This window comes from Bradyrhizobium sp. USDA3516, assembly GCF_057651995.1.
In genome coordinates this window covers 503,146-560,118 of the sequence record NZ_JBYGYN010000003.1, presented here as the reverse complement: position 1 = coordinate 560,118, position 56,973 = coordinate 503,146, and the positions used below count along the sequence as shown (strand labels likewise).

At 64.5% G+C, this 56,973-nt stretch carries 52 protein-coding genes (2 of these 52 cut by a window edge); 22 read left to right on the top strand and 30 right to left on the bottom strand.

Annotated elements, in window-relative coordinates:
• Nucleotides 1–1,592: the 3' portion of an EAL domain-containing protein gene (locus tag AC24YW_RS12885; RefSeq protein WP_487483072.1), read on the top strand. 568 nt of this gene lie to the left of the window's left edge; only the last 1,592 of its 2,160 coding nucleotides appear in the window; its start codon lies off the left edge, out of view; its stop codon occupies nt 1,590–1,592.
• 74 nt (nt 1,593–1,666) lie between these two features.
• Nucleotides 1,667–2,395 (top strand): RDD family protein, encoded by a 729-nt coding sequence (locus AC24YW_RS12880; RefSeq protein ID WP_487483071.1) that lies wholly within the window; start codon nt 1,667–1,669, stop codon nt 2,393–2,395.
• 74 nt (nt 2,396–2,469) lie between these two features.
• Here AC24YW_RS12880 and AC24YW_RS12875 read toward each other — a convergent pair whose 3' ends face one another.
• From AC24YW_RS12875 to AC24YW_RS12855, 5 genes are all read right to left on the bottom strand, one after another.
• On the bottom strand, nt 2,470–2,931 hold the full coding sequence (locus AC24YW_RS12875; RefSeq protein ID WP_487483070.1) for a GNAT family N-acetyltransferase: 462 nt from the start codon (nt 2,929–2,931) through the stop codon (nt 2,470–2,472).
• A 78-nt stretch (nt 2,932–3,009) separates the two neighbouring features.
• Complete coding sequence (locus AC24YW_RS12870; RefSeq protein ID WP_487483069.1) at nt 3,010–3,990, bottom strand: ABC transporter substrate-binding protein; 981 nt, start codon at nt 3,988–3,990, stop codon at nt 3,010–3,012.
• Between the two features lie 194 nt (nt 3,991–4,184).
• The gene (locus AC24YW_RS12865; protein ID WP_487483068.1) at nt 4,185–4,556 is read right to left on the bottom strand and encodes a GNAT family N-acetyltransferase; all 372 of its coding nucleotides are present in this window, start codon (nt 4,554–4,556) and stop codon (nt 4,185–4,187) included.
• Nucleotides 4,557–4,579: 23 nt separating this feature from the next.
• A complete protein-coding gene (locus AC24YW_RS12860) occupies nt 4,580–5,080 on the bottom strand; it encodes a GrpB family protein (RefSeq protein ID WP_487483067.1) in 501 nt (166 codons plus the stop codon).
• A gap of 63 nt (nt 5,081–5,143) precedes the next feature.
• Complete coding sequence (locus AC24YW_RS12855) at nt 5,144–6,364, bottom strand: MFS transporter (protein WP_487483066.1); 1,221 nt, start codon at nt 6,362–6,364, stop codon at nt 5,144–5,146.
• Nucleotides 6,365–6,666: 302 nt separating this feature from the next.
• On the opposite strand from AC24YW_RS12855, the gene AC24YW_RS12850 reads away from it, so the two are divergent.
• Nucleotides 6,667–7,857: a serine hydrolase domain-containing protein gene (locus AC24YW_RS12850; protein ID WP_487483065.1), complete on the top strand. Its 1,191-nt coding sequence runs from the start codon at nt 6,667–6,669 to the stop codon at nt 7,855–7,857.
• A gap of 131 nt (nt 7,858–7,988) precedes the next feature.
• Here AC24YW_RS12850 and AC24YW_RS12845 read toward each other — a convergent pair whose 3' ends face one another.
• Nucleotides 7,989–9,158: an ABC transporter substrate-binding protein gene (locus tag AC24YW_RS12845; protein ID WP_487483064.1), complete on the bottom strand. Its 1,170-nt coding sequence runs from the start codon at nt 9,156–9,158 to the stop codon at nt 7,989–7,991.
• Between the two features lie 62 nt (nt 9,159–9,220).
• Here AC24YW_RS12845 and AC24YW_RS12840 point away from each other — a divergent pair, with 62 nt between their 5' ends.
• The 3 genes from AC24YW_RS12840 to AC24YW_RS12830 all read left to right on the top strand — a co-directional run bounded on the left by AC24YW_RS12840 (nt 9,221) and on the right by AC24YW_RS12830 (nt 14,981).
• Nucleotides 9,221–10,174 (top strand): tetratricopeptide repeat protein, encoded by a 954-nt coding sequence (locus AC24YW_RS12840; protein ID WP_487483063.1) that lies wholly within the window; start codon nt 9,221–9,223, stop codon nt 10,172–10,174.
• Between the two features lie 70 nt (nt 10,175–10,244).
• Complete coding sequence (locus AC24YW_RS12835) at nt 10,245–10,691, top strand: hypothetical protein (RefSeq protein ID WP_487483062.1); 447 nt, start codon at nt 10,245–10,247, stop codon at nt 10,689–10,691.
• A gap of 180 nt (nt 10,692–10,871) precedes the next feature.
• Nucleotides 10,872–14,981 carry a type II TA system antitoxin MqsA family protein gene (locus tag AC24YW_RS12830; protein WP_487483061.1) on the top strand — a complete coding sequence of 1,370 codons (4,110 nt, stop codon included), beginning with the start codon at nt 10,872–10,874 and terminating at the stop codon, nt 14,979–14,981.
• A 251-nt stretch (nt 14,982–15,232) separates the two neighbouring features.
• Here the strand turns inward: AC24YW_RS12830 and lepA are convergent, their stop codons facing one another.
• Nucleotides 15,233–17,044 carry a translation elongation factor 4 gene (gene lepA, locus AC24YW_RS12825; protein WP_439372745.1) on the bottom strand — a complete coding sequence of 604 codons (1,812 nt, stop codon included), beginning with the start codon at nt 17,042–17,044 and terminating at the stop codon, nt 15,233–15,235.
• A gap of 113 nt (nt 17,045–17,157) precedes the next feature.
• Between lepA and AC24YW_RS12820 the strand changes: the two genes are divergently transcribed.
• Nucleotides 17,158–18,783, top strand: coding sequence for a glycosyltransferase family 39 protein (locus AC24YW_RS12820; RefSeq protein ID WP_487483060.1), 1,626 nt, complete (start codon nt 17,158–17,160; stop codon nt 18,781–18,783).
• Nucleotides 18,784–18,909: 126 nt separating this feature from the next.
• Here the strand turns inward: AC24YW_RS12820 and AC24YW_RS12815 are convergent, their stop codons facing one another.
• The 5 genes from AC24YW_RS12815 to AC24YW_RS12795 form a co-directional block, all read right to left on the bottom strand.
• Nucleotides 18,910–19,227, bottom strand: coding sequence for an HPr family phosphocarrier protein (locus tag AC24YW_RS12815; protein ID WP_487483059.1), 318 nt, complete (start codon nt 19,225–19,227; stop codon nt 18,910–18,912).
• The gene (locus AC24YW_RS12810; protein ID WP_007597752.1) at nt 19,224–19,625 is read right to left on the bottom strand and encodes a PTS sugar transporter subunit IIA; all 402 of its coding nucleotides are present in this window, start codon (nt 19,623–19,625) and stop codon (nt 19,224–19,226) included. The genes AC24YW_RS12815 and AC24YW_RS12810 overlap by 4 nt, the downstream gene beginning before the upstream one ends.
• A 134-nt stretch (nt 19,626–19,759) precedes the next feature.
• A complete protein-coding gene (locus AC24YW_RS12805) occupies nt 19,760–20,299 on the bottom strand; it encodes an HPr kinase/phosphorylase (RefSeq protein WP_487483058.1) in 540 nt (179 codons plus the stop codon).
• On the bottom strand, nt 20,296–22,092 hold the full coding sequence (locus tag AC24YW_RS12800) for a stimulus-sensing domain-containing protein (RefSeq protein ID WP_487483057.1): 1,797 nt from the start codon (nt 22,090–22,092) through the stop codon (nt 20,296–20,298). Before AC24YW_RS12800 ends, AC24YW_RS12805 begins: the two co-directional genes overlap by 4 nt.
• A 112-nt stretch (nt 22,093–22,204) precedes the next feature.
• Nucleotides 22,205–22,906, bottom strand: a complete 702-nt coding sequence (locus AC24YW_RS12795) for a response regulator transcription factor (RefSeq protein WP_008542552.1) — start codon at nt 22,904–22,906, stop codon at nt 22,205–22,207.
• Nucleotides 22,907–23,146: 240 nt separating this feature from the next.
• On the opposite strand from AC24YW_RS12795, the gene AC24YW_RS12790 reads away from it, so the two are divergent.
• Nucleotides 23,147–23,887, top strand: a complete 741-nt coding sequence (locus AC24YW_RS12790) for a HugZ family pyridoxamine 5'-phosphate oxidase (protein ID WP_487483056.1) — start codon at nt 23,147–23,149, stop codon at nt 23,885–23,887.
• A gap of 483 nt (nt 23,888–24,370) precedes the next feature.
• On the opposite strand, the gene mddA is transcribed toward AC24YW_RS12790, so the two are convergent.
• The 5 genes from mddA to AC24YW_RS12765 form a co-directional block, all read right to left on the bottom strand.
• Entirely contained in the window at nt 24,371–25,144 is a 774-nt protein-coding gene (gene mddA, locus AC24YW_RS12785) for a methanethiol S-methyltransferase (protein ID WP_487483055.1), read from the bottom strand.
• A gap of 78 nt (nt 25,145–25,222) precedes the next feature.
• A complete protein-coding gene (locus AC24YW_RS12780) occupies nt 25,223–25,549 on the bottom strand; it encodes a hypothetical protein (protein WP_487483054.1) in 327 nt (108 codons plus the stop codon).
• A 138-nt stretch (nt 25,550–25,687) separates the two neighbouring features.
• Nucleotides 25,688–26,098: a hypothetical protein gene (locus AC24YW_RS12775; protein WP_487483053.1), complete on the bottom strand. Its 411-nt coding sequence runs from the start codon at nt 26,096–26,098 to the stop codon at nt 25,688–25,690.
• Between the two features lie 46 nt (nt 26,099–26,144).
• Nucleotides 26,145–26,366 carry a hypothetical protein gene (locus tag AC24YW_RS12770; RefSeq protein ID WP_487483052.1) on the bottom strand — a complete coding sequence of 74 codons (222 nt, stop codon included), beginning with the start codon at nt 26,364–26,366 and terminating at the stop codon, nt 26,145–26,147.
• A 57-nt stretch (nt 26,367–26,423) separates the two neighbouring features.
• A complete protein-coding gene (locus tag AC24YW_RS12765; RefSeq protein ID WP_487483051.1) occupies nt 26,424–26,729 on the bottom strand; it encodes a DUF4242 domain-containing protein in 306 nt (101 codons plus the stop codon).
• A 152-nt stretch (nt 26,730–26,881) separates the two neighbouring features.
• Here AC24YW_RS12765 and AC24YW_RS12760 point away from each other — a divergent pair, with 152 nt between their 5' ends.
• From AC24YW_RS12760 to AC24YW_RS12750, 3 genes are all read left to right on the top strand, one after another.
• Nucleotides 26,882–28,675, top strand: coding sequence for a winged helix-turn-helix domain-containing protein (locus AC24YW_RS12760; protein ID WP_487483050.1), 1,794 nt, complete (start codon nt 26,882–26,884; stop codon nt 28,673–28,675).
• 341 nt (nt 28,676–29,016) lie between these two features.
• Nucleotides 29,017–31,611: a CHAT domain-containing tetratricopeptide repeat protein gene (locus tag AC24YW_RS12755; protein ID WP_487483049.1), complete on the top strand. Its 2,595-nt coding sequence runs from the start codon at nt 29,017–29,019 to the stop codon at nt 31,609–31,611.
• 284 nt (nt 31,612–31,895) lie between these two features.
• The gene (locus tag AC24YW_RS12750; protein WP_487483048.1) at nt 31,896–33,512 is read left to right on the top strand and encodes a phosphoenolpyruvate carboxykinase; all 1,617 of its coding nucleotides are present in this window, start codon (nt 31,896–31,898) and stop codon (nt 33,510–33,512) included.
• A gap of 208 nt (nt 33,513–33,720) precedes the next feature.
• Here AC24YW_RS12750 and AC24YW_RS12745 read toward each other — a convergent pair whose 3' ends face one another.
• Both AC24YW_RS12745 and AC24YW_RS12740 read right to left on the bottom strand, forming a co-directional pair.
• Entirely contained in the window at nt 33,721–34,536 is an 816-nt protein-coding gene (locus tag AC24YW_RS12745) for an acyl-CoA thioesterase (RefSeq protein WP_487483047.1), read from the bottom strand.
• Nucleotides 34,537–34,702: 166 nt separating this feature from the next.
• A complete protein-coding gene (locus AC24YW_RS12740) occupies nt 34,703–37,219 on the bottom strand; it encodes a glycogen/starch/alpha-glucan phosphorylase (protein ID WP_487483046.1) in 2,517 nt (838 codons plus the stop codon).
• A 203-nt stretch (nt 37,220–37,422) separates the two neighbouring features.
• Here AC24YW_RS12740 and AC24YW_RS12735 point away from each other — a divergent pair, with 203 nt between their 5' ends.
• Entirely contained in the window at nt 37,423–37,656 is a 234-nt protein-coding gene (locus tag AC24YW_RS12735) for a hypothetical protein (RefSeq protein ID WP_487483045.1), read from the top strand.
• Between the two features lie 6 nt (nt 37,657–37,662).
• Here the strand turns inward: AC24YW_RS12735 and AC24YW_RS12730 are convergent, their stop codons facing one another.
• Nucleotides 37,663–38,526 (bottom strand): LysR family transcriptional regulator, encoded by an 864-nt coding sequence (locus tag AC24YW_RS12730; RefSeq protein WP_487483307.1) that lies wholly within the window; start codon nt 38,524–38,526, stop codon nt 37,663–37,665.
• Nucleotides 38,527–38,637: 111 nt separating this feature from the next.
• Between AC24YW_RS12730 and AC24YW_RS12725 the strand changes: the two genes are divergently transcribed.
• The gene (locus AC24YW_RS12725; RefSeq protein ID WP_487483044.1) at nt 38,638–39,549 is read left to right on the top strand and encodes a DMT family transporter; all 912 of its coding nucleotides are present in this window, start codon (nt 38,638–38,640) and stop codon (nt 39,547–39,549) included.
• An 11-nt stretch (nt 39,550–39,560) separates the two neighbouring features.
• A complete protein-coding gene (locus AC24YW_RS12720; protein ID WP_487483043.1) occupies nt 39,561–40,334 on the top strand; it encodes an MBL fold metallo-hydrolase in 774 nt (257 codons plus the stop codon).
• Between the two features lie 101 nt (nt 40,335–40,435).
• On the opposite strand, the gene AC24YW_RS12715 is transcribed toward AC24YW_RS12720, so the two are convergent.
• The 6 genes from AC24YW_RS12715 to AC24YW_RS12690 form a co-directional block, all read right to left on the bottom strand.
• Nucleotides 40,436–41,206, bottom strand: a complete 771-nt coding sequence (locus AC24YW_RS12715; protein WP_487483042.1) for a TIGR02186 family protein — start codon at nt 41,204–41,206, stop codon at nt 40,436–40,438.
• Nucleotides 41,203–42,120: a sulfite exporter TauE/SafE family protein gene (locus AC24YW_RS12710; RefSeq protein WP_074448058.1), complete on the bottom strand. Its 918-nt coding sequence runs from the start codon at nt 42,118–42,120 to the stop codon at nt 41,203–41,205. Before AC24YW_RS12710 ends, AC24YW_RS12715 begins: the two co-directional genes overlap by 4 nt.
• Before the next feature lie 195 nt (nt 42,121–42,315).
• Nucleotides 42,316–43,263, bottom strand: a complete 948-nt coding sequence (locus AC24YW_RS12705) for a transporter substrate-binding domain-containing protein (protein ID WP_487483041.1) — start codon at nt 43,261–43,263, stop codon at nt 42,316–42,318.
• An 89-nt stretch (nt 43,264–43,352) separates the two neighbouring features.
• Nucleotides 43,353–43,943, bottom strand: a complete 591-nt coding sequence (locus AC24YW_RS12700; protein ID WP_487483040.1) for an SCO family protein — start codon at nt 43,941–43,943, stop codon at nt 43,353–43,355.
• A 24-nt stretch (nt 43,944–43,967) separates the two neighbouring features.
• On the bottom strand, nt 43,968–44,162 hold the full coding sequence (locus tag AC24YW_RS12695) for a hypothetical protein (protein WP_036014155.1): 195 nt from the start codon (nt 44,160–44,162) through the stop codon (nt 43,968–43,970).
• A 146-nt stretch (nt 44,163–44,308) separates the two neighbouring features.
• The gene (locus AC24YW_RS12690; protein ID WP_487483039.1) at nt 44,309–44,830 is read right to left on the bottom strand and encodes a hypothetical protein; all 522 of its coding nucleotides are present in this window, start codon (nt 44,828–44,830) and stop codon (nt 44,309–44,311) included.
• A gap of 279 nt (nt 44,831–45,109) precedes the next feature.
• On the opposite strand from AC24YW_RS12690, the gene AC24YW_RS12685 reads away from it, so the two are divergent.
• From AC24YW_RS12685 to AC24YW_RS12655, 7 genes are all read left to right on the top strand, one after another.
• Nucleotides 45,110–46,768 (top strand): FAD-binding dehydrogenase, encoded by a 1,659-nt coding sequence (locus AC24YW_RS12685; protein ID WP_487483038.1) that lies wholly within the window; start codon nt 45,110–45,112, stop codon nt 46,766–46,768.
• A gap of 3 nt (nt 46,769–46,771) precedes the next feature.
• Nucleotides 46,772–47,689, top strand: coding sequence for a CE1 family esterase (locus AC24YW_RS12680; RefSeq protein WP_487483037.1), 918 nt, complete (start codon nt 46,772–46,774; stop codon nt 47,687–47,689).
• 131 nt (nt 47,690–47,820) lie between these two features.
• Entirely contained in the window at nt 47,821–48,171 is a 351-nt protein-coding gene (locus AC24YW_RS12675; protein WP_025032572.1) for a RidA family protein, read from the top strand.
• 113 nt (nt 48,172–48,284) lie between these two features.
• Entirely contained in the window at nt 48,285–48,650 is a 366-nt protein-coding gene (locus AC24YW_RS12670; protein WP_487483036.1) for a nuclear transport factor 2 family protein, read from the top strand.
• A 264-nt stretch (nt 48,651–48,914) separates the two neighbouring features.
• A complete protein-coding gene (locus AC24YW_RS12665) occupies nt 48,915–51,587 on the top strand; it encodes a ligase-associated DNA damage response DEXH box helicase (protein WP_487483035.1) in 2,673 nt (890 codons plus the stop codon).
• A gap of 3 nt (nt 51,588–51,590) precedes the next feature.
• Nucleotides 51,591–52,301, top strand: coding sequence for a ligase-associated DNA damage response endonuclease PdeM (gene pdeM / locus AC24YW_RS12660; protein ID WP_487483034.1), 711 nt, complete (start codon nt 51,591–51,593; stop codon nt 52,299–52,301).
• Nucleotides 52,302–52,570: 269 nt separating this feature from the next.
• Nucleotides 52,571–53,002 carry a hypothetical protein gene (locus AC24YW_RS12655; protein ID WP_036041807.1) on the top strand — a complete coding sequence of 144 codons (432 nt, stop codon included), beginning with the start codon at nt 52,571–52,573 and terminating at the stop codon, nt 53,000–53,002.
• An 11-nt stretch (nt 53,003–53,013) separates the two neighbouring features.
• On the opposite strand, the gene AC24YW_RS12650 is transcribed toward AC24YW_RS12655, so the two are convergent.
• Both AC24YW_RS12650 and pyrE read right to left on the bottom strand, forming a co-directional pair.
• Complete coding sequence (locus AC24YW_RS12650; RefSeq protein WP_487483306.1) at nt 53,014–53,820, bottom strand: DUF2865 domain-containing protein; 807 nt, start codon at nt 53,818–53,820, stop codon at nt 53,014–53,016.
• A 204-nt stretch (nt 53,821–54,024) separates the two neighbouring features.
• Nucleotides 54,025–54,588, bottom strand: coding sequence for an orotate phosphoribosyltransferase (gene pyrE, locus AC24YW_RS12645; protein ID WP_487483033.1), 564 nt, complete (start codon nt 54,586–54,588; stop codon nt 54,025–54,027).
• A gap of 186 nt (nt 54,589–54,774) precedes the next feature.
• Between pyrE and AC24YW_RS12640 the strand changes: the two genes are divergently transcribed.
• Entirely contained in the window at nt 54,775–55,401 is a 627-nt protein-coding gene (locus AC24YW_RS12640) for a glutathione S-transferase family protein (protein WP_487483032.1), read from the top strand.
• A 119-nt stretch (nt 55,402–55,520) separates the two neighbouring features.
• Here the strand turns inward: AC24YW_RS12640 and AC24YW_RS12635 are convergent, their stop codons facing one another.
• Nucleotides 55,521–56,156, bottom strand: coding sequence for a LysE family translocator (locus tag AC24YW_RS12635; protein WP_487483031.1), 636 nt, complete (start codon nt 56,154–56,156; stop codon nt 55,521–55,523).
• Nucleotides 56,157–56,406: 250 nt separating this feature from the next.
• Nucleotides 56,407–56,973, bottom strand: the 3' portion of a protein-coding gene (gene polA, locus AC24YW_RS12630; protein ID WP_487483030.1) for a DNA polymerase I. 2,523 nt of this gene lie beyond the right edge of the window; only the last 567 of its 3,090 coding nucleotides appear in the window; its start codon lies off the right edge, out of view; its stop codon occupies nt 56,407–56,409.

Here is a 56,973-nt window from a genome sequence, read left to right as displayed (position 1 = left end):
GCGTCAACGATGCCGCGGTCGCGCATTATGGCTACAGCCGGGCCGAGTTCGAGCGATTGAAGATCCGCTCCTTGCAGGCGTTCGACAGCGAGCCGCCCTGGATCGTCGGTGCGGCCGGCGAGGATCAGGCCGGCCGCACCTGGAAGCACGTCAAGGCCGACGGTGGGCTGATCGACCTTGCGATCTATTCCCGCGAATTGACTTATGCCGAGCGGCCCGCGGTGCTGCTCGCGCTGATGGACATCACCGAGCGCAAGCGCGCCGAGGCGCGGCTCGCCTTCATGGCCCAGCATGACGGGCTCACCGGCCTGCCCAATCGCAACCTGCTGCGGCAGCAGATGGACGAAATGCTGCTGCACACGCGCCGCGGCTCCGAGAAGGTCGCGCTGCTGATGCTGGGACTCGACAATTTCAAGGCGGTCAACGACACGCTGGGGCATGCGGTCGGCGATAAGCTCCTGCGCGGCGTCGCCAAGCGGCTGCGCTCCACCTTGCGCGACGAGGATGGGCTGGCCCGCCTCAACTCCGACGAGTTCGCTGTTCTGCAGAGCGGATTGGCTCGGCCGGAAGATGCGGTGGGTCTCGCAAAACGCCTCCTGGCGGCCATTGCCGATCCCTATCTGCTCGACGGTCATTCCGTGGTGATCGGCGCCTCGATCGGCATTGCGATGGCGCCGGGCGACGGCGAGGATTCCGAAAAGCTGCTCAAGAGCGCCGACATGGCGCTGTCGCGCGCCAAGCTGGACGCGCGCGGCGGCTTCGCCTTCTTCGAAGCCGCACTCGATGCGAAGGCGCAGAGCCGCCGCAAGATCGAGGTCGAGCTGCGCGACGCGATCCAGAACGACGTGCTGCGGCCGTACTACCAGCCGCTGATCGATCTCTCGAGCGGCCGCATCACCGGCTTCGAGGCGCTGGTGCGCTGGCCGCACGCCGAGCGCGGCATGGTATCGCCGGCCGAGTTCATTCCGGTCGCCGAGGACACCGGCCTGATCAATCCGCTCGGCGGGCTGATGCTGCGCCGGGCCTGCTTCGACGCCGCGGCCTGGCCGGACGACGTCCGCGTCGCCGTCAACCTGTCGCCGCTGCAGTTCCGCAGCGGCAATCTGCTCTCGATGGTCACTGATGCGCTGAAACATTCCGGCCTGGCGCCGCGCCGGCTCGAGCTCGAGATCACCGAGACGCTGCTCCTGGAGAAGAGCGCGCAGGTGCTGGCGACGCTGCATGCGCTGCGCGCGCTCGGCGTGCGCATCTCCATGGACGATTTCGGCACCGGCTATTCCAGCCTCAGCTACTTGCGCAGCTTTCCGTTCGACAAGATCAAGATCGATCAGTCCTTCGTGCGCGATCTCGCAGCCAACCGCGAGGCCCAGGCGATCATCCGCTCCATCGTCAGCCTCGGCAAGGGCCTTGGTGTCACCATCACCGCCGAAGGCGTCGAGACCGAAGCCGAGCTCAGCTGCCTCCGCGCCGAGGGTTGCCATGAGGGCCAGGGCTTCCTGTTCAGCAAGGCCCGGCCGAATGCGGAGATCGTCAGCCTGCTGGCCGCACAGCGCGGCATCGACGGTGACGAGGACGCCGCGCTGGTGGCGTGACCACTACCGCGGGCCATCGAACCTGCCGTGCTCTACCCATGTCTCGCGATGAGTTCCAACCAACGGATGCGGCCATGACCTCTGATGCGCCTCCGCTGCCGCCGTCGGGCCCGCGCTACGCCCGCTTCTCGCTCCGGTTCAAGGCCGTTCTGCTCGATTGGATACTGGCGATGGCCCTGCTGTTCGGCGCGCTCGCCGTCGCCAGCAATGTCGCGAGCGACGGCCTCAGCCGCAGTCTCGGCGTCTCGGTCGTGGCCATCCTGCTGCTCTATGAGCCTGTGTTGGTCTGGCGCGCCGGCGGCACGCTGGGACATATCTGGACCAATTTGCGCGTCGTCGATGACCGCGGCGGCAACCTGAGCTTCGCCAAGGCGCTGGCACGCTTCGTCGTCAAGAGCATTCTGGGCTGGTATTCGTTCGTGATCATGGCTGCCACGCGCCGCAATCAGGCGGTTCACGATGTGCTTACGCATTCGACCGTCCAAATCCGCGACCCGGCCAAGGCAAAGCCCGGCCAGTTCATCACCGAGCGGCGTGAGGATGAATCGACGATGCCCTCACGGCTGCGGCGTGCGCTCGTGACAATGGTCTACCTTTTGCTCTGCCTCTTGTTCTATTTCGGCGTGTTCGCGGTCCTGGTCCGGGCCGGCGTGATGTCGCGCGCGTGCCTCTACCAGGACATCTGCAGCGGAAGCGACCACATCGTCGACTCCGCCGCCGCTGTGGTCCTCCTCCTTATGATTGCGTTCGTCATCGTCATGGGCTGGCGCGGCCGACTGCTCGGCGCTCGCAAGGCGGCGTGACGATGGCGTGACCATCCGGTCTCAGCGCAAGCTCGATGAGCTGAGGGGAAAAATTTCCGTCCTGTGGACCGGCTCTAGGCCCGGTCGATGAGCACCCGCTCCATGATGATCGTGCGTTCGTCGCCATGATAGCTGTCGCGCACGGCGTGGAAGCCCAGTCGCGCATAGAAGGTCTCTGCGGTGACCGATGAAGGGACCATCAGGGACGGAATGTTCCGCTCGCGCGCTGTGCGTTCGATCTCGCCCATCAGCAGCTTGCCGATCCCGCGAGCCTGAACGTCCGGAGCAACGAAAACGGTGCGGACGACGCTTCCGTCGAGGCTTGCCGTCCCGACCAGGCGGCCGCCGATCGTGGCAACGAAGACGGTGCGCTGCCCGATCAGCCGGCGCACGGCATCCGGGCCGAAGCTGGGCTCGATCCGTGCGATGATCTCCGCCGTATAGTCCTTCGCATTCGTCTCGCGCAGCGCACGCAAGATGACCGCGCTGATGGCCGCGGCGTCATCATCGAGTGCGGGCCGGATGCTGCATTCCATGAATTGCTCCCCGAAGCTTCGCGAATGACTGAATGAACCCGCTCTCGGCGCGGCAATCGGCGGATTTTCAACGACCCGTCACTCGATCACGTCGTCGGTCAGCACGAGAATGGTGGGCGGGATCGTAACGCCGAGCGCACGCGCGGTCTTGAGATTGACGGCCAGCTCGAATTTGGTTGGCAGCTGGATCGGCATGTTTGCGGGCTTTTGTCCCTTCAGGATCAGATCGACATAGCCCGCGGCGCGACGAAACAGGTCGCCGATGTCGGCACCATAGCTGATCAGGGCGCCGGCATGCGCGAACTCCTTCTGCTGGCCGATGACGGCGATCTTCATGTCGATGCCGATACGGCAAATTGTGTCCTGCATCGCGGCGGTCATGTAGTCGCGAATGACGATCAATGCGTTGCCGCCGGCGCCCGCGAGCACGTTGAATTGCTCGGCAACCGCGAGCGGCGACGCGCTCGTCAGTCCGAGGCGCACCGGTTCCAGCCCGGCGCGTCGTGCTTCCTCGATGGTTTGCGCGCCCCAGGCGCTGAAGGTCGGGTCCGTCGCATTGTTCAAGACGCCGATCCGCTTCAGCGAGGGCAGAATCTCCCGGATCATCTCGATGCGCTTGGCCGACATCTCCTCGCCGAACGCGGCGAAGCCGGTGAGGCTGCCGCCCGGCCGCGCGAGACTCTGAAACAATTCAGGGTCGCTTTGCACCGCGGGCAGCGCCACGGCGACGACGGGAATATTGGTTTTCCTGACCATCGCGCGCGCTGCGGCCGGGCCCGGAGAAAGCAGGACGTCCACCTGCCTGGCCACGAGGTCGTCGATCAATGCAAGGCCCCGCGACACATCGCCGGCGGTCGAATGGGCCTCGATGACGATGGTGCGACCCTCCACGTATCCCAGCTCGGCCAGCGCCTTCCGGAACGGAACGAGCGCCGCATTGTCGATCTCCGGCGTGGCAAATCCGACGAATCCCACGACCGGAACGCGCTTTTGGGCCAATGCTTCGCGCGCCGATATCGTCGCACCTGCCAAGAAGCCGAGAAACGCCCGTCGCTTCATTTGGCCTCTCGCGATGCCAGAACAATCTGATCACAAGGGAATGCTACACCAATCTGATCGCCGTCAGAAGTCCATCCGGTCGTCGAGGCAAGGCTTGGCAGAGCCGCTCAAGATCTGGGGGAGGGCCCAGGGATCGGCAGATGGACTTGGTGAGACCAGGGTTGGCCGTCGACCCCGGTGAATCCCATCGCTTCCTAAAACCGTACAGCGCCGGCATTTCCCGCGTGGACAGTGACCGTCGCAACCTTCCCCGCAGCGTCTTGCAGCAAGGCGTTCGCGATGGCCCTGGCGACGTTGCGTCTCCTGTAGTCGCGATGCACGTAAAGCCGCCGCATCCGCCACATGGGCAGCGGCGCCGGTGCAGGCTCGTCGGTGATCGCTCCGATGCCCGCCGATCTGCCATCCAGATGGCAGGTGAATATCGCGTGAAACATGGCGCGATCAGCTGCGAATTCCGCAGCCAGACGGGTCATGTGCGCGTGTCCATCGGCTTTGGCATCGGCCTCCAGCGTGGGAAAATCCGCGGGAAGAGTGCCGGCGATCCGTTCAAGGGAAATGATCGTCATGATGCGGTTCCGGCGGCTTGCAATCAAACAAGTTTGGCGAGGATGTCCTGGATGAACGGGTCCTTGCCGATCAGGTACTGCTGAATGCCCGAGTTGTTCTCGCGCTCGAGCCTCAGCTTCAGGTCCTGATATCCCGCGCGATCTTCGGCATGCTCACGCAGATGGTCGCGAAATTTCAGCATCCGTGCGATCTGTGGATGACTATCGCGGCATACATGAAGTTTGTGCGTGCGAATACCGCCGACGTCCCGCTTGAAGAAATGGTGGCCTGGGGACAGGTCGCCGCCGCGACGATAGCTGAGGCGCGTCAATGATCGGCTCCAGTCGTCCAGCGGGTCGTCCGACCGGACCACGGCAAGCACGTCGATTTCGGCCTTCGCCGCCAGTCCGGGTACAGCGGTGCTGCCAACGTGATGCATGCAGATCAACGCCGAACCGAAAACAGACTTCAGCCGCCCCTCTTCCGCCGCATATTGCTGCGGCCAGGTCGGATCATAAGGTCTGATAGGACTGGTGAGGGGCATGTCGAACACTACGCCGAAACGCGGGCTCCGCCTATGAGATCCGGCAATCGCCGCAGGTCGGTGTCACGCCGTCGCGCGGCCGAGATCGAGCGATGGCCTGCGTCGCGTCGGAAAACTCAGCGCCACCGCGACCGCGGCAAGCCCGATCGCGAAGGAGCCGGCGTGCAGCCAGGTGTATTGCTGGAACGTGTCGAACACGATACCGCCGGCCCAGGGCCCGAGCGCCATGCCGAGGCTGGCGAAGGCTGACACCGCGCCGAACACCGTGCCCATGATGCGCGCGCCGAAGAACTCGCGCACCAGCACCGCATAGAGCGGCATCACCCCGCCATAGGCGAGGCCGAACACGACCGAGAGCGCGTAGAACTCGCCGAGCTGCGCCACCGCGAGATAGGTCGCGATGCACATCGCCTGCACGAACAGTCCGCCGACAAGGACCGGTTTCGCGCCGATGCGATCGGCCAGCACGCCCAGCAGCAGGCGTCCGCCGAGGCCCGAGACGCCGGCGACGCTATAGACCGTCACCGCCGTGAGCGGAGCGATGCCGCAGACCATCGCATAGGACACCATGTGGAAGATCGGGCCGGAATGCGCCGCGCAGCAGGCGAAATGCGCCGCTGCGAGCGCGATGAATTGCGTTGTGCGCAGCGCCTGCGCCGCACCCATCTCGACCTCCGGCGCCGCGTCCGTCGTTGCGGAGCCCGCGGCCGCCGGCGCCGGACGCACCAGAAAACAGGCGGGGATCAACAGCGCCCACGAAGCGATGCCGATCATCAGCATCGCGGTGCGCCAATCATAGGCCGTGATCAGCCAGCTCGCGGCCGGCGCGACCGTCACCGGCGACACGCCCATGCCGGCGGAGACCAGCGCCACGGCGAGGCTGCGGTTCTTCTCGATCCAGGCGCTCGCGAGCGCCATCATCGGCGCGTAGAAGCTGCCCACGGCGATCCCGATCAGCACGCCGAAGCAAAGCTGGAATTGCCACAGGCTTGCTGCCTGGCTCGCCGTGACGAGACCCAGTCCCAGCAGAACGCTTCCCGAGAGCACCACGATGCGGGTGCCGAACCGGTCCGACAGCGTGCCCCATAGGAACGCGGCGAATCCCATGCATAGGAAATCCAGCGTCGCGGCCGCCGACACGCCGGCGCGCGACCAGCCCATCGCCTCCGAGATCGGCTGCAGGAACACCGCCAGCGACAGCATCGTGCCGAATCCGATGCAGGTCATCAGTGCGCCCGCGGCGACAACGACCCAGCCATAGTCGAAGCGTGACGGCTTGCTCATGCGTTTCCTCGGCGCTCTTGCTCTTGTTGATGGTGCGCGCAAGAGATGGTGACTGATCTGCGGGGCGAGAGCAAGGCGGGTTGCCACAGCCGGCTGACATCCTCTGCTCGTAGTGATAGCATGCCGTGCGTCACCAGCCTGCGATGTTGTTCTCATAAGCGCACACATGAGCGTGCGAGGAGGCAAGTGCAATGAACTGGGGAGCGCCATTGAGGCGGCGCGGGTGCCGCAGGCTTTTCCTGCCCGTCATTTTCGCCGCCGCGGTCTGGACGCCCCTGGCGTGCGCGCAGGACGTCCGAAGCGTGCCCGCCGCGCCGGGGCCGGTCTTTTCGGACAGCGGCCCCGATGCCGAGCTCTACGGCGCGGCGGAAGGCTATCCGGTCGGCAGGCGGGGCGCCGCCCCGGAGCTCAACAAGCTCGTCGGGAGCTACAGCCATTTCGGCGAGATCTATCCCTCGCGCACGGTTGGTCGCGCGACGACGCCGTGGCACTTCAAGCGCGCGCCGGAGCCGCAGGTCACCTACAGTTTTGGTACCGAAAAGCTCGGCATCGCCGACTATCTCAGGCGCAATCCGGTGACGGGTCTCCTGATCGCCAGGGACGACACCATCCTCTACGAGCACTATCAATATGCGCGGACCGACCAGCACCGCTTTGTCTCGCAGTCCATGGCCAAGACGATGGTGGCCATGCTGGTCGGGATCGCGGTGTCGGAGGGACGGATCAAGTCGGTCGACGACCTTGTCTCGACCTATGTCGGCAGCCTTGCGGACACGGAATATGGCAACACGTCCATCCGCGCCTTGTTGAACATGTCGTCGGGCGTCGAATTCTCGGAAGTCTATGACGGGAACGACGACATCGCCCGGCTCGGACGCGCCCTGTTCGTCGGCCCGCCGAAAGATCCCGCCGCCATCGTCGCGCAGTTCAACACCCGGGCCGCACCACCGGGCACCAAATTCCACTATGCCAGCGTTGAAACCGAGATCCTGGGCCTGGTCCTGCGCGCCGCCACCGGGACGCCGGTTGCCGACTATCTCCACGACCGGATCTGGGATCCTATCGGCACCGAAGCGGACGCCTCGTGGGCGATCGACGGCAGCGGGCAGGAGATCGCCTTTTGCTGCTTCAACGCGACCTTGCGCGACTATGCGCGCCTGGCCCGGTTGCTCGCCCATGACGGCGCCTGGGAAGGCCGTCAATTGATTCCCCGGCAATGGCTGCTGGATGCCACGACGGTGCGGCCGGCCGATGGCCATCTCGCCCCGAAAGTGGCCACGCCCTATTTCGGCTACGGCTATCAGGTGTGGCTCCTCCCCGGCGAGCCGCGCCGATTTGCCCTGCTCGGCATTCGCGGCCAGGTCATCCTGGTCGATCCGGCCTCAAAGCTCGTCATGGTGCACACGGCCGTTCGCCAGAAGCCGTCCGAGCCGGGCGCGCTCCGGGAGCCGCTGGCGTTGTGGTTCGCTGTGCTGCAGCAGCTCGGGCAATGATCAATTGCTGACGGCGTCACAGATATTTCCCGACGACCGTGCCGGCGCCGACGGGTTTCCATCGTCCTCGGTTTAGTCCCGGAAGCGCCGCGGATGCAAAAGCAGGGCGATTGAGCCCATAAATCCTGCGGTTACTCGATCACTTCGTCGGCGCGGGCGATGACGGTTGCGGGCAGGTCGAGACCCAGGGCCTTGGCGATGCGGAGATTGATCCTGAGGTCGAACTTGGTCGGGCGTTCGAAAGGCAGGTCGCCCGGCTTTGCGCCCCGTAGAACGCGATCAACCTGCGCAATCAGGCGGCGCCCTGCGTCTGCGAAATCGGGGCCGAACGACATGAAGGCGCCGTTCGCGACCCAGTCGGGCGAAGCAAAGATCGCAGGCTTCCTGCTCAGGTTCACCAGCCTGACGACTTCGGCCTGATGGCCGCTGAGCACGACGTCCGGAACGAAAACAAGACCGTCAAATCGGGCAAGGTTGTCCGGGCTCAGGAGCGTCCCGAGGCTTGCGGGATCATCGATGTTGATGGCTTCAACCTGAAAGCCGAGCTTGCGGCCGGTTTCCAGAACAGGCGTGAGACTCTGTGCACCGCTCGACACCTTTGTCGTGACAGTTCCGAGGCGGACGGCCTGGGGCAGGATCTCGCGCATGAGCTCGATCCGCTTTGCAGTGGTTTCCTCCGAGAAGACCGCGATGCCGGTCACGTTGCGGCCGGGGCGGGCGAGACTGTCGGCCAGTCCGGATGCGACTGGATCGACGGCAGCAAGGGTCACGATGGGAATGGTTCGCGTTGCCTTGTAGGCCGCCAGAGCGGCAGGCGTGCTGATTGCGATGATAACGTCCACCCGGCCATCCCGTACGATCTCCTGCGCGAGCGCCGGTAGTGCGTCGGCATCTCCGGCTGCGTGACGAAACTCGAGTCGAATCCGCCCCTCGGTGTGACCAAGCTCTGCAAGCAGCCTTTTGGTTGCAGCGATCTGCGTGGGAATTTCGACCGGTCCCAACTGGACGATGCGCGGCGTTGTGGAAGACTGCTGGGCGCGTGCGATCAGCGGCCAGCCGATTGCTCCCATCATCAGCCCGATGAATGCGCGCCGTCTCATCTGACCCCGCTCGAAGCTGCCGTGCGACAGCCAGACTATAGCCCGCCCCAAATGCTCGTAAGCCGCCTCACCCGGATCACGGGCCGGATACCGGGCGAGGCGTCGCTGGCAGCTCGCCTGGATCAGAGACTTGGCGGAGGCAACACCTCGATGCTTCTTGTGACCCTGGCCGGGGCAGCCCAGGCGAGGGCTTTGAACCATTTCGCCTTCCGGCTGCACCAACGTCGCGTATGTCGGTGAGACCCGCGACCAAGGAACGCGTGATGAAGCCCCTGAAAGCATCGATTTACGTCGCAGTCGCCGCGTTCGCCTTGAGCTTGTCGTTCGGCGCGCCATCCCATGCCGAACAGGATGAGGCGGGCGCGCTTGAGCTGCAGATGAAGCAGCTCTATCGGGCCGGGAAGTACGTCGAAGCGCTGCCGTTGGCCCAGAAATCGCTGGCTCTTCGCGAGAAGGAGTTCGGCCCCGACGATGCGCGCGTCGCGACGCCGCTGAACGACCTCGGCACGATCCATTACAATCTTGGCCAATACGCCGTTGCCGAACCGCTGTACAAGCGCGCGCTGGCCATTGACGAGAAGACGCTAGGCCCGGATCACTCCGAAGTCGCCATGGTGCTGAACAATCTCGGCGACCTCTACCGCGCGGAAGAGCGTTACGCCGAAGCGGAGCCGCTGCTCAAGCGGTCGATCGCCATTCACGAGAAAAGCGGTGGTCCGTCGATCGTGATGGCGTTGAGCAACCTCGGCGCGGTCTACTGCCATCAGGGCAGGTACGATCAGGCCATACCGCTGTTCAAGCGAGGCCTCGCCGTGCTGCAGAAGGCGCTCGGTCCGGACGATCCCGAAGCCACGGTGCTGATGAACAATTTGGCCGACGCCTATATCAATCGCCAGCGCTATGCCGATGCCGAGCGCCTGCTGAAGCGGTCGATGGCGGTGACCGAGAAGGCGTTCGGCCCGGATCATCCCGACATCGCGCAGGCACAGAACAATCTGGCTGCGCTCTATGGGCGTCAGGGCCGTAACGCCGAGGCCGAGCGGCTGTTCAAGCGGTCGGCGGCCATTTTCGAGAGAACCCTCGGCCCCGACCATCCGGATCTCGCCGGCGTTCTGGAAAACCTCGCCGGTCTCTACAAGTATCAAGGCCGCTATGCCGATGCCGAGCAGGTCCTGAAACGGTCGATGGCCATCCGGGGGAAGACAAGGCCGATCTGAGGATGCTGGCCAAGCCGTCCGGTAAGCATGCTCGTGTCAGCCTTGTCGCCGATCGCTTCGGGCGCCTGCCATGAGGCTGCCCGCGATACTGCTCGGAATCGTCGTCGCCCTGTCGTGGCTCGGGTTGCCGGCGGCGTTGGCGGCCGGCGCTCCAGCGAAAGATATCCGGAAGGGCGCCTGGAGATTCGAGATCGACCGCCAGGACCGGCCATGGCTCGGCTTTTACGACACCAGCGGCAAGACCGTCTTTCGCATCGGCTGCGGCACGCATTTCGAGATGGATGCGGTCTATCCAGGGGATGCGCCGCCGCAGGACCACACCGCGGCCGCGCTCGCGATCGCCAGCGGCAAGACGCAGATGGATTTCGCCGGCTTCACCTACGCCGCTCCCGAATCCTTCCCGCTGAACACCGCGATGTTCAACCAGCCGGACCTCGGCCATCCCGAGCTTGCCGAAGACAAACGGCGCGCGCTGGAAAACCGCGTCCTGGACCTGCTGGGCTCCGGGCAGCCCTGACGATCTCGGCCGCGGGCAAGAGCTACGTGCTGCCGCCGGCCAAGGCGCCACACTGGCGGGCGCGCTTTTCCGGAAGATTTGCTGAGGGGGACGGGGGCAAGTCCCTTCAAACGGATTTCGTACGAGCTCACTATCTCGCCGCGCCGCCCTCCCGATTTGTATCAATAGGATTAAATAATATTGAATTATTTCAATGCCTTGAGGGGTAATCGTTGCTTTTCTACCAAAAGTGACCATAATGGTGTAGTAAGCATAGCTAGGGACCATTATGGTGCTTCCATGAACGAGGAGCTTTCACCTCAGGACATCCGCCGTATTCGTGAAAAAATCGGCCTGTCGCAGGTCGAGGCCGGAGAACTCTTGGGTGGGGGTCCCCGCGCGTTCACGAAATACGAAAACGGCGCGATCAAGCCGACCGCAGCCACCGTCAACATCCTGCGGCTTCTCGACGCGAATCCTTCTGCACTTATCACTCTGTCAGGGGGCAAGGTTGCCCCGATAGAATCCGAAGGCATCCGCCCGTTCGAAGTGACGGGCAAGCACATCGCAGCGCTCAGCCCCCGCAAGCTCGTCTTGCTTATGCGTCGACTCCTAGATGGAGAAGCGCTTAGCGGCGATCTTCCCATGGACGGCATTCATGTTGCCGCAAACATCACTGCCGCTGATGGCGGTGAAGATGCGCGTATCCAGTGGCAAGGCGGCCCGGTCCGGACGAAATTCCTGCCGAGCCGTATCTCCCAGTTCCAGTTGAAGGCCGGACCGATCACGCCTGCTGAAGCCGGCGCTGATGTGCTTACGCCCTCGGGCGACGTGAAGCTTATGGTGCGAGACGCTCTCGAACAGGGCGGTTGTTACATCATGATTTGTGGTCATTCGTACGAGAACAAGCTGATCAAAGCGCGCGTCGAAAGTATCCGCAAGAGTTTGGCCAAGGGCGGACTTTCGGTCGATCCGGACCGTGTTCAGTTTCGCGACGCAGATCAAATCGCATCGTGGGTAAACGTGCTGCCGCCGGTCGCGGCGTGGGTACTTGAGCAGACGCAGCCCGGGATGGTTGGGCCATTCAAGGATTGGACCCACTGGGCCGGACGCTTCGACGGCTCTCCGTGGGTTGCCGATCCGCGTTTGCCCCAGTTCAGGGAAGATCTGCGTTCGCTAATCGGGAGGCCGCGGGGTGTCGCACGGGTGGTCGGCTTGTCGGGCGTAGGCAAGTCGCGGCTCGTTCATGAGGCCTTGGGCCCCGCTGACGATGAAGACTCTATTGCGCTTCTGTCTGACCTTGTCCTGTACGCAGTCGAATCTGAAGTAGGCACGATGGCAGTCAAGGGTATCGTGCAGACCCTTGTGGACTCCGGTTTCCGTGCGATCATCGTGGTTGACCGCTGCCCGCTAGGATCACATCAGGACCTTGCCGCGATGGTGAAGCGTACAGGCAGCCGCGTTTCTCTTGTCACCATTGATCACGAAGTTTCGCCCTCCATTCAAGGCGACGATGAGCTGTTGCTCGTCGAACAGGCCAGCGACACAGTTGTGGAGGGGATGATCAAACGGATTGCGCCGGATTTGCCGGGCGAAGATCACCGCCGGCTGCTCACGTTCGCCCGCGGATTCCCGCAGATGGCTGCTTTGCTTGGACAAGCATGGCTAAAAGACATGCCGATCGCTGCCGCCACGAATGATGAGCTTATTGATCGAATTCTTCTCGGACGTAAGCCATTTGATGTGCCCTTGCTGAAGGACGTTGGAATGCTCCTTGGCGCCTTTCGCCTTTTAGGCGTCAGTGACGATCTCAACGATCTATCGCACGTCGCCCCACTCACACGCGGTCGCTCCACCGAAGACTTGCATGCTGCACTTGATGACCTTCAAGCTCGAGGAGTGGTTCAGAAGCACGGGCGTTTAGTCAGCTTGCAACCGAAGCCGCTGGCTATGGCATTGGCGGAGCGTCAATGGCGCCAATGGGGACAATCCAGATGGGACGAAGTGCTCGCTGGAAAACTGCCCCAACGACTCCGTCAGAACGTTGCCCATCAGCTTGCGATGCTCAACACCGGTCCCGTCGCTCCTCAAGTAGCTCGTCGCGTTGCGCGAATCGATGGCCCATTCGCTTCGCTGGAAGCTCTCGCCCGCGAAGGTGCAGCAGAGGTCATCAATGCACTGTCGGAGATAGACGCTGAGGCTGTTGTAAGCCTCTTAGAGTACATCCTTGGGCCTCTCTCTATCGAGCAAACCATGAAGGTCAGTGGCGATCTTCGGAGGAGCTTAGTTTATGCGTTGGAGAAGATTGCCTTTGTAGAATCTACCTTCGAGCGCGCGGCTCTCCTCTTGCTCAATCTCGCTGTTGCTGAAAATGAGCAATGGGCGAACAATTCGGTTGGCCAGTTCAAAGCCCTTTTCCCTGTGTTTCTCTCAAATACCGCCGCGCCAGCGGAGCCACGGCTCCGCTTGTTTGATGAGCTGCTCCGGAAGAACGACCCGCAACAGATGCCGATCGTTGCAGATGCTCTGGTCGCGGCGATCGATATGCACTCAAGCAGCCGTATGGTGGGTCCAGAGACGCATGGGAGTCGGCCCGCATTAGAGCCTTGGGAGCCCAGGTATTGGAATGTGGCGTGGGACTACGTCATAGCCTGCGTCGATCGCTTGGCTGTGCTTGCGCTTCGCGATGACGCAGTTGGGCTGCAGGCCCGTAATGGCATTGCGCATCAATTTCGCACGTTCGTCGAGGGAGGTCTGCTTGATCACATCGAGCGATGGGTTACCAAAATACGTGCGGTCCACCCTTATTGGCCTGCGGCTCTCAACGTCTTAGGCGACGTGCTCCAATTTGATCTTTCTGATCTCAAGTCCGGTGAAGAAGATCGCATCCGGAGGCTGGTCGCAGACCTGACGCCGCAAGATCTGACGAGCCGTGTCCGATTTATCGTTACGGAGATGCCGTGGGATTACCCCATCGACGAGCAGCTCGATTTCCAAGAACGAGATAAGAGACAGGTTGAGGCGGTTCGGAATCTAGCGAGCGAGCTGCTGTTGCAGCCTGATAAACTGTCTTCGGTGCTCGGCTCGATCTCAGAGGGCGATCAGCGGATGTCGGTACCCTTCGGGCAAGCAATCGCAGAATTATCGAAGGACCCGCTCTTCTGGGAAAAGCTGATCAAAGACGCTTACGTGATGGTCCCCGATGGTAAACGGAACTACGGGTTGATTGCTGGGTTCTACACCGGCCTTGCATCACGTCACCCCACATCCGTCGATGCTTTCAAGCGTGAAGCTGTCCATTCCAACGTCTACGCACCCATATTGCCGTTTTTGTGCCTTCGACTCGGAATCGAGGCTGCGGACGTACTTATGGTTTGCGAGGCGCTTCAGGAAGAGACCTTGCCGCCAGGAACTCTGTCGTATTGGGGTATGGGCGGCGTCTTCTCCAAACTCGACACCTCTTCCGCGATACCTCTGTTTAACCTTCTCCTAGCGATGGGAGATGTCGGATACTCGGTTGCATTGGATCTTATGGGTATGTTCGTGCACGGTCAGCTCTCTCGTCTAGAGGAGTTACGACCACAGCTCATGCTGGCTGTCGAAAATGTTGGCAACCGGCCCAAGCGCCGCGGTTCGCAGATGGATTCACATCATTTCAAAGAGATGGTGGGTTGGTTGCTTGAGAAGGGGCGAGGTGATGCCGATGCTCGCGCTGCGGCTGCAAAATTGGCAACTTACCTCGCTGCCGATCCTGATGGCGACGCTCGTGACGTAATCAAGCCACTTCTTCCTATTATGCTCGAGCACTTCGCTCCGATCGTTTGGCCTCCGTTTGGCAATGCTATCGTCCGTGATCGCGTGTCCGCTTGGCGCATTGAACACGTCCTCGGCGACAGTTTTTCATTCGCGCATAGGAAGCAGCCTGCGATCTTGCATGTACAGGAGGACATCCTTTTCGCTTGGGCTCACGCGAACCCTGATTCAGGACCTGCCTTTCTCGCACGCGTTCTGCCCGTGTTAACGACACGCTCGAAGGGGGCTGGCTTCCATCCGCTCGTGAAACGACTTTTGGACGAGTTCGGCGAACGTGATGACGTGCACCATTCCCTCGTTCAAAACATGCACTCGTTTGGTTGGACTGGTTCGCTCACTACGTACTATGCGCTTTATGAGGAGCCCCTACAGTCCTTGTTCGAGCATCGGATCGGCGCTGTCCGCCGTTGGTCTCGGGTCACGCACGCTCACATACGTAGGCAGGTTGAAGCGGCAAAAAATGAAGACGATGAGGAGGACGCTCAGTGGAAGGCGTAAGATAGCTTAGGTCTTCCCCACTAATGTCGGCCTTGCAACGGACCTATAGCTTTACACAAGCTGCCATGATTCCATTGTGCCCCTGTTTTGCCCGACGAGTCAACTAAATTTCTGAAAATCGAAAAAACGTAGCGCCGCCAACAGGCCGGCTACTGTGCATGGGGTTGTTTTCGCGATTTTTTGTTTGCCGGCCCGCGGATCCCTCGGGCCGCACCCCATCTCGTCAGGTCGGAATGGCCTCAGCCCCAGCCTCAGCTATCCACCTTCAGCGCGGCGATGAAAGCTTCCTGCGGGATGTCGACCTTGCCGAACTGCCGCATCTTCTTCTTGCCTTCCTTCTGCTTCTCCAGAAGCTTGCGCTTGCGGGTGATGTCGCCGCCGTAGCATTTTGCGGTGACGTCCTTGCGCAGCGCGCGCACCGTCTCGCGGGCGATCACCTTGCCGCCGATCGCCGCCTGGATCGGGATCTGGAACATGTGCGGCGGGATCAGCTCCTTCATCTTCTCGACCATGGCGCGGCCGCGGCCCTCCGCGCGGGTGCGGTGGACCAGCATCGAGAGCGCGTCGACCGGCTCGGCATTGACCAGGATCTGCATCTTGACGAGATCGGCCGGCTTGTAGTCGGTGAGGTGATAGTCGAACGAGGCGTAGCCCTTGGAGACCGACTTCAGGCGGTCGTAGAAGTCGAACACGACCTCGTTGAGCGGCAAATCGTATTTCACCATGGCGCGGGAGCCGACGTAAGTCAGCTCCTTCTGCGCGCCGCGGCGGTCCTGGCACAGCTTCAGGACGCTACCGAGATATTCGTCGGGCGTGAGGATCGTCGCCTCGATCCAGGGTTCGTCGATCTCGGCGATCTTGACCACGTCGGGCATGTCGACGGGGTTGTGGATCTCGATCTCCTGGCCGTCGGTGAGCTTCATCTTGTAGATGACGCTCGGCGCGGTCGCGATCAGATTGAGGTCGAACTCGCGGGACAGCCGCTCCTGGATGATCTCGAGGTGCAACAGGCCGAGGAAGCCGCAGCGGAAGCCGAAGCCGAGCGCAGCTGACGTCTCCATCTCGAAGGAGAAGCTGGCGTCGTTGAGGCGCAGCTTGCCCATCGCGGCGCGCAGCGTCTCGAAGTCGTCGGCGTCGACCGGAAACAGGCCGCAGAATACGACCGGGATCGCCGGCTTGAAGCCCGGCAGCATCTCGGCGACCGGCTTCCTGTCGTCGGTGATGGTGTCGCCGACGCGGGTGTCGGCGACCTCCTTGATCGCGGCGGTGATGAAGCCGATCTCGCCGGGGCCGAGCTCATCGACCTGCTGCATCTTCGGCGTGAAGAAACCGACGCGCTCGACGTCGTAGGCGGCGCCGGTGCCCATCATGCGCACGCGCTGGCCCTTCTTCATCGTGCCGTCGACGATGCGCACCAACACGACGACGCCGAGATAGACGTCGTACCAGCTGTCGACCAGGAGCGCCTTCAGCGTGGCGTCGCGGTCGCCCTTCGGCGGCGGCAGGCGGGTGACGATGGCTTCCAGCACGTCGGGAATGCCGAGGCCGGTCTTGGCCGAGATCATCACGGCGTCCGAGGCGTCGATGCCGATGACGTCCTCGATCTGCTGCTTGACCTTCTCGGGCTCGGCCGCGGGCAGATCGACCTTGTTCAGGACCGGGACGATCTCGTGATTGTTGTCGAGCGCCTGGTAGACGTTGGCGAGCGTCTGCGCCTCGACGCCCTGGCTGGCGTCGACCACCAGCAGGGAACCCTCGCAGGCCGCCAGCGACCGCGAGACTTCGTAGGCGAAGTCGACATGGCCGGGCGTGTCCATCAGGTTGAAGATGTAGTCCTTGCCGTCCTTGGCGCGATAGGCGAGGCGCACCGTCTGCGCCTTGATCGTGATGCCGCGCTCGCGCTCGATGTCCATGGAATCGAGCACCTGCTCCTTGCCCGCCATCTCGCGGTCGGAGAGGCCGCCGGTCATCTGGATCAAGCGGTCGGCCAGCGTCGATTTTCCATGGTCGATATGGGCGACGATGGAGAAATTGCGGATGTTGGAAATGGGGACGGTCGTCATGGGCGCGGGATACCACTCACATCCCCGTGCGGCAACCATATTGCTGTATTTTCAGGGCCTTTGTTCACGCCAAGCTGATTCCATGACGGGCCAAAACGCGCTACGCACGGCCCATGTCCACGACCTCTCTTCCCACTGCCGGAGCGCGGGCAAAGACCCGCTTGAGTTACAACCGCTTCCGGGCCTTCCTGGTCGCCTGCGCGACCCGCCCCGAGGCGCGATTGTGGCTGGTGATCCAATTCGCCATCCTGCATGCGGTGCTGTGGACCTTCATCCTGATCAATCTGAAGGCGGCGCAGGACGTTCACATGGACGTCGCAGAAGCCTGGGGCTGGGGTCAGAAATTCCTCTGGGGCTATGGCAAGCACCCGCCGCTGTCGGGCTGGGTGACCGGCCTCTGGTTCAAGGCGTTCCCGGCGGCGGACTGGGCGACTTATGCGCTGGCGATGACGACGGTGAGCGTCGGCATGGTGCTCTGCTGGCTGATCGCCCTGCGCGTGGTGGATGCGCGCCGCGCGTTCCTGGTCGTGGTGATGATCGCGCTGTACCCGATCTTCAATTTCAAGGGCTTCAAGTACAACCCGGACCTGCTGCAGCTCGTCACGCTGCCGCTCCTGGTGCTGGCTTATCTCAACGCCTTCGAGAAGCGGAGCTGGCAATCCGGAATCCTGCTCGGGCTCGCCGGCGCGCTGGCGCTGATGACCAAATATTGGGTGCTGACCATGATCGGCGCGATCGGACTCGCCGCGCTGATCCATCCCGACCGGTTGCGTTTCCTGTCGTCGCCGGCGCCATGGGTGGCGATCGCAACCATGGTCGCGGCGATGATCCCGCACCTCGTCTGGCTGGCGGATGCGCATTTCGTGCCGCTGACCTATGCCGGCGACACCTACAGCCTCAAGGACAAGGCCCAGCTGCATCAGCTGGTCGCCGGCTATGTGCTGCATAATTTCGGGCTGCTGGCCTTGCCGGTGGCGCTCGCGGCGCTGGCCATGGCGTTGGTGCCGCCATGGGTCAAATTGCTGCTAAGTGCGCCCTTGCACATCGTCACGCGCGCCTGGGCGCGGGGCGCCAATGCAGGCGTCAATGTTGCGCAGGCGCTGAATGTCTGGATCGTCCAGGTCATCGTCGCAATCGGCCCGCCGCTCGGCGCGCTCGCCTTCAGCATCTACATGAAGACGGATTGGGGCATCTCGCTGTTCTTCCTGGTGCCGCTCGCGCTGGTCGCGATCCCGACGCTGCGGGTGCAGAGCGCCGCGCTGTTCAACATCGCCGCGATCTGGCTCGTGCTCAGCGCCGCGACGCTTGCCGCTTCGCCATGGATTGCCGCGCGCGAGATGGCAGCCAATGCCGGCAACGCGCAGATCTATGGCGCGCGCTCGGAGCTCGCGCGCGAATTGACCAAGGCCTGGCACAGCCGGTTCGGCACGCGCTGGGCCGTCGTTGCCGGCACGATGGAGCAGATTCAGCCGCTGGTGTTCTACAGCCCGGATCATCCGGCCGCGCTGCTGCCGCTCGAGGCCTGGGATTCCGGACTGACCTCGCGCGACGACGCCAGGAAGTACGGCTTCATCGGCGTGTTCGATCCGACCGACGGCCGTCTGCCCGCGTTCGAGAAATGGGTGTCGGACACAGCGCCCAACGCCGAGCGCATCGCGATGACCACGCGCCGCTTCACCAACGGCAAGGCCGGCCCGTCGATGAGCTGGAACATCTACATCGCGCCACCGGGGAAATAAGCCGAGCTGCCGTAGGGTGAGGCAAAGGCGCGAAGCGCCGTGCCCACCATCTCTGGGCAATCGCGACAGACTTGGTGGGCACGCTTGCGCTTTGTCCACCCTGCGGCAGCTTCGTTGACGAAGCCCCTAAACCCCTTCCTCGTTGAACTTGCTTTCAACGAGCTCCGTGATTGCCGCGAGCGCGGCTTCGGCATCGGTCCCTGCCGCCGCCACCGTGATCGTCGTGCCGGGACCCGCGGCGAGCATCATCAGGCCCATGATCGAGGTGCCGCCGACGGTCTCGCCGCCGCGCGTCACCCACACCTGCGCGTCGAAGCGCTCGACCGTCTGGACGAACTTCGCCGAGGCGCGCGCATGCAGGCCGCGCTTGTTGATGATCAGGAGATCCTTGGAGATCGCGCCCGCGGGCACGCCGCTCGCGGCTTGTGGCGCCTCCTCGCTCATTTGCCGGCGAGCACCCGGCTGGCGATGGTGACGTATTTGCGGCCAGCTTCCTGGGCCATCGCGATCGCGTCCGGCAGCGGTCGCTCCTCGCGCACCTTGGCGAGCTTCACCAGCATGGGAAGGTTGATGCCCGCGAGCACCTCGACCTTGGGCCGGCTCATGCAGGATATTGCGAGGTTCGACGGCGTGCCGCCGAACATGTCGGTGAGGATCGCAACGCCGTCGCCGGAATCGACGCGGTTGACCGCCTCGATGATGTCGCTTCGGCAGAGATCGGAATCATCCTCGGCGCCGATCGTGATCGCTTCGATTTGCTTTTGTGGACCCATGACATGCTCAAGCGCCGCCTTGAATTCGTCGGCAAGGCGCCCGTGGGTCACAAGTACTAGACCAATCATCGGAAAACTCCTCGCGGGCGCTTTTTGGTGCACCGCACGAACGCGCCACTTTGACCATCCAGAGCCCCCGCGCAAGAGGGGATGTTGCGTATCTCCCTGAATCTATACGGATGGATGAGGGGAGCTGCGCCGGTCTATTCGGTCGCGATAGTGGGGCTCATATGGTTACCATTTCCCTTCAAACAATCGCCTGAAGGGTTAACGGAAGATGAACTCTTGGTAGTGGTCAAGGCCGCAACAACCAGGGGAAGGGGCGAATAGTCGCGGGCAACAGGGATTCGCGGTATTTCGACACCAAAAATGCTGGTTTTCAGCGCTTCGGCCGGCGGCAGCCGCTCCGCGTCCGCTGCGGCCAGATCGACCACGAGACCGACGGTCGCATGCTCCACGAAGTCGCAGCGGCGGATTCCGAGGCCCCGGATCTCGATCAGGCCCGCCAGGCGAGGCGCGGGGCGGACCTCAATTTCATTGCCGAGTGTCGCCAGATGGACACGGTCGTCACCGACCAGAACCGCGCTTTCGACGACGCCCGAGCGGCCCGCCATGATCAAATCAAAGGCAAGCCGCGACTTGCCTGACCCCGAGGGCCCGCGGATCAGCACGGCGAGTGTCCCGACCTTGACGGCAGAGGCGTGAACGCTGGGCCCGCCGTCGTTCGAGCTAGCTTGGCTCATAGCGCCGGCAGCCTCACCACGAAGCGCGCGCCGGCAATCGTCGGCGTTCCGTCGGCGTCCGGCGGGCCGGGGCGGTTCTCCGCCCAGATGCGTCCGCCATGGGCGTCGACGATCTGCTTGGAGATCGACAGGCCGAGGCCGGAATTCTGGCCGAAGCCCTGATGCGGGCGGTCGGTGTAAAAGCGCTCGAAGATGCGCTCCAGCGCGTCGTCGCGAATGCCGGGGCCGTCGTCGTCGACCACGATCTCGATTTCGGTGCGGACGCGCCGGCAGGTCAAGCGCACCTTGCTGCCGCGTTCGGAGAACGATTGCGCGTTGGAGAGCAGGTTGGAGACGACCTGTCCGAGCCGCGAATCGTGGCCACTCACGGCGAAGGTGTCGGTCGGGCCGCGGCCCTCGAAGCGCGTTTCGACCGCGACGTCGTGGCCGAGCTTGGTTTCGTTGGCGACGGACACCAGCGTCGTCAGCAGCCGCCGCAAATCGACCGGGATCGCATCCTGGCGCTGCAGCTCGGCATCGAGACGGCTGGCGTCGGAGATGTCGGAGATCAGCCGGTCGAGCCGCTTGACGTCGTGCTCGATCACCTCGAGCAGGCGCGCGCGGCTGTTCTCGTTGCGGGCCAGCGGCAGCGTCTCGACCGCCGAGCGCAGCGAGGTCAGCGGATTCTTCAACTCATGGGCAACGTCGGCGGCGAACATCTCGATCGCCTCGATGCGGCTGTAGAGCGCGCTGGTCATGTCGCGCAGCGCGCCGGAGAGGTGGCCGATCTCGTCGCGGCGGCGGGTGAAATCGGGAATCTCGATGCGGGCCTTGATGCGGCGGCGGACGCGTTCGGCGCTGTCGGCGAGCCGGCGCACGGGACCTGCGATCGTGCTCGCCAGCAGCAGCGACAGCATGATCATGACGGCGGCGGCGACGCCGCCGACCTTCAGGATGGCGAGGCGCTCGGCAGTGACCATCTGGTCGATGTCGTCGCCTTGCGTCGACAGCATCAAGGCGCCGTGGATCGCGCGCGAGCGCAGCACGGGGACCGCGACCGAGACGATCACCTCGCCGCGTGCATTGACCCGCACCATCGAGCGTTTCTGGCCCTGGAGGGCGTCGCCCACTTCGCCATAGCCATTGCCGTTCTCGGGCCCGAGCTCGCGATAGAGCGGCAGGTCGCCGCGGTTCAGCCAGGTGCGCACCGCGACCTTGCCGCGCTCGATGATGCCGGGCTGCTCGGCCGGGGGCGGCAGGGGAAAGCGCAGCACGTTTTCCAGGTTGCGGCTGTCGAGCAGCAGGCTGCCGTTCGGATCGTAGATGCGGGCGCGCGTCTTGGTCGGCGAGATCAAGGTGCGCAGCACCGGCGCGACGCGCTCCGGATTGATCGGGAAGTCCAGCGGCGAATATTCGTCCGGGCCGCCATAGGTCTCGCCCGGCTTGAGGTCGAGCAGCCGCTCGGGATCGATGGTGATGGCGTTGGTCTGGACAGTGGCAGAGGCCGCGATCGCGCCGGCGATGATCTCGGCCTGGACCAGCAGGCTCTGGGCGCGGGCGTCGATCAGGCCGGCACGGAATTGCGACAGATACAGGATGCTCGCCACCAGCGCGACGAGGCCGGCGAGGTTGAGCGAGACGATGCGGCGGGTCAGGCTCGAGAAGGACAGCGCGAAGAAGAACTGCCCGGCGCGTTTCAGCCAGTTCAGCGGCCGGAAGCCCTGCGGCTTGTCGTCGGCAACGTGCTCCTGAACGCCGTCGGATGCGACATCCCCGGCGCTCTGGTTAGGGTCAGGCTGCGTTCGGTCAAGCAATGCTTACGCCCGCGTTAGGACGGCCCGTGCGAAGGTCCCCGCATCCTAGAGCGATCCTCGTCCCGATGGAACGAGAACCGGAGATGCTCTCGATCGCCGTGAAGGGAGCGCCTCAGGCTTCCTTGAAACGGTAGCCGACGCCATAGAGCGTCTCGATCATCTCGAACTCGTTGTCGACCACCTTGAACTTCTTGCGCAGCCGCTTGATGTGGCTGTCGATGGTGCGGTCGTCGACATAGACCTGGTCGTCATAGGCGGCGTCCATCAGCGCGTTGCGGCTCTTCACCACGCCGGGCCGGGTCGCGAGCGCCTGCAGGATGAGGAATTCGGTCACGGTCAGCGTCACCGGCTCGTTCTTCCAGGTGCAGGTATGGCGCTCGGGGTCCATGCGCAGCAGGCCGCGGTCGAGCGCCTTGGCGTCGTTCTCCTTCGGCGCGACGGTCGGGTCCTTCGGCGCCGAGCGCCGCAGCACCGCCTTGACGCGCTCCACCAAAAGACGCTGCGAGAACGGTTTGCGGATGAAGTCGTCGGCGCCCATCTTGAGGCCGAACAACTCGTCGATCTCCTCGTCCTTGGAGGTGAGGAAGATCACCGGCAGGTCGGACTTCTGCCTGAGACGGCGCAGCGTCTCCATGCCGTCCATGCGCGGCATCTTGATGTCGAGGATGGCGAGATCCGGTTGGGTGGTGCGGAAACCGTCGAGCGCGGAGGCGCCGTCCGTGTAAGTCATGATTCGGTAGCCTTCGGCTTCCAGCGCGATCGAGACGGATGTGAGAATGTTGCGGTCGTCGTCGACCAAAGCGATTGTGGGCATGAGCCTCTGCTTTCTGCTTTCCGTTTGGGTCGTGGCTTGAAACGGCGAGCAATCCAGTGATGCGCCGCATACATGGGTGCCGAAGTGGCGTTCGAACCTTGTCACCGAGCAATGCAAGCTGGGCTGAAGTGTGACCAAGTTCCACGAGACATGGCAGATTCGCCGCGTCTCGACCCATAACAGGGCCCCCGTTTACCCGAAAAAAGGCCCTCCTTGCAACCACCTGACCCGAGAAAGCCGATGCAACCGACCACCGATTTCGACCCCGCAAAGCTCGCCAAATCGCTGCTGAGACGGTCCCGGCAGGGGGCGCTGGCAACGCTCATGACCGGCAGCGGCGACCCCTATTGTTCCCTGGTCAATCTGGCCAGCCATCCCGACGGCTCGCCGATCCTGCTGATCTCGCGCCTTGCCGTGCATACCAGGAACGTCCTGGCCGACAGCCGGGTCTCGCTGATGCTGGACGAGCGGGCGGAAGGCGATCCGCTGGAAGGCGCCCGGATCATGCTGTCCGGCCGGGCGGAGCAGGCCGAGGCCGAAAAGGACCTCCTCCAGCGGCGGTATCTCAATGCCCATCCATCGGCGGAAGGCTTTGTCTCCTTTAAGGATTTTTCCTTTTTCCGGATCCGCCCCACGGGAACCCATCTGGTCGCAGGCTTCGGCAGGATCGTCGATCTCAAGCCCGACCAGTTCCTCACGGAGCTCACCGGCGCCAAGGACCTGCTGGCGGCCGAAGAGGGCGCCGTCGAGCACATGAACGCCGACCACCGCGACACCATGAATCTGTACGCAACGAGGCTGCTCGGCGCAGCCGAGGGCGACTGGCGCTGCACCGGCTGTGACCCGGAAGGCCTCGACATGCAGGACGGCCAGACCGCTCTGCGGCTCGACTTCCCGGAGCGGGTGACGGACGGCACATCGCTGCGCAAGATGCTGGTGCGGCTCGCGGGCGAGGCCCGCAGCAAGGTGGTGTACTCCTGAAATTGAGGTCGGCTCTGAGCGCCGAACGGAAGTTCTCTAATCGGGTGGAGCGGTATTGCTGATGGCCCGTAGCCGACCCAGCCAGACGTCGTGCCGACGGGCGGCTTTTGGAACAGAAGCGGACGTTGATCTAGGAACTCATAACTGAGCCCTTGTTTCGATTAATGTCTGCGTTTCGCACAAAAGGCACTTGGGACAAACGATGGTAAAGACGCGCTCGATGGCGTGCCTTGCTTCGAATCTTTGTCCCTCATCGTGAGGGCCATTTAGAGAAAGCAAAAGCAATTCAACGTCTGAAGGACCCTACGTCCGGTATATGGAAGAGAACGAAGAAGACGGCTTGCCTCCAAGGACACCTCGCGCGCCCGATGATCGCTGTCGCGCTCTCAGCGAGCCGGGTGTCGTGACTGCGCGACACCCGGTCGTCCAAACACGAGGAACGTGGAGGGGGCCGCCGTTTCGTTGCCAATGACCGCCTTCGCATCAGAACAGGCCCGGGACCAGCATCGCGACCTTTTCCTTGTAGTGCCGGTACTGATCCCCGAACAGCGCCACGAGATCGCGTTCCTCGAGCCAAATGCCGAAAAAGATGTAGGCGGTCGTCACGGATGCGAAGAGGAGGTGACCGACTGACATGGTCGGCGTCGTCCAGAATGCGACGATGAAGCCCAGATAGATGGGATGCCGGATCAGGCCATACAGTCCGGGCGTCCTAAATTTCGTGGGTGCGGCCAGCCGCCCCAGGAAATGCGATACAACCTGCGTCAGGCCGAACAGCTCGAAATGGCTGATCAGGAACGTGCTGTAGAGCACGATGAACCAGCCGATGAAGTGGCCAGCAACGACTGCATAGGCGAGCGACTTCGTCTCGATCGACCAGATCACCGACGGCATCGGCTGCCACTGCCAGAATAGCACGATCAGGCTCAGGCTCGCCAATAGCACATAGGTGCTGCGCTCCAGCGCAGGCGATGCGACGCTGGCAAACAGCCGCTTGAAACCTTGTCGCGCCATGCCGCTGTGCTGGACCGCGAACAGCGACATCAGTCCGAGATTGATGACGAGTGCATAGGTGGGCGAGGGCGCCGCACCGGTGTCAATCGTCTTCGGAACGATGAGCTGTGAGATGAAGCCGACGGCATACAGAAAGGTGCCGAAAAAGACGAAATAGGAAAGCACGCCGTAGCCGAGCACGAGGCTTCGTGCGGCGAACGAGCTCTGGGCCTGAACCGGCCCGTTCTGCAGGGTGATGGACATGTCCTGATCTCCTAATGTGCGGATGCATGGGATACAGCCGCGGCGACGCCAATCCGTCGCTGCGGCCGTCGGGCCGGCTCAGATGCAGGCGAACCCGATGCAGACCTTCTTGACGTTGCAGAGGTTGCCCAGGCAGTCGACCGGCTTTCGTTTGGGCGGGGTGTTGCGGACGGTCACGCCCCCACCGCCTGCGCTGCGATGATCCCGGACCTCCGGTTGTCCCTCACGATGGTCACGCACCACCGGCTTGTCGCGATGGTCGCGGACATTCGTCGCGGCAGAAGCCGTGGTGAGCGTTATCACCACGCCAGCCATTCCGATCGCCAGCGCGACTGCCGTCTTGAAGCTGTTCGTCTTGGATGCATTGCTGTCGAGTGCATGCTTGGACTTGAAAAGCGAGTTCATGAGTTTCTCCTATGTTGGAAACGTTGTTGCAGGGACGTACGGGCTCGGACAGCGAAAGCCGATCTGGCTTCGTTGTCGGAGTTGGTGAGGCACGACGCCGACGGCGCCGGCCAGGGGGTCCTCGAAGAGGCGTTGCGCTCAGTGCGCGCGATGGTCGCGGAGTTTTGGTTCGGCTCTCGCCGTGACGCAGCCACCATCGGGCGTGTGGGTGTGGTTGCGCGGGTCGCAGAGCGTCCTCAGTGCCTGATTGGCCTGGCCACCGCGATGATTGCGCGCGATCGGATGCTCTGCCTTCGCCGTAGCGGGCGAGAGCGAGTTGGCCGCGATGAGAACGAGCATCGCGGCGGAGGCACCGGCTGTGCCGCGGCGGCGGGCATTGTTGCCGTGCCGGTCGCCGAGCTTCTTCATCATGAATTGCCTGGCCGCCCGCTCGCGCTTGGCCAGCATGTCGGCAACCGACCGGTTGACGAACCGGCGCAGCCGCACGAACACGGCGGCGAGATATCGATGCGACGGGCTCAGCGCGGGCGCCTGGGAGGGCATGGACATATGATTTCCTTTCGCTGGGTTCGAGACGATGACGCCCGCGCTGCAGTCAGTAACTGGACGCGCAGTTGTCGTATTGCCGGTTGCAGGTCCGATTGATGCAGGCAGTCCAGTCGCCCCTGCCTGCAGCCCCCGCACAACGCTGGTTGCAGAGCCTGTATTTCTGAATGCAGCTCATCTTCGCTGCATCGGCCGTTCCGGCCGAACTCAGAACCGAGCCGGCCGCAAGACCGGCGATGAGCAGAAGGGATTTCCAGAAGGGCTTGTTCACGTGTTGCTCCTTATTTAGGGGTCGGTTGTCATGATCGGCGGATAAATGCGCCGAAGGCTATTTCGCGGCAGCCGTCTGCTGTGCGGGATCGGCCCGCACGAGGACGGTGGCGGCTACCTTGTAGAATTCCTCACCGGGCATGCCGACACGACGCGCATGCTCGCGGATGGACTCGCCGTCGCTCGCCTCATAGATGCAGAAGGTGCCGATGCGGCCGTCGGACTCGTGCACCACATAGCTGCGGATCCAGCGCACGCGGTCCGGCATCTGCTCGTTGCCGATACGCGTCGATTTTGCGCCTGCAGCTTCAAGCTCGGCGAGGTTGGCCCAGGCGCTCGGGCGGCGAATGACGTAGAGTTCCATGTCAGATCTCCTTAGGGTGTGCTTGTTGACTGATGGGCCGCGAACGACCGCCTGGGAGCTATAGGCGCAGCCGGCCCTGACCGTCCTTACCGGGGCCTGATCATTTCCTGATGCCTGGCTGAACCTTTCCCGTCCTGCGCGGACACACCGACATGATCCACAGATTCGGCCCCTTCGAGCTCGATGAGGCGAGCCGCGTCGTTCTATGCGCGCGGCGTGAGGTCGCGTTGCAGCCGAGGGTGTTCGATCTGCTGGCCTATCTGGTGCGCAATCGCGAGCGGGTGATTGGAAAAGAAGAACTGCTGGATGCGATCTGGCCGCACGTGACCGTCACCGACAATTCGCTGCAGCGAGCCGTGAGCCTGCTCCGTGCGGTGTTGCGCGAGGGCGGCGTCGACGGCGCCATCCGCAACGTCCTGGGCAAAGGCTACCGCTTCTGCATCGATCTTGAGCCGGAGCTTCAAGTTCCCGCAGCCGGGGCGCCCGGGGAGCATGCCACAACCGTGCGGACACGGGCGCACCGCGCGGCGTCCGCGAAGTTATGGAACGAGGCCGCGGCCTTGTTCGAAGCGGCCGAGGCCGCTGGCATTCTCGATGGTGCGGACCTGCATCAATGGGCCCTCGCCCTGCAATGCACAGGCAGGACCGATGCGGCCATGCCGGTTCTGGCTCGCGCGGTCGCGGCGCATATCGAAGCCGGCAATGTGCCGTCGGCCGTCGTTGATGCGGTCACCCTGTCCGGCCTTTACTTCGAGCGCGGCCAGGCCGCGATCGCCAAGGGCTGGCTCGCCCGTGCAGAGGATTGGGCCGGCGAGATCGAGGATGCCGCGACCGCGGCGCTGGTCCTCTGGATGAAATCGAAGGTCGCAGCCTTCGACGGCGAGCCGGATCTGGCGTTATCGCTGGCCGATGAGGCCTATGGCGCAGTCCGCCACAAGGACGCGGTCGGCATCGAGGCGCTGAGCCTCGTCTATCGCGGCTTCTACCGGTTGTGCCTTGGTGACACGCGGGCCGGTCTGGCCGACCAGGACCATGCGGCGACCCTGGCGCTTTCCAGCAGCCAGCTCGATCCAGTCATGGGAGGAATTCTCTACTGCAACATCCTGTGGGCTTCGCGGATGTTCGGGGACTGGGCCAGAGCCGACCAGTGGACGTTGGGTTACCAGAACTTCTGCTCGGAAAGCGGGACCGAACTGACCGGCTCGTGCCAGCTCCACCGTTCCGAAGTCCTTGGCGTCAGGGGCTCGCTCGGCGAGGCTCTGACCCGCATCGAGGACTCGCTGTCCCGTCTCAACAGCGATGCGCCGTGGTCGATCGGCGATGCCAATCGCGTCCTCGGCGACATTCAATCCGCCATCGGCAATGACGACGCGGCGCTCGAAGCTTATGATCGAGCCTATTCGCTCGGCTGGTGTCCCGAACCAGGCCGCGCCATGCTGCTGCTGGAACGGGGCGAGGCGGAAGCGGCCCATGCCAGCCTCGAGCGCAGCTTGATCGGTAAGACCTGGTGGACATTGCAGCGGCGCGGAATCCTGTTCGCGCATCTGGCGCTGGTCGCGGCACATACCGGCCGCCGGCAGCAAGCCTTGGAATTGATCGAGGAACTGTCGGGCAGTGCCGACCGCTGGCCGATGCCGTCGATCCGGGCGCTCACCAACGAGGCGCAATCTGTGCTCGCGCATGCCGACGGCGACCTTGACGCCGCTTTGCGTCACCTACACCTCGCCCGGCAGCTCTGGTCGAGCATCGAAGGACGGGTCCATGCCGTGAGGCTCCGGCTGCAGATCGCGACACTGCAGCTCGAACGCGACGACGAGCGCGGCGCCGCGGCCGAAGTTCATGCCGCCGAGCTTGTGGCCCGCGATCTTGGTTCGCACAAGCTCGAAGCCCAGTGTGCAGAACTGCAGCGCAAGATCAATGTAGGACAGACCGGGCGCGCCGCCTAGGCGCAAAGCAAGCGATCGAACTTTGTGATGACGAAGGGCTATTGTTGCCGTCGCGCAGTCCGTCATCCCGCGCGCCCTTCATCCAATGCTTGACCGCATTCTGCGCCTTGCGACCACCATTGCATGCTGCGGAAACCCGCCGAGAAGCCTGGCTTCGCATCCAGGCTGTTACACTGATCGGGATGCCGGAGGGGCCGCCGCGTCGCCTAGGATGATTCGATCGCCGCCCAAACGCAGCGCCGGCTGGATGAGCACCCCCTGGGAACGCGACGTTTTGAACGCCGCGACCCGTCACTGCGACCCAAGACGACAGGGTTTTGAGGCTCGCAGCGAGGGGGTTCATGGCGCGTCGTCGTTTGGCATTGGCTGCCGGTCTGGCGTTCGCGATCGCCACGTCGTTGGCCGCCCCCGGTCTTGCCCAGAAGGGCGATCTGTCATCGCAGAGCGCGCGCATCAATGCGCTTCGGACCGCCGGCAAATACTCGGAGGCGTTGCCGCTGGCGCAGGCCATGGTGGCCTCGCTCGAGAAGACCAGCAACAACCGCGACCTCGCCGCCGCGCTCAACAATCTCGGGCAGATCCACGCCGACCAGGGCCACGATGATCAGGCCGAGCGGCTCTACACGCGCGCCATCGCGCTGATGGAGAAGGGCACCGGCCAGGGCAGCGTCGAGATCGCGCCGCTCCTGAACAATCTCGCGGCACTCTATCAGCGGCAGAGTCGCTTCACCGAGGCCGAGCCGCTGTTCAAGCGCGCGCTGGCCGTTCGCGAGCAGGCGCTGCCGCGCGAGCATCCCGACGTCGGCCAGTCCCTCAACAACCTCGCCACCTACTATGTGAAGCAACAGCGTCACGCCGAGGCCGAGCCGCTGTTCCGGCGGGCGCTCGCGATCTACCAGAAGGTCGGCGGCCCCGAGCATCCTGCGGTCGCCACCGTGCTGAACAACATCGGCCAGGTCGATCGAGACCTCAACCGCGACGCCGATGCCGAACCCCCGATCAAGCGCTCGCTCGCGATCCGTGAAAAGGTGCTGGGCCCGGATCATCCCGACGTGGCGCGCTCGCTCAACAATCTCGCCGGGCTCTATCAGCACCAGCAGCGCCACGCGGAGGCCGAGCCGCTTTACCGCCGCGCGCTGTCGATCCGTGAGCGTGCACTTGGGCCGGATCATCCTGACGCGGCAGCCTCGACGAGCAATCTCGCCGATTTCCTGCAGGCGGCGGGACGGACGGCGGACGCCTTGCCGTTGGCGCAGAAGACGCTTGCGGCCAATCGTGCGCAGCTGCGTGTCGTGCTGCCGATCCTGTTCGCGGCAGGGCAGCAATCGCTGCTTTCGAGCGAGAAGGCGCTCGATGATGCCCTCGGTGCGATCCAGCGCGGCACGCAATCCTCTGCAGCTGCCGCCGTGAACAAGCTCGCGGTGCGGCTCGCCGCCGGCAGCGACCGGCTCGCCGAGCTCGTGCGCAAGGATCAGGATCTCGCATCCGAGTCCGAAGCGCTCGACAAGGCGATCATTGCCGCGGTGTCGAAGCCGCCGGCCCAGCGCGACGTCGCGGCCGAGCAGCGCAGCCGCGCGCGGATCTCGGCGATCGCGAGCGCGCGCAATGAATTGCAGAAGACGCTCGCCGTCGAATTTCCCGACTATTCCTCGCTCTCCAACCCGCTGCCGCTGACCGTCAAGGACATCCAGCCGCTGCTGGCGTCCGACGAGGCGATGGTGATCTATTCCGTCGTCGACCGGCGGAGCTATGTCGTCGCGATCACGCGCGAGAGCGTCGACTGGAAGGAGATTTCGCTCGGAGCGGACGCGGTCGCACAGAAGGTCACGGCTTTCCGCAGGGGGCTCGATGTCGGCAAGGCGCGCGATGCATCCGGCAAATCGGGATTGTTCGACCTCGGCCTTGCCAACGAGCTCTATGTCGCGCTGCTCGGACCGGTCGAGGCGCTGACGAAGGACAAGCGCAACCTGCTGGTGGTGCCGTCGGCGGCCTTGACCGCACTGCCGTTTCATCTGCTGGTCACCGAGAAGCCGCAGGCTGCGATCCCGGACCGGCTCGAGGGCTATCGCGATGCGGCCTGGCTGCTGCGGCGTCAGGCGGTCTCGGTGCTGCCGTCGGTGATCTCCCTGAAATCGCTGCGTGCCTTCGCCCGCAGAGACCAGACCGTCAAGCCGATGACCGGTTTCGGCGATCCCGTGTTCAACCCTGCAGCCGAAGGGCCTGCCGGCCGGCGCGCCGCGAGCGGCAAGGTCGCCGCACGCAGCATCGCGACGATCGCCTATGCCGAGTTCTGGCGCGGCGCGGGCGTGGATCGTGCGCGGCTGGCGCAGGCACTGCCGCAACTGCCCGATACGGCCGATGAATTGAACGCGGTGGCGAGGGACGTCGGCGCTGCCGAGGCCGACATCCATCTCGGCCGCGACGCCAGCGAGACGACGCTCAAGCGTGCAGCGCTTGCCCAATATGGCATCATCTACTTCGCCACCCATGGCCTCGTTGCCGGCGACGTCAAGGGATTGGGGGAGCCATCGCTGGCGCTCTCCATCCCCGACCAGCCGACGGAGCTCGACGATGGTCTTCTCACCGCGAGCGAAGTGGCCCAGCTCAAGCTCAATGCCGATTGGGTTGTGCTATCCGCCTGCAACACCATCGCCGGCGACAAGCCCGGTGCCGAAGCGTTGTCGGGATTGGCGCGCTCGTTCTTCTACGCAGGCGCCCGCGCGCTCCTGGTGTCGCATTGGGCCGTGGATTCGGAGGCTGCGACCCGCTTGACCACATCGACGTTCGAGCTGCTCAAGAACGAACCGAAGCTCGGTCGTGCCGAAGCCTTGCGCCGCGCGATGTTAACCTATCTCGACGACGCCTCGTCGCCACGCAACGCCTATCCCGCGATGTGGGGGCCGTTCGCGCTGATCGGCGAGGGCGAGGTAAAATAGGGCGTTAGCGCGACGATTGTGCGTCGCAATAACGGGACATAACGCGCAAAGGTGCATTTGGTTGCGCGATCATCCGCACTTTTTTGATGCGACCTTTCAGAGCTGACATGCGCGACGTTTGGCGCAGTCCTTGAATAAACCAAATCCTGCGGGATCAGCTTGGCAACGCCAGCGTTCATCAGTATTAGGTCGTTCAGCTGAGGCCGAACGGCCCATATCACGGTGATCGCGACGGCGCCAAACTTGGCCGCGCTTGATGTCGCGGGTTCTAGGAGGATTTTTTCGTGCAAGAGACGGGCGTGCGCAACGGTGCCTTCGGCGCCGACAAATTCGGCTTAAAGAATCTCAAGCAGGTTCACTGGAATCTGGGTGCGCCGCAACTCTATCAATACTCGCTCGCAGCGGGTGAGGCGGTGCTCTCCGCCGATGGCGCACTCTGCGCCGACACCGGCGAGTTCACCGGGCGCAGCCCGAAGGACAAGTTCACGGTGCGCGACGCCACCACCGACAAGAAAATGTGGTGGGCCGGCAACCAGTCGATCACCGCAGAACAGTTCGAGACACTCTACCAGGACTTCCTCAAGCACGCCGAGGGCAAGCGCCTGTTCGCGCAGGACCTTTATGGCGGCGCCGACCCGGCCTACCGGATCAAGACGCGCGTCTTCACCGAGCTTGCCTGGCACTCGCTGTTCATCCGCACGCTGCTGATCCGCCCCGAGGCGATCGAGCTGTCGACCTTCGTGCCGGAGCTCACTATCATCGACATGCCGAGCTTCCGCGCCGACCCTAAACGCCACGGCTGCCGCTCGGAGAACGTCGTCGCGATCGATTTCGCCCGCAAGATCGTCCTGATCGGCGGGTCTTATTATGCCGGCGAAATGAAGAAGTCGGTCTTCACGACGCTGAACTATTACCTGCCCGAGCGCGGCGTGATGCCGATGCACTGCTCGGCGAATGTCGGCGCCAAGGGCGACACCGCGATCTTCTTCGGCCTGTCGGGCACCGGCAAGACCACGCTGTCCGCCGATCCCAACCGCACACTGATCGGCGACGACGAGCACGGCTGGGGCCCGAACGGCGTCTTCAATTTCGAAGGCGGCTGCTACGCCAAGTGCATCAAGCTGTCGCAGGAAGCCGAGCCCGAGATCTATGCCGCCTCGACGCGCTTCGGCGCGGTGCTGGAGAATTGCGTGCTGGACGAAGACACCCGCGTGGTGGATTTCGACGACGGCTCCAAGACCGAGAACACGCGTTCGGCCTACCCGCTCGACTTCATCCCCAACGCTTCGCGCACCGGCCGCGCGCCGCAGCCGAAGAACGTGGTGATGCTGGCTGCCGACGCCTTCGGCGTGCTGCCGCCGATCGCCAAACTCTCGCCGGCGCAGGCGATGTATCACTTCCTGTCCGGCTACACCGCCAAGGTCGCCGGCACCGAGCGAGGTCTCGGCAACGAGCCGCAGCCGGAATTCTCGACCTGCTTCGGCTCGCCCTTCCTGCCGCTCGATCCATCCGTCTACGGCAACATGCTGCGCGACCTCATCGCCCAGCACAATGTCGATTGCTGGCTGGTCAACACGGGGTGGACCGGCGGCAAATATGGTGTCGGCTCGCGCATGCCGATCAAGGTGACGCGCGCGCTGCTCACCGCAGCGCTCGACGGCTCGCTTCGCAACGTCGAATTCCGCACCGACAAGTATTTCGGTTTCGCGGTCCCGACCGCGCTGCCGGGCGTGCCGGCCGAGATCCTCAACCCGGTCAACACCTGGAAGGACAAGGACGAGTTCGACAAGACCGCGCGTGCGCTGGTCGGCATGTTCCAGAAGAATTTTGCCAAGTTCGAAGCTCAGGTGGATGCCGATGTGCGCGCAGCAGCTCCGGATGTGAAGCTCGCGGCGGAGTAAGCTCGCATTGTTTGAATTGCGAAGGGCGGCCGTAAGGCCGCCCTTTTTGTTTCCCCCATATCTCTCCACCGTCATTGCGAGCCGCCGGGTCCGCGCGGAGCGCGGCCCGATGACAGGCTCCGCGAAGCAATCGAGAATCCCTCCGCGGCGACAGTCTCGATTGCTTCGTCGCTACGCTCCTCGCAATGACGGACGGGTCTGGACGCAGCTACGCCTTGAAATATGCGATCTGCGTCGTGGTCGCGAGCAGGCGGCCGTTCGGGGACCACAGCTCGGCGTTCTGGTCGGCGTAGCTCTTGTGCATGATCTTCGAATCGGCCGTCGCGAGCACGCGGGTGATGTCTTCAGCCGCGAGCTCCTCGGCGTCGGTGTGGAAATAGGTCGTCAGCGACACCGTGCCGAACGGCACCAGCTCGCGCCTTGCGTGGAAGATGCGGCCGAAGAAGGCGTCCGACATCGACATCAGCGACAGCATGTCGAGCTTGCGCGGTGTGCGGTCGCTGATCCAGATCTTCGAATAGGTGCTGGCGGGCTCGGCCTGCGGCGGGCCGATCCGCATCTCGCCCTCGACGAAGCGGAATTCGTACTGGTTGGCCCAGGATGCCGAGATCTTCGGGAATGGCAGCGTCTGCTCGAACGGCTTTGTTTCAGGATATTGCGCCACCCTGTGCTCCCAGGACGGGCGCCGCTCGGCGAACACCGCGGTGGCGAGCGTTGCGACCTCGCCGCCGCCCTGGCTGAGCTCGACGCTCCAATGCTGGCTGGAGCGGTTGGCCTTGACCAGCCGCACGTCGAGATCGAACGGCCCCTTGGCGATCGGCGCGCAATAATTGACGGTGAGCGCGAGCGGATCGCCGGCGGCTTGCGGATGCTCGATCAGCGCGCGCAGGATCGTCGCGGCGGTTGCGCCGCCGAACGGGCCGACAAAGGCCCAGTAATCGTCGCTGGTGTGTCCCTGCCAATTGCTGTCACCCGCGGTGATGCGGGTCACGTCGTCGAAGGGGTGCGGGAGCTTGGCGTGCATTGTGTTTCCGTCTGTCATTTCAGGGCGATGCGCAGCATCGAACCCGGAAGTTCGAGATTCCGGGTTCGGCTCTGCGAGCCGCCCCGGAATGACGGTCGTCATATCACAGGCATGGCTTGCATGTGCAATTACGTGTCAGGTAACGCCGCTTCCACGCCGCGGAAAATCAGCCCGCGGCGTCGCGCAGGTTCGGCAGCAGCGGCGTGGTTGGGTTGACCGGCACGTTCCAGATCTCCTCGGCATATTCGCGGATGGTGCGGTCCGAGGAGAACCAGGCCATGCGAGCGACGTTGAGGATCGAGGCGCGCGTCCAGGCCGGCGTCACCTGCCAGCGCGCATCGACCGCGCGCTGCGCCTCGTAGTAAGAATCGAAATCGGCGCTGACCATGTAATGGTCAAGATAGCGCAGCGCGTGGGCGATGGATTCGAAGCGGCCGGGATCGCCGGGCGAAAACTCGCCGGCGCCGATCGCATTGATGGCGCGCTGCAGCTTCGGCGACCTGCGGATCACGTCCGAGGCATCCAGCCCCTGCTTGCGCCGGATCATGACGTCGCCGGCCTCCATGCCGAAGATCGCGATGTTCTCCGCGCCGACGTGGTCGCGGATCTCGATATTGGCGCCGTCGAGTGTGCCGATGGTGATGGCGCCGTTCAGCGCCAGCTTCATGTTGCCGGTGCCGGAGGCTTCCATGCCGGCGGTCGAGATCTGCTCGGACAGATCGGCGGCGGGAATGATCACTTCGGCGAGGCTGACATTGTAGTCGGGCAGGAACACGACCTTGAGCTTGCCGCCGATCGCGGGATCGTTGTTAACGATTTCGGCGACGTCGTTGATCAGCTTGATGATCAGCTTGGCGTAGCGATAGCTTGCCGCCGCCTTGCCGGCGAAGATCTTCACCCGCGGCACCCAATTGCCGTTGGGCTCGTCCTTGATCGCCTGGTACAGCGCGACCGTCTCGATGATGTTGAGCAGCTGGCGCTTGTACTCGTGGATGCGCTTGATCTGCACGTCGAACAATGCGCTCGGGTCGACCCTGATGCCGAGCCGTTCACCGATCAGGCGAGCGAGCTGGGCCTTGTTGTGGTGCTTGACGCTGCGGAATCGCTTCTGGAACTCGACATCGCTGGCGCGCGCCTCGATCAGCGAGAGCTGGGTCGGATCGTCGAGCACGGCCTCGCCGCAGCTCTCGCGCAACAAATCGGTCAGCTTCGGGTTCGCCAGCATCAGCCAGCGTCGGAAGGTGATGCCGTTGGTCTTGTTGGTGATGCGGCCGGGATAGAGATGATTGAGATCGTGGAACACGGTCTCGCGCATCAGGTCCGAATGCATCGCCGAGACGCCGTTGATGCGGTGCGAGCCGACGAAGGCGAGCTGGCCCATGCGCACGCGGCGGCCGCTCTTCTCGTCGATCAGCGAGACCGAGGCGCGGAAGTCGATGTCGCCGGGGCAGCGCGCCTCGGCGAGCGCCAGATGCTGCACGTTGATGCGGTAGATGATTTCCAGATGCCGCGGCAGCAGCCGCTCGAACAGCTCGACCGGCCAGGTCTCCAGCGCCTCCGGCAGCAGCGTGTGGTTGGTGTAGGAGAGGGTGGCGACGGTGATCTTCCAGGCCTCGTCCCAGCGGAAATTGTGGAGGTCGACGAGGATGCGCATCAGCTCGGTGACGGCAAGGCTCGGATGGGTGTCGTTGAGCTGCACCGCGACCTTGTTCGACAGGCTGCGCAGCTGGCCGTCCGACGACAGATGCCGCTTCACCAGATCTTGCAGCGAGGCCGAGACGAAGAAATATTCCTGGCGCAGCCGCAGCTCGCGGCCCGCCGGGCTCTCGTCGTTCGGATAAAGGAATTTGCAGATCGCCTCTGCGCGCGCCTGCTCGGCGCTGGCGCTGACATAGTCGCCCTTGTTGAACGCGTCTAACTTGAGCGGGTCGGGCGAACGCGCCGACCAGAGGCGCAGCGCGTTGACGTGCTGGCCGCGCCAGCCGACGATCGGCGTGTCATAGGCGATCGCCTGCACGGTCTCAGCAGGATGCCAGATCGCGCGGTCGCGGCCCTTGTCGTCGACATGCTCGACGCCGCCGCCGAAATTGACGTCGTAGATCACCTCGGGCCGCTGCAATTCCCAGGGGTTGCCGAAGCTCAGCCATTCGTCGGGATATTCCTGCTGCCAGCCCTGATTGATGATCTGGCGGAACAGGCCGTAATCGTAGCGGATGCCGTAGCCGATCGCGGGGATCGACAGCGTCGCCATGCTCTCCATGAAGCAGGCGGCGAGCCGGCCGAGGCCGCCATTGCCGAGCGCCGCATCCGGCTCGCATTTGCGCAGCTCGGGGAGCGAGACGCCGAGATCGCCGAGCGCGACCTCGAAGATATGGAGCAGGCCCATGTTGTTGAGCGCGTCGGTGAAGAGCCGTCCGATCAGGAACTCGAGCGAGAGATAGTAAACCCGCTTGCGGCCGGCGTCGTAGCTGTGCTTCTCGGCCGTGAGCCAGCGATGCACGATGCGGTCGCGCAGCGCGAGCGCCGCGGCCTGGTACCAATCGTGCCGGGTCGCCATGCCGGCGTCCTTGCCAATGGCAAGGCGCAGCTTTGCCAGGATTGCGCCCTTGATCTCGGCCAGCGCGAGTTCGTCGATGGGCTGCCCGGGGGCCGGAAAACTGGGCTGGAACGATGAATCCTGCAAAGCCGTCACTTCCTAGGTCGAAAGAACTCTTAACTCTACGCGTCCTGCCCTTGCACCGGAACTGTCGCCGGCGTGGCCGTGCACCGCGCTGGCGCAAATTTATGCAAGGAATGGGCCGAGTTGGGAACCCGGGGGAGCACGGAGAAACCCAGATTCGGTGCTAGATTACGAAAGATTCAGCCATCAGTGTGGAGGAGAGGACCGTGAGACTGCTGATCGAAATCGCCACTGCGGCCCTGCTCGTCATCTGCATCAGCGCCACCAGCGCGGCGTTTGCCGCCGGCAAAACCGGCCGCAGCGCCGACGGCCTCAGCTGCGGCTTCACGGCGCCGCAGAAAGCGTCGCCTGCAGCCCGCTGCGCCGCGATCAAGCGGCAATGCGGCGGCAAGTTCTACGCAAGCGCGTGCGGCGACAAGCTGATGTCGGCGGCCAAGTGAGCGTTTTTATGCCGCCTTGCTCTGCACCGCATCGCAAAACTCCGCGAGGCGGTCCGCAAGCCGCAGCGTCGCCGGGCTCGCATCCGGCGAAGCCATCAGCGCGACCTCGGTCTTGTTGATCGGCGCAAAGCCGTCCTTCGCCGTCAGCACGCGGTGGTCGGACTGGATTGCCATCTCCGACAGGATGCTGAGGCCCATGCCGGCGGCGACCGCGGCCTGGATGCCGGCGAGGCTCGATGAGGTGTAGGCCGTGTGCCAGGCGCGGCCCGCGCTTTCCAGCGCGTGGATGGCGCCGGCGCGATAGATGCAGCCGAGCGGAAAGCCGATCAGCGGCACCGAGGGGACGTCGATATCGACCGGATGGCTCTTGCTGGTGACCCAGTGCACCCGCTCCGGCCACACCGCGATCGCGTCCTTTGCCCCGGCCGCGCGCTTGTAGAGCGCAAGGTCGAGCTCGCCGCGTTCGAGATCGCGGGCAAGATGCTTGCTCTGGTCGGCGCGCACGTCCAGCCGCAGTCCGGGATGCGAGCGCGAGAACGCGCCCAGCAGTTTTGCCAGCCGGTAGGCCGCAAAGTCCTCGGGGATGCCGAGCCGGATCGCGCCTTCGCCGCCCGGCTGGCGCAACACGTCGCGCGCCTCCTCGGCCAGCGAGAGCAGCCGCCGCGCATAGGACAGCAGGCGCTCGCCGGCCTCGGTCGGGCGCACGTCCTTGCCGTCGCGGTGCAGCAGCACCTGACCCACATCCTCCTCCAGCCGCTTGATCTGCTGGCTCACGGTCGATTGCGTGCGGTGGACGCGTTCGCCGGCGCGGGTGAAGCCGCCGGCCTCGACCACCGAGACGAAGCTGCGCAAGAGCTCGAGATCGAGCAAGGCCGCCTCCATTCGAAAATCCACTAGGGTGGAGTTAATCATTTAATTTCCAAATGACAAGCGGCGTCCCTAGATCGAGGGCAGAAGAGAAAACATCCGAGAATGCCCCTCATGTCGCTCGCCAGCTCGCTTCCCGCCCCGCGCAGCCGCTTCAACACATTGCCGCTCGCGATCGGCCTGTTCTGCCTGCTCTGGAGCTACGCCTTCATCGCCGGCAAGATCGGCGTCACCCATTGCCCGCCGCTGATCCTGCTCGCGGCGCGCTTCTCCCTCGCGGGCATCCTGATCCTGGGCGCTACGTTGATCCGCGGCGAAGCCTGGTCGTTGTCGTGGCGCGATGTCGCGATCTTCGCCGTGCTCGGCATCGCCAACAACGCGCTCTATCTCGGCCTCGGCTATACTGGCCTGCAATCGGTCTCCGCCGGTCTCGGCGGCCTGATCGTCTCCGCCAATCCCGTGTTCACGGCGGCCCTCGCCGCGCTTCTGCTCGGCGAAGGCATGACCTGGCGCAAGGCGAGCGGCCTCTTGCTCGGCATCATCGGTGTGACCGCGATCGTCTGGCACCGCCTGTCGGTGGGGACCGATTCCCACCACGGCATCGTCTTCACGCTGGCCTCGCTCGCTTCGATCGTGGCCGGCACCATCCTGTTCAAGCTGCTGGCGCCGAAGGGTTCCTTGTGGATCGGCAACGGCGTGCAGAGCCTCGCTGCGGGCATCGTGCTCGCGCCGATCGCGTTCACCTTCGCCGATGTCCACGCGATCGACTTTACGCCGGGCCTGATCGGCGCCTTCGCCTTCCTCGTGCTCGGCGGCTCGATCCTCGCCTCCTGGCTCTGGTTCCATCTCTTGAAGGTGTGTGGCGCCACCGCCGCCAGCGCCTATCATTTCCTGATGCCGCCGCTCGGCATGCTGTTCGCATTCCTCGTCCTCGGCGAGCACATCGAGGCGCGCGACCTGCTCGGCATCATTCCGGTCGCGCTCGGTATCTATCTGGTGACGCGGCCGGCGAAGACTGCCTCGTAAAGGAGCTCATCATGTCCGTTTCCATCACACTGATCGGCGGCCCCACCGCGCTGATCGAGATCGACGGCTTCCGCCTGCTGACCGATCCGACCTTCGACGCGCCGGGTGCGTACCAGCTGCCGCATGTGAAGCTGGAGAAGACAATCGGGCCGGCCGTAACACCCGACGCGATCGGGCCGGTCGATGCGGTGCTGCTCAGCCATGACCAGCACTCGGACAATCTGGACCATTCCGGCCGCGACTATCTGTTCAAGGCCAAGCGCGTGCTGACGACCGAGGTCGGCGCCAAGCGGCTCGGTGGCCATGTCGAGGGCCTGGCGCCCTGGGCCACCGCACGTCTTGAGGATGGCAAGGGCAACATCCTCACGATCACCGCGACCCCGGCGCGTCACGGCCCGGCCGGCATCGAGCCCTTGTCGGGCGACGTCATCGGCTTCGTGGTGTCGCCGAGCGCCGAGGGCACGCGTCCGGTCTATATCAGCGGGGACACCACTTGGTTCGACGGCGTCGCCGAAGTTGCGCGCCGCTTCAAGTGCGGCGTGGTGCTGCCGTTCGCGGGAGCTGCGCAGACGCGCGGGCCATTCCATCTCACCATGGACACCAACGACACCATCGAGACCGCACGCGCCTTCTCCGATGCGATGATCGTGCCTGTGCATACCGAAGGCTGGGCGCATTTCCGTCAGAACGGCGAGGATTTGCGCAAGACCTTCGACGCGCTCGGCTTCGGTCCGCGGCTGCGGCTGCTGGAGCCGGGCGTGCGGACGGTGATCGAGGCGGCGTGATCACGCCACCCCGTCATTGCGAGGAGCCTTGCGACGAAGCAATCCAGACTGCCGCAGCGGACGCAGTCTGGATTGCTTCGCTGCGCTCGCAATGACGGGGGCTAGTCCTTCCTGAACACGATCGAGGCCATCCACCCCGTCATCAGCGCCATCGCAACCGTGGCGAGGCCGTACAGCAACCCGTTGTGCCGTGCGGTGGTGGCGATGAACTGCTCGAAGCCGACCTTGACGATCTCGAACGCGGTCTCGGTCTTGCCGATGAACGCGCCGTTGGCGAACAGCTTGATCTCGATCTCATAGGTGCCGATCGGCACCTCCGCGGGCAGCGGAATGCCGGTGCGGAACAGCGTCGGTGTCAGGAACGTCACCGCGCTTCCGTCTTCGCGATAAAGCCCGCGCTGGGTGCGCAGGCGAATGAAGGCCGAGCGGAACGCATCGTTCGGCACCACGTCGGCAAAGTCGCCGCTGACCCGCTGCGTCAGCAGCACGTTGTTGAGCCCGATCTGCTGCCGCCGCGCGATCTCGGGCGAGGTGATGGCGTCGAACGGGCGGTTGGCGAACAGCGCGAGATAGCTCGGCACCTGCAGGAACTGGCGGTAGTCGGTGTTGATCCAGACGCCGAAGGTGCGCTCCTTCCGCCGCGTCACCATGTCGGCGCGCGGGCCCATCACGGTGACGACGAGATCGTAGGCGGTGCGGTCGGCGGGCGTCGTCGTATCCTTCTCGACCGAGCCGAACAGCACCAGCTCCTCGCCGGAATAGTTCGGCGTCACCGTGACCCGGTGGTTCGAGACCGACACGATCAGCCGCTCGGCCCGCGCAGCGCCGCCGAGCAGCAGGACGAGGACGATGGCGAGAAGCATGCGCCTCATCGGCTCACTCCGAGCTCTCGGATGGTGAAGAGATCGGAGGGCTGGATCACCAGCTCGATCGCGAAGCGGATTCCGACCGAGAGGATGAGCAAGCCCAGCAGCAGCCGCAGCTGCTCGCCGCGGATCTTCTGGCCGGCACGGGCGCCGAACTGCGCGCCGGTGACGCCGCCGACCATCAGGATCAGCGCCAGCACGGCATCGACCAGGTGATTGGTCGCCGCGTGCAGCATGGTCGCGAACAGCATGGTGACGACGGTGAGAACCATCGAGGTCCCGATCACCGTCGAGGTCGGCACCCGCAAGAGATAGATCATGATCGGCACCAGGATGAAGCCGCCGCCTATACCCATGATGGCGCCGATGAAACCGATTACGATGCCGACGATCACCACGGGGATGACCGAGAGATAGATCTTCGAGCGCTTGAACCGCATCTTCAGCGGCAGGCCGTGGATCCAGTTGTGAGTGCGGCGCGGCGGCAGCGCCCCGCGCCGGGTCCGCATCAAGGCGCGCAATCCTTCCGAGAACATCAGGCTGCCGACCGTGGTGAGCAGCACGACGTAGGAGAGCGCGATCATCAGGTCGAGCTGGCCGAGCGCGCGCAGCTGGGTGAAGGTCCAGACGCCGAGCGTGGTGCCGGTCACGCCGCCGCATAACAAGACGCTCGCCAGCGCCGGATCGATCGCGCGCCGCCGCCAATAGGAGAGGGCGCCGGAAAAGGAGGAGGCCGCGATGTGGCTCGCCACCGAGGCCACCGCGACCGCTGGCGTGATGCCGATGAAAATCAGGAGCGGCGTCATCAGGAAGCCGCCGCCGATTCCGAACATGCCGGAGACGAAGCCGACCGCCGCGCCCATGGCGAGCACCAGGAAGACGTTGACCGGAAGATCGGCGATCGGGAGGTAGAGCTGCATTGAACCTGCGCACCGGCGAGACGGATCGACGAACGCGGAATGCTCGCGGAGAGGACGGAACGATTGCCGCGTCCCTCAATAGCGGAATTCGCCGGCGGGCGGGACCGGGAATTTCAGGATTGGTGAATGGGTGTGACGCGCGCGTGATGATCTGTGCGATCGTCCGCCTCCCGCTGCAGGCGGAGAGGCGAAAGGTCAGAACGGACTGACCGAGAAATACCGCAGCCAGAGATCGGTGTAGCGGCCTTTTTCCCAGATTCGGAACATCGCCCAGTTCAGGGCCTGGCGCAGCACGTCGTTGCCCTTGCGCACGGCGATGCCGATGCCCTCGCCGAAGAAACGGCTCTCGACGAACGGGCCGCCGGAGAAGGCGCAGCAATCGGCCGAATCCGTGCCGTTGATCCAGAACGCCAGCGAGATGGCGTCGCCGAAGATGAAGTCGACCTCGCCCCTGCGCAGAGCTGCGCGCATCGCATCGTCATTGGGGTAGGCGTGCAGCTCGGCGTCGGTGAACATCGCCTTGAGATACGCCTCGTGCGCGGAGCCGGCGATGGCGCCGACCTTCTTGCCTTCGAGATATTCGGGGCGGATCTCCGGCATCACCGCATCCTTGCGCGAGACGAAGCGCGCCGGCACGCGGTAATAGGGATCGGTGAAGTCGACGCGGGCGCGCAGCTGCGGGCTCACCGCCATGGAGGCGATGATGGCATCGCCCCGGTTGGAGGTGAGCGCATCGACCAGCGTCTCGAAGCGCCGCATCTGCACCGTGCAGGTGACCTTGATCTCCTCGCAGAGCGCGCGGGCAAAATCGACGTTGAAGCCGGCCGGATTGCCGTCCGCGCCGGTGAAGTTGAACGGCGGATAGTCGGTCTCGGTCAGGAAGCGGATCACGGTCAGGCGCGACAGGTCCGGCCGTTCGGGCCGCCGGCGCGGGTCCCAGAACCCGGGCACGGCCTGCGGAGCGGCTTGAGGTGCGGCTTGGGGCGCCGCCTGAGGGGTGGCCTGTGGCGCTGCCGGAGGCCGCTTGGCGGGAGCCTGCGCGTTCGCCTCGGTGACGCCGCCCAGCAGGCAAAGACCGGCGGCCAGCCCTGCCAGCAAGCCACGGACAGATTTGAGCGATTTCGCCTGTTGCGAGGGAGCCATCGGCGCAAGGAATGAATTTCGTCGAGATCAGAGGGCCTTATAGACGATCTGCCCGGGAACGCGAGCGCCGATTGTGGCCAGCGTGAAGCTCAAAGATAGCGCTTCAAGTCAACCGCCGCCTCTTCCGGCGTCCGCTTCAAATTGAACGGCGAGACGAACCTGCCGTCGCGGTCCATCAGGTAGATCAGCGCGGTGTGGTCCATCGTGTAATCGCCATCCTTGGTCGGGACCTTCTTGGCATAGACCCGGTAGGAGGAGACGACCTTGGCGGTCTCGGCGGGGTCGCCGGACAGGCCCTGGAGGTGCGGATCGAAGCTCGACAGGTAATCCTTCATCGTCGCCGGCGTGTCGCGCTCGGGATCGACCGAGATGAAGATGGCATTGACCTTGTCGGCGTCCTTGCCCATCGCGCGCAGCACTTCCGAGATCTCGAACAGCGAGGTCGGGCAGACGTCGGGGCAATGGGTGTAGCCGAAAAAGATCAGGGTCGGCTTGCCCTTCAGGCTCTTGTCGGTGACGGCCTTGCCGTTCTGGTCGGTCAGCTGGAACGGGCCGCCGATCGCGGCCGGCTGTGCCACCTTGCCGACCCCGCCCATGGCCCAGAACATGATCAGGAGCCCGACGACGAGGCTTGAGGCGAAGGCGGTCGCGATCACCAGCGGACGGGTGGCGGAGCTCATGGGCGGAAGACTTCCTGTCGCAGGTCAGAAGCAGGCGGCAAAGCCGGTCCTGATCATTTCGAAGAACACCTGGCTGCCATAGTGGAACCAGAGCGCCAGCGCGCCGATCACGGCGAGACCGCCGATGGCAGCGCCCGCCCACAGCAGCACGGATGGCATCCGCCCGGCAGTGGGCGAATTGTCCGATAGCCGATGTGCCGGATGCAGCGGTTGAGCCATGACAACGATCGGGACGAAGGTCCCGGTTCCCCGGCTTTCAGATAGGCTTTGCGCCGGCTGCGGGCAAGGCGCCGCCAGCGGGTAAGGCGCCGCCAGCGGGCAAGTCGCCGCTGCCGGTGCCTAAGGACGCCGTCAGGCTGCGGAGGTCAGTGAAGGAGCTGGCCCCTGGCGGATTCGAGCGGCTCCGCTTGCGGGAGTGACCGCCGCGACGGCTTAGCCGTCGAGGCTTGCGCGTCCATGTAGCACGGCTTGTACATGGCCTGGAGCTGCTTGCCCTTCAGGAAGAGCATCCGCGGGGTGAGGCCGCCCCGCTGGCCGATCCAGCGCCTCACCTGCGAGGGATACATCGCATAGAGCATCTGGGTCGCTTCGGGATTGGTGATGGCGCGGCCGTTGGCGCCGAAATCCCAGGCGGCGTGGAAGCCGAGCGTCGCATGCGAGGTCACGCAGATCCGGTCGTGCGGGATGGCACCGAGAACGATGGTACAGGCCGAGGCACAGAGGCCGTCGATGATGACCGTCTCGCCCGATTGCCTGAGGTCCTGGTATTTGTCGACGTAGGTTCCGATCCGGCCGCCGCGGTCATCCGCGATCCGAACCACCGCGTGAGAAGCCCCCATGCCCGCGATCGAGAGAACCGCCGCAAGCAACCCCGTCAGAAACTTCATTGTCCCCCGCCCCAGTCCAATTCGAATCTGTGTGTCAGGTGGTGATGCACGGCTAGCGTCGGTCGTAACCAGGGTTTTGTCTAGGCAGCCCTGCTGGCTCAAAACAAATTCAAATCCAGTGTTGCGCCCGCGCTGCACCCGGCCGTTCTCTATCCCAAAGTGGAACAAGTTAACGAGGCCTTACGCGCCATACCCTTGATCTCAGTTGCAACCGCTGGCTTCAATCCGGGAAATTACAGGGGGAACCCTTGGAGATGAAAGAATTGGAGGGGGAAACGCATGGCTGATGAAACGGACGTCATTATCGTCGGCGCGGGACTGTCGGGCCTCGTTGCCGCCACCGAGATCGCCGATGCGGGCAAGCGCGTGACGGTCGTCGACCAGGAAGGCGAGCAGTCGCTCGGTGGCCAGGCGTTCTGGTCGTTCGGCGGATTGTTCCTGGTCGATTCGCCGGAGCAGCGCCGGCTCGGCATCAAGGACTCCTACGAGCTTGCCATGCAGGACTGGCTCGGCACCGCCGGCTTCGACCGCGACGAGGATTTCTGGCCGCGCCAATGGGCCGAAGCCTATGTGGCCTTCGCGGCCGGCGAGAAGCGTGGCTGGCTGCGCGCGATGGGCCATCGCTTCTTTCCCGTGGTCGGCTGGGCCGAGCGCGGCGGCTATGACGCGATGGGTCACGGCAATTCGGTTCCGCGCTTCCACGTCACCTGGGGCACCGGCCCGGGCATCGTCGAGCCGTTCGAGCGCCGCGCGCGCGAGGCGATGAAGACCGGCCGGTTGATCTTCAGATTCCGCCATCGCGTCGATGCGCTCTCCATCACCAATGGCACCGTGGATGGCGTCAGCGGCGTCGTTCTCGCGCCTGACGATGCAGAGCGCGGCAAGAGCTCCTCGCGCAACGTGGTCGGCGACTTCGCCCTGAAGGCCCAGGCCGTGATCGTCGCCTCCGGCGGCATCGGCGGCAACCACGAGCTGGTGCGGCAGAACTGGCCGAAGCGGCTCGGTGAGCCCCCGGAGTTCATGATCTCCGGCGTGCCAGAGCATGTCGATGGGCGCATGATCGGCATCACGGAAAAGACCGGCGCGCGGCTGATCAACCGTGACCGCATGTGGCACTACGTCGAGGGCATCCAGAACTGGAACCCGATCTGGCCGCGCCACGGCATCCGCATCCTGCCAGGTCCCTCCTCGATGTGGTTCGACGCCACGGGCACGCGGCTGCCGGCGCCGCTGTTCCCGGGCTCCGACACGCTCGGCCAGCTCAACTACATCATGTCGACCGGCTACGAATATTCCTGGTTCATCCTGACCCAGAGCATCATCAAGAAGGAGTTTGCGCTGTCGGGCTCGGAGCAGAATCCGGACCTGACCGGCAAGAGCTGGCGCATGACGCTTCGCCGCGCCACCAACAAGGGCGCGCCGGCGCCGGTGGAGGCGTTCAAGAGCCATGGTGTCGACTTCATTGTCCGCGACAAGCTCGATGAGCTCGTTGTGGCCATGAACAAGCTCGCCGGCAGCGATCTCCTCAAGCTCGAGCACATCAGGATGCAGATCGAGGCGCGCGACCGCGAGGTCGCCAATCCCTACGTCAAGGATGCGCAGGTCATGAACATCCACAATGCGCGCCGCTATATCGGCGACAAGCTGATCCGCACTGCTTCCCCGCACCGCATCCTCGATCCCGCACACGGGCCGCTGATCGCGGTGAAGCTCAACATCCTCACCCGCAAGACGCTGGGCGGCTTCGAGACCGATCTCGATTCCCGCGTGTTCGGGGAGGAGGGCAGCATCATTCCGGGCCTCTACGCCGTCGGCGAGGCCGCCGGCTTCGGTGGCGGCGGCGTGCATGGCTATCGCTCGCTGGAAGGCACCTTTCTGGGCGGCTGCCTGTTCTCGGGCCGCAATGCGGGCCGTGCCGCCGCCAAGGCAGTGGGCTAGACCATGCGGCGGCGGATGCGCATCGCCACGCTGATCGCCGCCTTGGCGGCAGCTTCGGCCGCGTCCGCCGATGTGGTCGATGTCAACGGGGTGAAGCGCTCCTACACTGCGCAACTGCCGGCCAAGCGGCCCGCACCGCTCGTCGTCGTGCTGCATGGCAAGACCCAGCGCGGCGCCGACATGGTCACGCGGACGGCCTGGCCGCAGGTCGCCAAGCGCGAGGGCCTCGCCGTTGTGTTTCCGGACGGACTCAACAACGCGTGGGCGGACGCGCGCACCAAGGCGGGACCTGCCCTGCGCGGACCACCGGCGGGCACCGATGACGTCGCCTTCATCGCAAGGCTGGTCGAGAAGCTGGTGGCCGACGGCACGGCCGATCCGAAGCGCGTCTACGTCGCCGGCGTCTCCAATGGCGGTGCCATGGCGATGACCATGGCCTGTGCGCGGGCCGATCTGTTTGCGGCGGCTGCGAGTGTCATCATGAACCTCAACGATGAAGCCGCTGTCACCTGTCATCCGTCGCGGCCGCTGCCGATGCTGCTCATGAACGGGACCGCCGATCCGCTGGTCCCTTATGAGGGCGGGCGCGGATCGAGCTATTTTGCCGCAGAGGGATTCTGGTCGACGGACGAAACGCTGGCGTTCTGGCGCAGGCTCAACGGCTGCGAGACCGACGATGCCGGCATCACCGACATGCCCGACGCGGCGCCGGCGGACCAGTCCACAGTGACCCGGATCAGCTCCCGCTGTCCGGCTGGGCAGGACGTCGTGCTCTATCGCATCAACCATGGTGGCCACCGCATGCCAGGCTTCGCTCCGGATGCCCGCTTCCCGAAGGTCGCCAGGAACCTGCTCGGATCGCAAAACGGCGACATCGACGGCGCCGAAACGATCTGGACGTTCTTCAGTCGGTTTCCGTGAACGGCGCAATGTTGGCCAGCGCATGCGTGCAGGGCTGCGCATGCGTGCCAGGCAACGCACGCGTGCCTGGGGGTGGCACAGTGCAAACCGCTGGGCTAGACAGGGCCGCCATTCCAGCCAGGAGATCCCAGATGAGCATTCAGCGTTTTGAAACCGGCCCGCGCATGAGCCAGGTCGTCGTGCACGGCAACACCGTCTATCTCGCCGGTGTCGTCGCCAACAAGGCGGCCGGCGAAAGCGTGACGAAGCAGACCCAGGACATCCTGGCGACCATCGACGGCCACCTCGCCAAGGCCGGCACCGACAAGTCCAAGCTGCTCTCGGCCACGATCTACATCACCGACATGAAGACCTTCGCAGAGATGAATGCAGTGTGGGACGCCTGGGTCTCGCCCGGCAATACGCCTGCGCGCGCCACCGTCGAAGCCAAGCTGGCGGCCCCGCAATACACCGTCGAGATCATGGTGACGGCGGCGAAGTAATTTTTGCGAACACCTCACGCGCGTTGATGACCTCCGAGGTAATCGATCAACGCGCGTGAACCTTCGATAGTCACGGTCAGCCGGACAACACGGCGCCATCGAAGGAGAGAACCATGAACGACCCCGTCACTATCGCCCGCCGCTACATCGAGCTCTGGAACGAGCGCAGTGCCGGCCGCCGCCGCGAGCTGCTCAGCGAAGGCTGGACGAACGATGCGAGCTACGTCGACCCGGTGATGAAGGGCGACGGCCAGGACGGCATCGAGGCGCTGATCGCAGGTGTGCAGCAGCGCTTTCCCGATTTCACATTCAAGCTGATCGGCGAGCCCAATGGCTACGGCGATCACATCCGCTTCTCGTGGGGACTTGGCCCTGACGGCGCCGACAGCCCGATCAAGGGCACCGATTTCGCCGTGCTGAAGGACGGCCGGATCAGCAGCGTGACCGGATTTCTCGATCAGGTGCCGGCCGGGGCCTAAAGGGCTGGGTGGGAGCGATCTCGCCCGTTGCCATCCTTCGAGACGCCCGCAGTTGGCGGACCCTCAGGATGAGGATCGAGTGCGCTGCGCCGGGTTCAACAAGCGCCGATGCACCTGAGCTTCACCTCTGAGGAGACCGCGCGGCCGTCTCGAAGGGCGAGGCGCTTGCACAGGTCGCGCAATGACGGAGTGACAGCCCTCCTCGTGCAAGCGGGGAGGGCAGCCCCCTCGACGAAGCCATCCCTACGGCTTACCTGTCATGCCGTGCCGCCCCGTATCCTCCAGACATCGACCGAGCCGGCCGCGCTGCTGCCGGATCGCTTCCAGGCCTGGTTCGCAGCCCGCGGCTGGTCGCCACGCGCGCATCAATTGGCATTGCTGGAGAAGGCGCGCGAGGACCGCTCAGCCCTGCTGATCGCACCGACCGGCGCCGGCAAGACGCTGGCCGGATTTCTGCCGACGCTGGTGGAGTTATCTTCTCCCTCCCCCCTTGCGGAGGAGGGGCGGGGAGGGGGGTGGCCACAAGCACCGCTCGTGAGGCTACCCCCCTCCCGGCAGCCTGCGGCTGCCGACCTCCCCCACAAGGGGGGAGGTGGCAGCAACCTCGTCTCCACCGGGCGCAGCGTGCAGCGCAGCGGCGGGCTGCACACGCTCTACATCTCGCCACTGAAGGCGCTCGCCGTCGACATCGCGCGCAACCTCGAGCGTCCCATCGCCGAGATGGGCTTGCCGATCAAGGTCGAGACCCGCACCGGCGACACGCCGGCCTCGCGCCGGCAGCGGCAGCGGCGCTATCCGCCGGACGTGTTGCTGACGACGCCCGAACAGCTCGCGCTGCTGCTCTCCTCCGACGACGCGCCGTTTCTGTTCTCTTCCTTGAAGCGTATCGTGCTCGACGAGCTGCACGCGCTGGTCACGTCCAAGCGCGGCGATCTGCTCTCGCTCGGGCTTGCGCGATTGTGGCGCCTCGCGGCGCAGACGCGCGCGATCGGCCTGTCGGCGACGGTGGCCGAGCCGGAGCAGCTCGCGCGTTTCCTGGTGCCGCAACCCGACGGCACGGAGCGCGCAGCCGACATCGTCGTCGCCGGCGGTGCCGCGCCGCCGGTGGTCGAAATGCTCGACACGCGAGAGCGGCTGCCCTGGGCCGGCCACAGCGCGCGTCACGCGCTCCCCGAAATCTACGAGCTGATCAAGGCCAACAAGACCACGCTGGTCTTCGTCAACACGCGCAGCCAAGCCGAGATGCTGTTTCAGAATCTCTGGAGCATGAACGACGACGGCCTTGCCATCGCGCTGCATCACGGCTCGCTCGACGTCGCCCAGCGCCGCAAGGTCGAGGACGCCATGTCGGCGGGCCGGCTGCGCGGCGTAGTCTGCACCTCCTCGCTCGACCTCGGCGTCGACTGGGGCGACGTCGATCTCGTCGTCAATATCGGCGCGCCCAAGGGCTCCTCGCGCCTGATGCAGCGCATCGGCCGCGCCAACCACCGGCTCGACGAAGCCTCGCGCGCCGTGCTGGTGCCCGCCAACCGTTTTGAAGTCCTGGAGTGCCGCGTCGCGATCGACGCCATCGCCGAGAATGCGCAGGACACGCCGCCGTTGCGCACGGGCGCGCTCGACGTGCTGGCTCAGCATGTTCTGGGCTGTGCCTGCGGCGAGCCGTTCTTGAGCGACGAGCTCTATGGCGAAGTTCGCACCGCCGCGCCCTACGCGAGCCTGTCGCGGCAGGATTTCGACGACGTCGTCGATTTCGTCGCCTCCGGCGGTTATGCGCTAAAGACCTATGAGCGTTTCGCCCGCATCAAGCAGGACAAGGAAGGCCGCTGGCGCGTCGCCAATCCAAAAGTGCGGCAGAGCTACCGCATGAATGTTGGCACCATCGTCGAGGACGACATGCTGAAGGTGCGGCTGGTGCGCTCGCGCGGCGGCGGTACGGGATCAACCGGCGTGATCGCACGCGGCGGCCGGCTGCTCGGCGAGATCGAGGAGGCCTTTATCGAGGGCTTGACCCCCGGCGACACCTTCGTGTTCTCGGGCGAGGTGGTGCGCTACGAGACCCTGGTCGAGGACCAGGTCTATGTCTCGCGCGCGCATGACAAGGACCCCAAGGTGCCGTCCTACATGGGCGGCAAGTTTCCGCTTTCGACCTATCTCGCCGAGCGCGTGCGCCGCCTGCTCGACGACGGCCGCGCCTGGGGCGGCTTGCCGGAGCAGGTGCGCGACTGGCTGTCGCTGCAGAAGGACGTCAGCAGCGTGCCGGCGGTCCGGGAGCTCCTGGTCGAGAGTTTTCCGCGGGCCGACAAGCATTATCTGGTCTGTTACCCCTTCGAGGGACGTCTCGCGCATCAGACCCTCGGCATGCTGCTGACGCGGCGGCTGGAGCGTGCCCGCGCGCGGCCGCTCGGCTTCGTCGCCAATGAATATGCCGTGGCGATCTGGGGGCTCGGCGATCTCTCCTTCATGATCCGCGATGGGCGGATCGACCTCGACGCGCTGTTCGACCCTGACATGCTCGGCGATGATCTCGAAGCCTGGCTCGCCGAATCCGCGCTGATGAAGCGGACCTTCCGCAACTGCGCGATCATCTCCGGCCTGATCGCGCGCCGGCACACCGGCGAAGAGAAGAGCCGCCGTCAGGTGCTGTTCTCGACCGATCTCGTCTACGACGTGCTGCGCAAGCACCAGGCCGATCACGTCCTGCTCCGCGCCGCGCGCGCCGATGCCGCCACCGGCCTCTTGGATTTGCGCCGCCTCGGCGACATGCTGATGCGCATCCACGGCAGTATCGCGCACCGGGAACTCGATCGCGTCTCTCCCCTGGCCGTGCCCGTGATGCTGGAAATCGGCCGCGAGTCAGTTTATGGCGAAGCTGCAGACGAGCTTTTGGCCGAAGCCGCCGACGAGCTGGTCAAAGAGGCGATGGATAGAAGCGGGTAAGACGTGACGGCAGGCGCGCAGGTTTCGGGAGATGTCGAGGACTTGCGCGTTTCCAGAGTCACGATCAGCGATGTGACCTTCGTGGCCGATCTCTCGGGCGCGCTGTTCTGGGACGAGCAGCGCCTGCTCGTCGTCTCCGACCTGCATCTGGAGAAAGGGTCGAGCTTCGCCACGCGCGGCGTGCTGCTGCCGCCTTACGATACCATCGCGACGCTCGGCCGGCTCGCTGCTGTCATCTCCCGCCATGATCCGCGAATAGTGATTGCGCTCGGCGACAGTTTTCACGACCGCAGCGCGCATGAGCGGTTGTCACCGGACGATCGCAATGCCGTCGCCGCACTCCAGGCCGGCCGCGACTGGATCTGGATCTCGGGCAATCATGATCCCATGCTGCCGCGCGAACTCGGCGGCACGATCGCGGACGAAGTCGCGATCGGCCCGATCACCTTCCGCCACGAGCCGACCGGCGCTTACGGCGAGATCGCCGGCCATCTGCATCCGAAGGCGCGCGTCTCGGCGCGCGGTCGCTCGATGGAGCGCCGCTGCTTCGCCAGCGACGGGTTGCGCGCCGTCATGCCTGCGTTCGGCGCCTATGCCGGCGGCCTCAGCATCCGCGACGCTGCCTTCGCAAAGATCTTTCCGCAGAACGGCTTTGTCGCCCATCTGCTCGGCGACCGCCGCGTCCACGCCATTGCGGCATCGCGCTGTTATTGAGGCGCCGGCCGAATTAGGACAGCACTACGATCGGTATTCTTCCGGAATCGCGCAGAGCCCGTTATCGGTCTTAACGTCACGCTTGCCGGGGCTGGAATTTCATCCCGAATAAGATTGCAACCGGCAAGGGGTCGCCTCTGGCGGCCCCTTTCCATTCCGCGCGCGTCCAGAACAAATTAAGAACACTTTAGCAAGTCTTTGATATATCATTGTGATTCGGCGCCTCGCCGATACAATATCTAGCGTCTGTCCGACCTTGCGAGGACTACATGTCCACCATTGCCTTCGACCAGTTTGCCCTCACCCGGATCGCCGATTTCGCGCGCTCGCTGTCGCGGCTGCATCAGGCCGCGCGGCGCCAGAGGGTCGATGACGACCAGTTCGACCGCGAGTTCAACGCGGTGTGCCAATCGATCTGGGGCTACACCATCGACGACGTCAGCGACGATCTTTTCTCGCCCGAGGATCATCTGTTTCTCGACACGCTGGACGAAGCGCATGCGCGCATCTTCGCAGCCGAGCAGGGCTATGACCTCGTCGGCGATCAGGGCATGCTGACGGACTGGTGGGGGTTCTGCTGGATGATCCTGGCCGAGAAGCGCGGCCTCCTGACGCCGGAGAACCGCGCCGCCGCGCGCGCGGCGATCGAGGAGAAATATCTGGCCGCTCCCAACGTGATCGGGGTGATCATCGGGAGGTGACGACTCATTCGCTACTCCAACCCCGCCCGCTTCGCCGGCTTCGCGGCCGTCTTCGGCACCGACACATCCGGCAGCGGCTCACGCACGATCTCGTTTGACGCCGGCGCATCTGCCGACACCGTCTCGGCGCGCACCGGCGCCACTTTCATCTCGCCAAGACGTGCGCGAACCTGTGCGGTGAGACCGGGATAGGAGGCGACCGGAGTGAAATCCGCAGCCTGGTCGTTGCCGACGCGCACGCCGGTATAGGCGACGAGCCCGTCGGTGGTGGCGATCACGTCGCCGGCTTTCAGCGAGGAATCCAGCGCAAGGTCGACCGGGGCGAGGCCGACCGGTTCACGGCCGTTGCAGGTGCAATCGGCGCGCAGCGCCTTGCGATAAGCGAACGCGTTCTCGCTGTCGGCGTAGCGCTCGCCGGTCTGGGAATAGGCGCCGTCGATCGACGAGCCGAAATAGACCTTGGTCGCGCTGGCAGGACAGAACGCCTGACACATCTGCGCGGGTGAGACGAGGCCGCGCATCAGCGGAAAGTATTTCCCGTCGCAGCTGCGTACGCAGAAGGCCGGGCCCGAGCCGCCGGCGGCCGCCGAGCGGGTCGGCGGCACATATTGCGGCGTGGCGCCATTCTGCTGGCTGCCGAAGGGATCGACGTAGGAGCTCGCCTGCGGCACCTCGCGCTGCGGTCGCTGCTGCTGCATTCCGCCGAAGAGGAAATCCAACAGACCTTCGGCCGAGACCGGGGCAGGAGTTGCGAGCAGCGGAGCCGCAAGCATGGCGGCCACAAGCGTCGCGCGACGCCGCCGGCGCGCATGGGACATGACTGTACGCAATGCTTACTCCACCCGACGCTACTGAACCGGCTGGGATTCCCCAGGAGGATCTCAGCACATGATTCACCATAAGCCGCGATGGTAAATGAGGGTTGAACGGGCGCGGATTCCGCGGTCTGTCGTGCCCCGGACGCAGCGTAGCGCGCCGCTCTTCGCGGCGTGATGCGCTGCAGAACCGGGACACGAGAATCGCTACCCCTTCAAGAACTCCGACGCCTTGTACAGCGAGCGGAATGGCAGACCGGCCGCACCGAACGTGTCGGTGGCGCCTTCCTCGCGATCGACCATGGTCAGCACCAGCACGACATTGGCGCCGGCCTCGCGCACCGCTTCCACCGCCTTCATCGCCGAGCCGCCCGTGGTGGTGACGTCCTCGACGATGACGACGCGCTTGCCGGCCAGCGTCTCGCCCTTGGGCAGGCCCTCGATCGCGAGCTTGGCGCCGTGCTCCTTCGGCTTCTTGCGCACGAAGAACGCCGCGATCGGATGGCCCTTGATCCAGGAGATCTGCGCCAGCGCGCCGGCGAGCGGCACCGCGCCCATCTCGAGCCCGCCGATGAAATCGAGCTGGTCGTCCTTCAGCGCCTCGTACGTCAGCTCGGCGAGCAGCGTCGCGCCCTCGGGGTCGAGCATGGTCGGCTTGAGGTTGAAGTAGAAATCGCTCTTGCGGCCCGACGCGAGCGTCACCTCGCCGCGGCCGAATGAGCGCCGGCGGATGATCTCGAACAGGCGGGCGCGGGAGGCTGATTTCGACACGGCGGTCCCTCGAACAGCGTTTTTGGAGGAGGCGGAATTTATCCGCGACCGGCGCGACATTCCAGAGGGGGCGTCTCCCGTCAACAGGGATCGGCCATCCCGGCCCAAAGGTTGTGAGGGCGCAACCTTCTGGAGTAGGTGAGGGGGCAAGCCTCTTGGGACAGGCCTTTTGGGGAAGGACATGGAATGACCATCGAGCTCTACACCTGGAACACGCCGAATGGCCGCAAGATCTCGGTCGCGCTGGAGGAGATGGGGCTGCCCTACAAGGTGATCCCGGTGAATATCACCAAGGGCGAGCAGATGGCGCCCGAGTTCCTCAAGCTCTCGCCGAACAACAAGATCCCCGCGATCGTCGACCCCGAGGGGCCCGACGGCAAGCCCGTCAGCATCTTCGAATCCGGTGCGATCCTGCTCTATCTCGGCGAAAAGACCGGCAAATTCCTGCCGAAATCGCTTCGCGAGCGCGTCCCGGTCTACGAATGGCTGATGTGGCAGATGGGCGGCTTCGGCCCGATGCCCGGCCAGGTGCATCATTTCATCGCACTCGAGAACGAGCAGGACCGGGCCTACGGCTTGACGCGCTTCATGGCCGAGACGCGCCGGCTCTATGGCGTGCTTGACCGCCGGCTGGAGGGGCGCGATTTCGTCGCCGGCGAGCTCTCGGTTGCCGATTTCGCCATCCTGGGCTGGGCCTGGCGCCATCCTCGCCACAAGGTTGATCTGGCCGACTTCCCCAACGTCAAGCGCTGGTACGAGGCCCTGATGGCGCGCCCGGCCGTGAAGCGCGGCATGGACGCGAAACTGGATTGACGCTGGCGCTGTCGTCACCCGCGGAGGCGGGTGACCCAGTACTCCGTGACGCCAGTGATTGAGCCGAGACCCCGCGGGGTACTGGATGCCCCGCCTGTGCGGAGCATTACAGTGTGTCTTCACACCCTCTTCGCTTCGACCGCCATCCGCACCGCGAGTCCCGCCAGCACGGTGCCCATCAGCCAGCGCTGCACCAGCATCCAGCTCGGCCGGTTCGCCAGGAACAGCGCGATCGAGCCGGCCGCGAGCGCGATCAACGCGTTGACGCTGACGCTGATCGCGATCTGGATCGCGCCCAGCACCAGCGACTGCGTCAGCACGCTGCCGGCGGCGGGATCGATGAACTGCGGCAGCAGCGCCAGGTACAGCATCGCGATCTTCGGGTTGAGCAGGTTGGTGACGAAGCCCATCGCGAACAATTTGCGCGGGCTGTCGATGGCGAGCTTCCTCACCTGAAACGGCGAGCGCCCACCCGGCTTCACCGCTTGCCAGGCGAGCCACAGCAAATAGCCGGCGCCGGCAAGGCGCAGCGCGTCATAGGCGAACGGAATGGCAAGCAAGAGCGCCGTGATGCCGAACGCCGCGCACAGCATGTAGAACACGAAGCCGAGCGCCACGCCGCCGAGCGAGACGATGCCGGCCCCGGGCCCCTGCGTGATCGAGCGCGAGATCAGATAGATCATGTTCGGTCCCGGCGTCAGCACGAGGCCGAGGCTGACGAGGGCGAAGCCGAGCAGGGCGGAGGTGTGGGGCATGGGCGAACCGGTGCGGGAGATGCAGAGGTTCTAATATGCGATGGTCCGCGGGACCATCGTGCAATTGCTCGGAGGACAATTGGGTTCTCGCAGCGTACTCGCTCTGCTCCCTCGCCCCGTTCTTACGGGGAGAGGGCTGGGGTGAGGGGCTCTCTCCACACGGGCGTCGTCGATAGACCTGTACCCCCTCACCCGGATCGCAAGGGCGATCCGACCTCTCCCCGCAGGCGGGAGAGGTAAAGAAAGAGCATCAATGCGCCTCGTCCCAATTGTTCGCGGCGCGGGCGTCGACATGCAGCGGCACAGAGAGCAGCACGGCGGGGAACGGCGCGTCCTGCATCACCTTCTGCACGACGGGGAGCGTTGCCGCGACCTCCTCGTCCGGCACCTCGAAGATCAACTCGTCGTGCACCTGGAGCAGCATCTGCGCCGAGAGCTGCTTCGCCGCCAGCGCATCCTCCACGCGCGTCATGGCGCGGCGGATGATGTCGGCGGCGGTGCCCTGGAGCCGCGCGTTGATCGCGGCGCGCTCGTTGAAGGCGCGCACCGAGGCATTCGAAGCCTTGATGTCGGGGTAGTGGCACTTGCGACCGAACAGCGTGGTGACGTAGCCGTGGTTGCGGCAGAAATCGCGCGTCTCGTCCATATAGGCGCGGATGCCGGGGAAGCGCTCGAAATACTTCTTGATGTAGGCGGAAGCTTCCTCGCGCGCGATGCCGAGCTGGTTGGCGAGGCCGAACGCCGAGATGCCGTAGATGATGCCGAAATTGATCGCTTTGGCGCGGCGGCGGATCTCGCTCGGCATGCCCTTGATCGG

Coding starts and splice junctions, on each gene's coding strand:
- AC24YW_RS12845 (WP_487483064.1), bottom strand. CDS start 9,158: ATGGTTCAAAGCCCTCGCCTGGGCTGCCCCGGCCAGGGTCACAAGAAG.
- AC24YW_RS12860 (WP_487483067.1), bottom strand. CDS start 5,080: ATGCCCCTCACCAGTCCTATCAGACCTTATGATCCGACCTGGCCGCAG.
- AC24YW_RS12775 (WP_487483053.1), bottom strand. CDS start 26,098: ATGTCCATGCCCTCCCAGGCGCCCGCGCTGAGCCCGTCGCATCGATAT.
- AC24YW_RS12810 (WP_007597752.1), bottom strand. CDS start 19,625: ATGATTGGTCTAGTACTTGTGACCCACGGGCGCCTTGCCGACGAATTC.
- AC24YW_RS12820 (WP_487483060.1), top strand. CDS start 17,158: ATGTCCACGACCTCTCTTCCCACTGCCGGAGCGCGGGCAAAGACCCGC.
- AC24YW_RS12700 (WP_487483040.1), bottom strand. CDS start 43,943: ATGAGCTCCGCCACCCGTCCGCTGGTGATCGCGACCGCCTTCGCCTCA.
- AC24YW_RS12865 (WP_487483068.1), bottom strand. CDS start 4,556: ATGACGATCATTTCCCTTGAACGGATCGCCGGCACTCTTCCCGCGGAT.
- AC24YW_RS12635 (WP_487483031.1), bottom strand. CDS start 56,156: ATGCCCCACACCTCCGCCCTGCTCGGCTTCGCCCTCGTCAGCCTCGGC.
- AC24YW_RS12855 (WP_487483066.1), bottom strand. CDS start 6,364: ATGAGCAAGCCGTCACGCTTCGACTATGGCTGGGTCGTTGTCGCCGCG.
- AC24YW_RS12675 (WP_025032572.1), top strand. CDS start 47,821: ATGAGCATTCAGCGTTTTGAAACCGGCCCGCGCATGAGCCAGGTCGTC.
- AC24YW_RS12765 (WP_487483051.1), bottom strand. CDS start 26,729: ATGGAACTCTACGTCATTCGCCGCCCGAGCGCCTGGGCCAACCTCGCC.
- AC24YW_RS12755 (WP_487483049.1), top strand. CDS start 29,017: ATGGCGCGTCGTCGTTTGGCATTGGCTGCCGGTCTGGCGTTCGCGATC.
- AC24YW_RS12790 (WP_487483056.1), top strand. CDS start 23,147: ATGCAACCGACCACCGATTTCGACCCCGCAAAGCTCGCCAAATCGCTG.
- AC24YW_RS12760 (WP_487483050.1), top strand. CDS start 26,882: ATGATCCACAGATTCGGCCCCTTCGAGCTCGATGAGGCGAGCCGCGTC.
- AC24YW_RS12685 (WP_487483038.1), top strand. CDS start 45,110: ATGGCTGATGAAACGGACGTCATTATCGTCGGCGCGGGACTGTCGGGC.
- AC24YW_RS12655 (WP_036041807.1), top strand. CDS start 52,571: ATGTCCACCATTGCCTTCGACCAGTTTGCCCTCACCCGGATCGCCGAT.
- lepA (WP_439372745.1), bottom strand. CDS start 17,044: ATGACGACCGTCCCCATTTCCAACATCCGCAATTTCTCCATCGTCGCC.
- AC24YW_RS12705 (WP_487483041.1), bottom strand. CDS start 43,263: ATGGCTCCCTCGCAACAGGCGAAATCGCTCAAATCTGTCCGTGGCTTG.
- AC24YW_RS12690 (WP_487483039.1), bottom strand. CDS start 44,830: ATGAAGTTTCTGACGGGGTTGCTTGCGGCGGTTCTCTCGATCGCGGGC.
- AC24YW_RS12815 (WP_487483059.1), bottom strand. CDS start 19,227: ATGAGCGAGGAGGCGCCACAAGCCGCGAGCGGCGTGCCCGCGGGCGCG.
- AC24YW_RS12715 (WP_487483042.1), bottom strand. CDS start 41,206: ATGAGGCGCATGCTTCTCGCCATCGTCCTCGTCCTGCTGCTCGGCGGC.
- AC24YW_RS12745 (WP_487483047.1), bottom strand. CDS start 34,536: ATGCACGCCAAGCTCCCGCACCCCTTCGACGACGTGACCCGCATCACC.
- AC24YW_RS12725 (WP_487483044.1), top strand. CDS start 38,638: ATGTCGCTCGCCAGCTCGCTTCCCGCCCCGCGCAGCCGCTTCAACACA.
- AC24YW_RS12670 (WP_487483036.1), top strand. CDS start 48,285: ATGAACGACCCCGTCACTATCGCCCGCCGCTACATCGAGCTCTGGAAC.
- AC24YW_RS12780 (WP_487483054.1), bottom strand. CDS start 25,549: ATGAACTCGCTTTTCAAGTCCAAGCATGCACTCGACAGCAATGCATCC.
- AC24YW_RS12640 (WP_487483032.1), top strand. CDS start 54,775: ATGACCATCGAGCTCTACACCTGGAACACGCCGAATGGCCGCAAGATC.
- AC24YW_RS12720 (WP_487483043.1), top strand. CDS start 39,561: ATGTCCGTTTCCATCACACTGATCGGCGGCCCCACCGCGCTGATCGAG.
- AC24YW_RS12880 (WP_487483071.1), top strand. CDS start 1,667: ATGACCTCTGATGCGCCTCCGCTGCCGCCGTCGGGCCCGCGCTACGCC.
- AC24YW_RS12835 (WP_487483062.1), top strand. CDS start 10,245: ATGAGGCTGCCCGCGATACTGCTCGGAATCGTCGTCGCCCTGTCGTGG.
- AC24YW_RS12875 (WP_487483070.1), bottom strand. CDS start 2,931: ATGGAATGCAGCATCCGGCCCGCACTCGATGATGACGCCGCGGCCATC.
- AC24YW_RS12795 (WP_008542552.1), bottom strand. CDS start 22,906: ATGCCCACAATCGCTTTGGTCGACGACGACCGCAACATTCTCACATCC.
- AC24YW_RS12650 (WP_487483306.1), bottom strand. CDS start 53,820: ATGTCCCATGCGCGCCGGCGGCGTCGCGCGACGCTTGTGGCCGCCATG.
- AC24YW_RS12840 (WP_487483063.1), top strand. CDS start 9,221: ATGAAGCCCCTGAAAGCATCGATTTACGTCGCAGTCGCCGCGTTCGCC.
- AC24YW_RS12680 (WP_487483037.1), top strand. CDS start 46,772: ATGCGGCGGCGGATGCGCATCGCCACGCTGATCGCCGCCTTGGCGGCA.
- AC24YW_RS12695 (WP_036014155.1), bottom strand. CDS start 44,162: ATGGCTCAACCGCTGCATCCGGCACATCGGCTATCGGACAATTCGCCC.
- mddA (WP_487483055.1), bottom strand. CDS start 25,144: ATGTCCATCACCCTGCAGAACGGGCCGGTTCAGGCCCAGAGCTCGTTC.
- AC24YW_RS12870 (WP_487483069.1), bottom strand. CDS start 3,990: ATGAAGCGACGGGCGTTTCTCGGCTTCTTGGCAGGTGCGACGATATCG.
- AC24YW_RS12710 (WP_074448058.1), bottom strand. CDS start 42,120: ATGCAGCTCTACCTCCCGATCGCCGATCTTCCGGTCAACGTCTTCCTG.
- AC24YW_RS12805 (WP_487483058.1), bottom strand. CDS start 20,299: ATGAGCCAAGCTAGCTCGAACGACGGCGGGCCCAGCGTTCACGCCTCT.